Genomic DNA, 56,405 nt, shown 5'->3' on the forward strand with positions numbered 1-56,405 from the left:
TCCGGGAACTTGATGTAGGGCAGGTGGTCGTACCAGACCGGGTCGTGCAGGCAGAGGCTCTTGTAGCGGCTGCGCCACTGGTCGCCGGGCCGGCCCCGCTTGTCGACCACGATCGTGGGCACGCCGAGCTGCCGCAGCCGCGCGCCGAGCGCGATGCCGCCCTGCCCGCCGCCGACGATCAGCGTGTACGGCTGGGTGGTGTGGCCGAGCTCGGCCGCCTCCCGCTCGCGCTGCTCCAGCCAACTCCGGCGGTCCCGGTTGGCGCCGTGCTCGGCGCCCTTGGGGCGGCGGCCGAAGGCGGGCTCCTCGTGACCCTTCAGCTCGTACAGGGTGGTGAGGAGGGTGAAGGCCTTGCCGTCGCGCAGCCGCAGGTGGCCCTTGCCCCGGCCGGCCGCGGTCTCGAACTCGATCCAGGCCTCGGTGACGCCGTCGGCCTCGGACGGCTCCTCGGTCGTATGCCAACCGGTCGGGCCGGCCGCCGCCAGCGTCGCGTCCAGCAGCTCCTTCACCCCGGCCGGGCCCTCGACCGTGACGATGTTCCAGCTGAACGCGATGAGGTCCCGCCAGAAGCTCTGCTCGCCGAACATCCCGGCCGCACGCTCCGTGTCCCCGTCCTCGAGCGCGGTCCCGAAATCGGCGAGCCACTGGTCGGTCCTGGTCAGCGTCTGGGTCATGAAGCCTCCTCGCGCGGGTTACCCGCAGGCAACACCCCAGCCCGCCCATTGGGAAGGCCCCCACCCCAATCCCGACCGAACGGCCAGGGCCCCGGTCCGCAACTGGTGCGGGCCGGGGCCTCGGGGACAGCGATCAGGCGGCGACGGGCTCCGTGACGGAGTCGTACGCCGGCTGCAGGGCGAGCGCGAGCACGTCGGCGACGTCGGTCATCGTGTGCACGGTGAGCTCGGAGAGCACCTCGGCCGGGACGTCCTCCAGGTCCGGCTCGTTGCGCTTGGGGATCAGCACCTCGGTCAGCCCGGCCCGGTGGGCGGCGAGCAGCTTCTGCTTCACCCCGCCGATCGGCAGCACCCGACCGGTCAGCGAGACCTCACCGGTCATGCCGACCTCCGCCCGCACCGGCCGCCCGGACAGCAGCGACGCGATGGCCGTGGTCATCGTGACGCCCGCGGACGGACCGTCCTTGGGGACGGCTCCGGCCGGCACGTGCACGTGGATCCGCTTGCCCTCCGGGTCCTCGACCGGGATCCCGAGCCGGGCCCCGTTCGCCTTGAGGTAGGACAGCGCGATCTGCGCCGACTCCTTCATGACGTCACCGAGCTGGCCGGTGAGCACCAGGCCCTCGCCCGCCGCCGCGTTCGCCTCGATGAACAGCACGTCACCGCCGGCGCCGGTGACCGCGAGCCCGGTGGCCACGCCCGGCACCGCCGTACGCTCGGCCGACTCCGGGGTGAACCGCGGCCGGCCCAGGTAGCGGGTCAGCGCCTCGGCCGTGACCGTGACCGGCCCCGGCTCCCCGGTGGCCAGCGCGGTCGTCACCTTCCGCAGCACCCGCGCGAGCGAGCGCTCCAGCTGCCGGACCCCGGCCTCGTGCGTGTACTCACCGGCGACCAGGTGCAGCGCGTCGTCGGCCACGGTGACCTCGTCGGCTGTCAGGCCGGCCCGGTCCAGCAGCCGCGGCAGCAGGTGGTCGCGGGCGATCGCGACCTTCTCCTGCTCGGTGTAGCCGTCGAGCGTGACCAGCTCCATCCGGTCCAGCAGCGGCCCCGGGATGGTGTCCCGGACGTTCGCCGTGGCCAGGAAGACCACGTCGGACAGGTCGAGCTCGACCTCGAGGTAGTGGTCGCGGAACGTGTGGTTCTGCGCCGGGTCGAGCACCTCGAGCAGGGCCGCGGACGGGTCGCCGCGGTAGTCCGAGCCGACCTTGTCGATCTCGTCGAGCAGGATCACCGGGTTCATCGAGCCGGCCTCGCGGATCGCGCGGACCAGCCGGCCCGGCAGCGCGCCGACGTACGTCCGCCGGTGGCCGCGGATCTCGGCCTCGTCCCGGACGCCGCCGAGCGACACCCGGACGAACTTGCGACCCAGCGCCCGCGCGACGGACTCGCCGAGCGAGGTCTTGCCGACACCGGGCGGGCCGACCAGCGCGAGCACCGCACCGGAGCCACGCCCGCCGACGACCTCCAGGCCGCGGGAGGCGCGCCGGGCCCGGACGGCCAGGTGCTCCACGATCCGGTCCTTCACGTCGGACAGGCCGTAGTGGTCGGCGTCCAGCACCTCGCGGGCGGCCGTGACGTCGGTCGAGTCCTCGGTCCGGATGTTCCACGGGATGTCCAGGACCGTGTCCAGCCAGGTCCGGATCCAGCCGGACTCCGGGGACTGGTCGCTGGCCCGCTCCAGCTTGCCGACCTCGCGCAGCGCCGCGGTCCGCACGTTCTCGGGCAGGTCGGCGGCCTCCACCCGGGTGCGGTAGTCGTCCTCCTCGCCCTCGGCCCCGCCCTCGCCGAGCTCCTTGCGGATCGCGGCCAGCTGCTGCCGCAGCAGGAACTCGCGCTGCGTCTTGTCCATCGACTCGCGCACGTCGTCGCGGATCTTCGCGGTCACCTCGGCCTCGGCCAGGTGCGCGCGGCTCCACTCCAGCAGCAGGGTCAGCCGCTCCTCGACGTCGGTCGTCTCCAGGATCCGGGCCTTCTGCTCCAGGTCCAGGTACGGCGCGTAGCCGGAGGTGTCGGCCAGCTGGCCGGGGTCGGAGATGTTGCGGACCGAGTCGATGAGCTGCCAGGCGCCGCGCGCCTGCAGGATCGCCTCGACCACGGTCTTGTACTCGGTGGCCAGCTCGCGGGCCTTCTCGGTGACCGGGGCGGCCTCGACCGGGGTCGCCTCGACCCAGAGGGCCGCACCGGCGCCGGTCACGCCGTGGCCGACGCGGGCCCGGGTCGTGCCGCGCAGGAGCGCGCCCGGCTCGCCGGTCGGCAGCCGGCCGACCTGGTCCAGGATCGCGACCGTGCCGATCGCCGCGTACTTGCCGTCCAGCCGCGGGACCACCAGGACCCGGGCCTCACTACGTATCCCGCCGACAGCCGAGCCCGCGGTGCGGGCAGCGTCGACGGCGGCCTGCGCCTCGGAGTCCAGCTCCACCGGCACGACCATGCCCGGCAGCAGCACGCCGTCGGTCAGCGGCAGCACCGGGAGTGTCAGGTTCGCCATGAGTCTTCGCACCTCGATTGGGTTGAGTCTGATGCACTCAACGCGGGCCGGGGCGGAAACTTCCATGCGTTCGCTCTGAGCGTGCAGGCTGCGGCGGTGACCTCGTGGTGGCGGCCCGGATTTCACTTCGCGCCGCGGCGTAACTGGATGAACGATCCTGGGCTGGTGTTCCCCGACGGGACGTACCACCTCTACTTCCAGCACAACCGGATGCCCGGATCGAACGGCTGACGGTCTGGCCGCTGACGGCAACCTGACCGGCCGGGCGGGCATCGCACCGGGTGTCGGACCAACTGAAGAACGGAAGGATCTTGTTGTGACACGCTTCGTGGGCCGAGCGGGCCGGTACGCACTCCCGATCGCCGCCGCTGCGCTCCTGCTGGCCGCATGCGGCGGCAAGGACGACGGCATCACGATCGGGGCGCCCAGCGCCTCGGCACCGACCTCGATCGCCACCACCGCCGCGCCGACGACGGCGCCGGACTCCACCAGCCCCCGCTCGGCGCCGACCACCCCCGAGCAGAGCACGCCGTCCACCGACCGCTGCCACACCTCCGAGGTGAGCCTGGCGTTCGGGCCGGAGGACGCGGCCGCCGGCAGCCGGATGGGGACCGTGATCCTCACCAACACCAGCAAGCGGACCTGCACCGTCTTCGGGTACGGCGGCCTGCAGGTGCAGGACGCCCAGGGCAAGGCCCTGTCGATCGCGCTGACCCGGGACGCCACCCCGGCGCCGGTGCTGCTGCGGCTCGCGCCGGGGGCCAAGGCGTACAAGGACTTCCGGTTCGGCGCGGTGCCGAGCGGGACCGGCGCCTGCCCGACGCCGGCCTCGGCCGCGATCACGCCGCCGGACGAGACCGACAACCACGTCGTGACGTGGCCGTACGGGCCGGTCTGCGACGACATCCAGGGCCGGGCGTACCAGCACACGTCGGTGGTGGCGTCGTGAGGACCCGGGTCCTGCTCGCGACGGCCGGCGCGGTCGCGCTGGTGCCCGGCAACCACTCCGGCCGGACGCGGCCAAGCACCGGCTGCCGATCACGCTGACCCGCGACACCGGCCGGAAGCCGACCCTGATCCGGCTCACCCCGGGCGGCCGGGTGGCCCGCACGATCCACTGGACGGTGGTCCCGTCGACCGATCCGTGCCCGACGCCGGCGTACGCGGAGATCATCCCGCCGGACGAGACCGACCCGCTGGTCGTCGCCCTGGCCGTTCGAGGAGGTCTGCGGCGGCCGCATCGACGGCTATCCGTACGGCGTGACTCGCTGACCCGCTGATCAACAACCTGCGCGGCGGTGCGTACGGTTTCCCGGGTGGGCACGCCGTTCGTCCCCGGCGCGGAGCTGGGTCGCCGCTTCTACCGCGAGGTCGTACGCCCGCTGCTGGACGAGGCGTTCCCGGGCCTGCCGTACGCGGCCGGCCACCTCGGCAACGGCTCCGACGTGCTCGGCTACGACACCGCGATGTCCCGGGACCACGAATGGGGCCCGCGGGTGACGCTCGTCCTGCCCGAGGCCGACGCCGGGCGGGCGCCGGCGATCCGGGCGCTGCTGGCCGAGCGGCTGCCGCCGGCCTTCCTCGGCCACCCGACCGGCTTCCGGCCGAACCCGGCCGACCCGGGGGTGGCCGCGATGGCCCCCGGGGGCGAGGAGAACCGGGTCTTCACCACGACGCTGCGGGAGCTCGTCCGCCAGCAGCTCAACTGGGACCCGGCCGGCGAGCTCGCGCCGGCGGACTGGCTGTCGTTCCCGGGCCAGCAGCTGCTGACGATCACGGCCGGGCCGGTGCACCACGACGGCGTCGGTGAGCTGACCGCGCTGCGCAACCGGCTGGGCTGGTACCCGCGCGACGTCTGGCGCTACCTGCTGGCCGCCGGCTGGGCCCGGCTGGGCCAGGAGCAGCACCTGATGGGCCGGGCCGGGCACGCCGGCGACGAGCTGGGCTCGGCGCTGATCGGCGGCCGGCTGGCCCGGGACGTGATGACGCTCGGGTTCCTGCTGGAGCGGCGGTACGCGCCGTACCCGAAGTGGTTCGGCACCGCGTTCGGGCAGCTGGAGGCGGCGGCCGAGCTCGGCCCGCTGCTGGGCGAGCTGGTCTCGGCGCAGACCTGGCCGGAGCGCCAGGACGCGTACGCGACCGCCGCGGGCCTGCTGCTGCGGCGGCAGAACGAGCTCGGCCTGGCCGAGCCCGTCGACCCGCGGCCGCACCTGTTCTTCAGCCGGCCGTTCTGGGTGGTGAACGCCGAGCAGGCGGCCGACGCGCTGGTCGCGGCGGTGACCGACCCCGCCGTACGGCACCTCACCGGGCGCAAGCTGATCGGCGGCGTGGACCAGTGGAGCGACAGCACCGACCTCAAGGCGCCGGAGCTGCGCCCGGTGGTCCGCCGCTTCTACAGCTGACCGGCCACCGCCGGGCAGCCCGCGGCTCCTGAGCCGCTACAGCGCGGCGATCAGCTCCGGGGTGAGCTCGGCCGGGGTGCGGACGGTCGCCGCGGCCAGCGCCAGCGCGTCGGCCGGCGGCGGGAAGTGCGGGTTCGGCACCGCGACTACGGTCATCCCGGCCGCCGCCGCGGCCCGCAGCCCGTTGCTGGAGTCCTCGACCGCGACGCAGCCGGCCGGGTCGACCCCGAGCCGCTGGGCCGCGGCCAGGTAGACGTCCGGCGCCGGTTTGCCCCGGTTCACCTCCTCGCTGGACACCGTGACCCGGAACCGGTCGGCGACCCCGGCGGCGTCCAGCACCACCCGGATCAGGTCCGGCGGCGACGAGCTGGCCACCGCCAGCGGCCACCGGCCGGCCAGCGCCCGGACCGCGTCGACCGCGCCCGGCAGCAGCGGCACGTGCTCGCGGTAGCGCCCGGCCATCCGCTCGATCACCGCGGCGGCCAGCTGCTCCGGGGTGCCACGGGCGCCCAGCGTGCCCAGGTACGCCGCCCACTCCGGGGTGCTCATGCCCTGCATCGCGGTGGTGGCCTCGTCGGTCCAGTGCCCGCCGCGCTCGGCGACCAGCGCCTGCCGGACGGAGTCCCAGACCTGTTCCGAGTCCACCAGCACGCCGTCGAGGTCGAAGACGATCGCCGCCGGGTCCATGCCGGTCATCCTCTACCGTCCCCGGTGTGGAGCTGGCGAAGGCGAGCGCGGTCGAACCCCTCGGCGGCGGCCGGTACGGCGCGATGCTCGACCCGGCCTGGGCGATCGGCACCAAGCCGAACGGCGGCTACCTCATCGCGGTGCTGGCCCGGGCGGCGGTGGCCGAGGCCGCGCACGGCGCGATCGCGGGGCCTGCCGACCGGCGGAACGACCAAGAAACTGTCGAGCTGCCGCACCCGGCCGCGGTGAGCGCGCACTACCTGGCCGCGCCGGACTCCGGGCCGGCCGAGGTCGCGGTCGAGGTGCTGCGGCACGGGCGGAGCGCGACCCAGACCCGGGCGACGTTGTTCGCCGGCGGCAGGCGCTGCGTGGAGGCGCTCGTCACCTGCGGCAGGCTGGCGCCCGCGGCCCCGCCGTACTGGTCGGACGTGCCGGTGCCGGACATGCCCGCCGAGGCCGACTGCGTGCCGGCGCCGGTGGCGGACCCGCGGTTCCCGGTGCCGATGTTCGGCGAGGTGGAGGTGCGGTCCGACCCGGCCACGGCCGGGTTCGCGACCGGGCAGCCGGCGATGGCCGGCGAGATCCGCGGCTACGTCCGGATCTCCCCCGCCCGGCCCGATCCGTACGCGCTGCTGGTGGCGCTGGACACGCTGCCGCCGGCGACCTTCGACCTGGGCCTGCTGGGGTCGTGGGTGCCGACGATGGTGTTCACGGCGTACCTGCGCGCGCTGCCGGCGGACGGGCCGCTGCGGGTCCGGCAGCGGGCCCGGCTGGTCGCGGGCGGGCGGGTCGACGAGGACTGCGACGCCTGGGACTCGACCGGGGCGCTGGTCGGCTCGGCCACCCAGCTCGCAGCGCTGCGACTACCCCAATCCTGAGACATCACGCTCCTGGTGGCTGACCCGAACGCCCTGGTATGGCACAGTGTCCCGATCAGTAAGGCCCGTCGACCGTTGATTGCCATCCGAGGGACTGTGTGAGCCGGCTCCGCCCGAACCGTATGCACCTGCTGCTCGGCCTGGTGGTCGTGCTGCTGGCGACGGTCCCGGTGCTGATCCCGCTGGTCTGGACGAAATCGACCGCGGCGACCGGTCCGGACGCGCTGCGGACGGCGGCCTCGGCCGGGGAGCCGATGCCGACCCACGACGGGGCCGCGGGATCGGACCCGACCAAGGCGGCCGCGGCGCTGCCGCGGGCCGGGACGCTGGCCTCGGCGGCACCGACCGCGTCCCCCAGCGCGACGCCGAGCACGCCGGCCCCGACGACGACCGCCCCGACCGACGCGGTTTCGCCGCCCGCACCGGACCCGAGCCCGACGGCGACCGTGGACGCGACGACGCCGACGCCGGACCCGACGGCCGCGCCCCGGCTGGCGGCGGCCGGTCCGGACCTGGTCGTCGTGTCGATCGGCTGGTCGCCGCAGCCGCCGGGCGCCGGGCAGCCGGTCGTGTTCTCCGCGGTGGTCCAGAACATCGGCACCGACCCCACGCCGACCGTGACGAACGGGATCGCGTTCTCCGTCGACGGCACGAAGGTGGCCTGGTCGGCGAACGACAGCAACCCGCTCGGGCCGGGCGAGCAGCGGACGTACACGGCCGACGGCGGGAACGCCTGGACCGCGACCAGCGGCACGCACACCGTGCAGGCCTGGGCCGACGACCTGGACCGCATCCCCGAGACCGACAACGACAACAACACCGCCACGGCAACCGTGACAGTGGCCTAGCCGGCGCGGCCGGGGCGGCGGGTCCACCCGCGACCCTCACGGCGGCGGCTCAGCAGGGCGGCCGGGGCGGCGAGCCGTCCACCACGACCCTGACAGCGGCTCAGCAGGGGGCCGGGGCGGCGAGCCGTCCACCGCGACCCTGACGGCGGACCAGCCGCGGAGGGCTCAGTCGAGCGCCGCGAGGCGGCGGGTGAGAAGGCGGCGGTCGGGGGCGGTCGGGGCGAGCGTCACGGCCGACTCCAGCTCGGCCCGCGCGTCGGCCGACCGGCCGAGCCGGGTCAGCGCGTCGGCCCGGGCGGCGTGCCACAGGTGGCCACGGGCCGGGCGGCCGATCGCGGCGAGCGCGTCCAGCTCGGCCGCCGGCCCGTCGCGGTGCCCGACGGCGACGGCCCGGTTGAGCGCGACGGCCGGGTTGGGGCCGAGCGTGAGAACCAGGTCGTACAGGTCGACGATGCGGTACCAGTCGGTGTCGGCCCAGCTCGGGGCGGTGGAGTGGCAGGCGGCCAGGTGGGCCTGCAGCTGGTACGGCCCGGCCACGCCGCCCGAGCGCCGGACCGCCTCGGCCAGCAGCCCGGCCCCCTCCCGGATCGCGGCCGCGTCCCAGCGGGACCGGTCCTGCTCGGCCAGCAGCACCGGGTCGCCGGCGGCGTCGACCCGGGCCGGCCGCCGCCCGGCGGACAGCAGCAGCAGCGCCAGCAGCGCGAGCACCTCGGGCTCGCCCGGCATCAGCTCGGCGACCAGCCGGGCCAGCCGGATCGCCTCCACCTCCAGGTCGACCCGGACGACGCCGTCGCCGCTGCTGGGCGCGTACCCCTCGGTGGCGATGAGGTGGACGACGGCCAGCACCGAGGGCAGCCGCTCGGGCAGCTCGGCGTCGGACGGCAGCCGGTACGGGATGTGCGCGGTGGCGATCTTCTGCCGGGCCCGGACCAGCCGCTTGGCCATCGTCGCCTCCGGCACCAGGAACGCCCGCGCGATGGCGGCCACGTCCAGCCCGGCCAGCGTCCGCAGCGCCAGCGCGACCTGCGCCTCCCGGGCCAGCGCGGGGTGGCAGCAGGTGAAGACCAGCCGCAGCAGGTCGTCCCGGACGGCGCTCTCCGGCTCCATCGGGACCACCTCCTCGGCGACCAGCTCCCGGCTGGCGGCGCCCTCCTTGGCCGGCCGGACCGCTTCCCGGCGCAGCACGTCGTACGCCTTGCGCCGGGCGGTCACGGTCAGCCAGGCCCGCGGGTCGTCCGGCACGCCGGTCCGGGGCCAGGACGCGAGCGCGGCGAGCACCGCGTCCTGGACCGCGTCCTCGGCGAGCTGCAGGCTGCCCAGGGTCCGGACGAGGGTCGCCAGCAGGCGGCGACCCTCGACCCGGACCGTCTCGGTCAGCCGGTCCTCGGCGTTCACGCGCCGGGCTGGTCCAGGTCCACGACGGGACGCAGCTCGACCTTGCCGTGCCAGGCGGCCGGGATCTTGGCGGCCCAGCGCAGCGCCTCGTCGAGGTCGGCGGCCTCGAGGAAGTAGACGCCGCCGAGCACCTCGGCGGTCTCCGCGTACGGCCCGTCGGTGGTGACGACGTCGCCGCCGGCCCCGCCGGCGACCGTGATCGTGGTGGCCATGGTGGCCGCGTGCAGGGGCTGGCCGCCGCGCAGGACGCCGGCCTCGGCGGCCTCCTTGCCGAACTGGTCGTACTCGGGGGCGTGGACGATCTCCTCCGGCGTGGTCCAGTAGTGGTCGGCCGGGTAGTAGAGCAGCGCCGCGTAGAGAGCCATGGTCGGAAGCCTTCCGTCGGCGGCCGGGCGGCCGCGTTCGTGCAGAGGACGAACGGGTCCGGGCCGGGAGGACACCCGGCTCAGGGAAATTCTGGCGGGTCCTGCCCCCACGGCCGGGGCGGATGCCGGAAGTCGTCCGCGTGCAACGCCGGCCGCGCGTACGTCAGCGCCCCGTGCGTCACCGTCGTCGCCTCGAACTCCCCGCTGTCCGGCTGCACCGACCGGTCCGCCGTCAGCAACTCGTGCGCGACCCGGGCCAGCGAGGTCGCCACCGACCACCCGCCACCCTGCCCGAGCGCCGTCGCGACGGCTCCGGCCAGGAGGTACCCGGCACTGTGGTCCAGCGCCTGGGCCGGCAGGGCACCGGGCCGGGCCCCGTCCTTCGACTCCACCATCGCGATCCCACTCGCCGCCTGCACGATCGAGTCGAACCCGCGCCGCCCCGCCCACGGCCCCACGGAACCCCACGCCGACAGGGACGCGACGACCAGCGCCGGATTGGCCGCGATCATGTCGTCCACCGGCAACGCCCCCGGCCGGTATCCATGCACCAGCACGTCGGCCTGCGACAGAAGCTCCGCGAACCGCGCGGACCGCACGTCGAGCAGACAGCTCCGCTTCCCCGCCCCACCGTCCAGGTGCTGCCACTCGATCTCCGGCAGCCCCGGCGGATCCACCCGCAACACGTCGGCCCCCCACAAGGCCAGCGTCCGGGTCGCCACCGGCCCCGCGATCACCCGAGTGAGGTCCAACACCCGAACCCCCGCCACCTCCCGAGCCGCCCCCTCCGACCGCCGACCGACCACAAGCAACGGCAACGACCCCACCACCGACCCCTGCGGATGCGCCGCCCACTCCTCCTCCGTACGAACCGCCGCAGCAACGCCCCCCGCCGAGACGATCAGGTCCTCCGCCTCCACAGCCGACAACCCAGCAAGGCGAAGCCGAAGCGACTCCCCCGACCCAGAGATCCCCAGCGCCTCACCAAGCCGAGCAGCGTGATGCGGATAGTTCGCATGCGTCCGCACCCACCCGGACCCCGTCTCCCAGAATCCCGACAGCTCCCCCCACACCCCCGGAGAAGCACCGTCAATACGAAGGTGCCGCTCAGACGTGTAAGCAGTAGCCACCCGCACTGGATCAGGAGAGGAGTCCCCACCAGCGAGCGCAGCGAAGCGAACCGCCCGATACGCCAACCACCCCACCGGCAACCGAGCAACCAAGGGAGCCGGAGGAACCGAAGAACCCGGAGGAACCAAGGGAGCCGGAGGAACCGAAGAGCCCGGAGGAACCGAAGGACCCAGAGGAGCCGCAGTCACAAACCCGAGTCTCCACCGCACCGTGGGCACGCGGGGCTCGGCCCCGCGGCAACATGAAGCGACCCCGGTCCGCGCACTACGCGGACAGGGGTCACCAGGAGCGTCGTGTGGGCGAGGGGGGAGTTGAACCCCCACGTCCTTACGGACACACGGACCTGAACCGTGCGCGTCTGCCATTCCGCCACTCGCCCAGCGGCCGGGCGAGGATAGCACGCAACACCGGGGCCTCCTCGACCGTCATTCCCCCGTCGGGATATGGGGTAGGCCCTTCGCAGATACCATCGTCGGGCAGTCGTGGCGAGGAGGAAGTCGGTGGGTGTGCTGCAACGCTTCGAGCGGCGCCTCGAAGGTGCTGTGGGCACGGCCTTCGCGCGCCTCTTCAAGGGTCAGGTGGAGCCGGTCGAGGTGGCCAAGGCGCTGCAGCGGGAAGCTGAGGCGCGCCGGGCCATCGTCGGTCAGGACCGGGTTCTGGTGCCGAACCGCTATGTGGTCGAGTTGGGCCCGACCGACCATGACCGGTTGGCGCCCTGGGAGACCCAACTGACCAACACCCTCGCCGAGATGGTGCAGGAGCACGTGGACGACGAGGGCTGGTCGACGTTCGGGGACATCGAGGTGACGTTGTCGCGCAACGAGGAGCTGGGGACCGGCATGTTCAACGTGACCAGCAGCGTCGACCCGAACGCGGGTCCGCGCCGCCGCCCGTACAACTCGCTGTCGATGCCGGCCGTCCCGGCCGGCGGTCCGGCGCCGGCAGGTGGCGGGGCCGGCGGGGTGGTGCCGGGCTTCGCGGCCTCGAGCGCCCAGGGCGGCGGCTACGGCGGTGGGTACGGCGGCGACCAGGGGCAGGGGTACGACGGCGGCGGCAACCGGGACCAGGGCTACGGCCAGCCCGAGCCGGGCTACGGCCAGCCGGACCAGGGTTACGGCCAGCAGCCCGACCCGGCGTACGGCGAGGGTGGCTACGGCCAGCAGCCGGGATACGGCCAGCAGCAGCCCGGCTACGGCGACCCGTACGAGCGCGGCGACCAGTACCAGGGTGCGGACGGCTACCAGCAGCCGGCCAACGGCTACGCGCCGCCGGCCACGGTCCCGCCGCCGGCGTACCAGCAGCAGCAGCGGCTGCGACACCTGCTGACCGTCGACGGCAGCCAGCAGTGGATGGAGCTGCACGTCGGCAGCAACGTGATCGGCCGGGGTCAGGACGCGGACCTGCGGCTGCCCGACACCGGCGTGTCCCGCCGGCACATCGACATCCGCTTCGACGGCAACGGCGCGGTGCTGCACGATCTCGGCTCGACCAACGGCACCACGGTGAACGGTCACCGGGCGCAGAGCTGGCAGCTGCAGCACGGTGACGTAGTCCGACTGGGTCACACCGTCCTCGTCTACCGGCAAGAGCCGGCGTGACCTGAGAGGGTCACACTCCGTGAATGCGCCGATCGTCGTCCAGATCCTCCGGTTCGGGTTCCTGGCGCTGCTGTGGATCTTCATCTTCGCTACGCTGCGCGTCGTCCGGGCGGACCTGGCGGGGGCCGGTGCGACCCGATCGACCATGCCCACCCGTCCGACCGCCTCGACGCGGCCGAAGCCGAAGCGAAGGGGGAAGGCCCTCACCAACCTGCTCGTCACCGAGGGTGGCCTGGCCGGCACCCGAATCACGCTCGGCGAGCAGCCCATCATGATCGGCCGGGCCAACGACTCGACCCTGGTGCTCACCGACGACTATGCGAGCACCCGGCACGCGAGGCTCGTCAGCCGGGACGGCGACTGGTACGTCGAGGATCTCGGCTCCACCAACGGCACCTACCTCGACCGTACGAAGGTCACCGGCCCGACGCTGATCCCGCCCGGAGTCCCCATCCGGATCGGTAAGACGGTTCTCGAGTTGAGGTCATGAACGCTCCCCCCGGACCAGGTTCCGCCCGGTGACCGTGGCCCTTCGGTACGCGGTCCGCTCGGACCGCGGACTCATGCGCACCAACAACGAGGACTCGGTGTACGCCGGGCCTCGGCTGCTGGCCCTTGCCGACGGCATGGGCGGCCACGCCGCGGGCGAGGTGGCCAGCAACGTCGTCATCTCCACGCTCGCGCACCTGGACGAGGACCGGCCGTTCGACGACCTCATCTCGACCCTGCGGGACGCCACCGCGGCCGCGAACAACAACCTGCGCGCGATGGTCGAGCAGGACTCGAACCTCGACGGCATGGGCACGACGCTCACCGCGCTGCTGTTCGCCGGCTCCCGGGTCGGGCTGGTGCACGTCGGCGACTCCCGGGCGTACCTGGTCCGGGGCGGGCAGCTGACCCAGATCACCCACGACGACACGTTCGTGCAGGCGCTGATCGACGAGGGCCGGCTGACCGCGGAGGAGGCCAGCTCGCACCCGCAGCGGTCGCTGATCCTGCACGCGCTCAACGGCGCCGAGGTCGAGCCGGACCTCTCGATCCGGGAGGCCCGGATCGGCGACCGCTACCTGCTCTGCAGCGACGGGCTGTCCGACGTGGTCTCCCCGGACACGCTGCTGGAGGCCCTGCAGCTGCCGGACCCGCACGAGTCGGCCGACCGGCTGGTCGAGCTGGCCCTGCGCGCGGGCGGCCCGGACAACGTGACCTGCATCGTCGCCGACGTCATCGACGTGCCGTACGGGGACGACGCCCCGGTGATGGACGGAGCGGTCGGCGGCAACCGCGGCCAGCGCGAGCCGGACCGCACCAGCCCGGCCTCCCGCGCGGCCACCCTGAACTCGCGCCCGGGGCCGGAGGACACCGTCCCGGACCGCCCGGCCCGGCCGCGCCGGCTGCGGCTGGCCCTCGGGCTGTTCGCGCTGCTGGTCGTGGTCGTCGGTGGCGGCTACGGGCTGTGGACCTGGACCCAGGCTCAATACTTCGTCGGCGCCGAGGGCGACCAGGTCGCCGTCTACCGGGGCGTGAACTCCTCGGTCGGCCCGGTCCACCTCTTCTCGGTCGTCGACACCAACCCGATGAAGCTGGACGACCTGGTCCAGGTCGCCCGCCGGCAGGTGCAGGACGGCATCCCGGCCGACAACCGGGCCCAGGCCGAGCAGATCATCGCCCGGCTGAACATGCAGCAGAAGCCGCTGTGCCCGACCCCCACCCCGAGCCCGACGCCGTCCCCGACGAAGCCCGCCACCAAGCCGACCCCGGGGCGGACACCGTCGCCGACCCCCGCGACCCCGACCGCCCCGAGTAGCGCGGCGAACCCGTCCGGGACCGAGGCGCCGGGCGACGAGGGGTGCCGGCTGCCTTGACCGCTCCTCCCGCCGCCACCGCCGGGACCGCCGGCGAGACCAGGCCGGTGCCCCGACGGCGGGGCACCGAGCTGGCGCTGCTGGCGTTCGCCGTGATCCTCGTGATCGCCGCCGACGCGGTGGTCGACGCGACCTTCAACGACACCGTCAGCACCGCGGTCTGGACGTACGGGGCCGGCTTCGCGTTGATCTACGCGGTCGCGCACCTGGCCGTGCGCTGGCTCGCGCCGTACGCGGACCCGCTGATCCTGCCGGCCGTCGCCCTGCTCAACGGGCTGGGCCTGGTGCTGATCCGGCGGCTGGACCTGGCCGAGGTGGCCGACGCGCAGCAGGACGGCCGGCCGATCCCGTCCGGGGACGCCGAGGTCCAGGTCGTCTGGACGCTGATCGGGCTGGCGTTGTTCGTCGCGGTGCTGATGATCGTGCGTGACCACCGGGCGCTGGCCCGCTACGCGTACACGCTGGCCGCGGCCGGGCTGGCCTTCCTGGCCCTGCCGGCGGTGCTGCCGGGCCGGTTCTCCGAGGTCAACGGCGCGAAGATCTGGATCCGGGTGGCCGGCTTCTCCATCCAGCCGGGCGAATTCGCGAAGCTGGCGTTGATGGTCTTCTTCGCCGCGTTCCTGGTCCAGAAACGGGACGTGCTGTCGCTGGCCAGCCGCCGGGTCCTCGGCATCGACCTGCCCCGCGGCCGCGACCTCGGCCCGATCCTGGTGGCCTGGGGCGCCTCGCTGCTCGTGCTGGTCGGCGAGAAGGACCTCGGCACCTCGCTGCTGTTCTTCGGCATCTTCATCGTGCAGGTCTACGTGGCCACCGAGCGGACGTCCTGGCTGCTCATCGGCCTGGGCCTGTTCCTGGTCGGGGCGTACGCGGCGTACTTCGCCTTCGCGCACGTGCAGGAGCGGGTCGAGGTCTGGCTGCGGCCCTTCGACTTCCGGGACGACCAGGGCTACCAGATCGTGCAGTCGCTGTTCGGGCTCGGCACCGGCGGGCTGTTCGGCACCGGCCTCGGCGGCGGCCGGCCGGAGACCGTGCCGTTCGCGAAGACCGACTTCATCGTCGCCACCGTCGGCGAGGAGCTCGGCCTGGTCGGCCTGGTCGCGCTGCTGGTGATCTACGCGCTGATCGTCAGCCGCGGCTTCCGGACCGCGCTGACCGTGCGGGACTCCTTCGGCAAGCTGCTCGCCTCGGGCCTGGCCTTCACGCTCGCCTTCCAGGTCTTCATCGTCGTCGGCGGCGTGACCAAGCTGATCCCGCTGACCGGCCTGACCACGCCGTTCCTGTCCTACGGCGGCTCGTCGCTGGTGGCGAACTTCGCCCTGGTCGCGCTGCTGCTGCGGATCTCCGACGCGGCCCGCCGGCCGCCGGTGACCCCGACCCGGCAACCCCCGCTGGCCGACGCGATGACCGAGGTGGTCCGGTGAACCGGCCGGTCCGGCGGGTCGCGCTGGCGATGCTGGTGCTCTTCGGCCTGCTCATCGCCAACGCCAACTACGTGCAGGTGTTCGAGGGCGACAAGCTGCGCTCCGACCCCGGCAACACCCGCGTCCTGCTCGACGAATACGAACGGCAGCGCGGCACGATCGTCGTCGACGGCTCCCCGGTGGCCGAGTCGGTCTCCACCAACGACAAGCTGCGCTACCTGCGCCGCTACCCCGGCAAGGGGACGTACGCGCCGGTCACCGGCTTCTACTCGCTGATCTACGGCGCCACCGGCATCGAGCAGTCCGAGAACGGCTTCCTGTCCGGCAGCGACAACCGGCTGTTCACCCAGCGCCTGTCCGCCCTGCTCACCGGGCGCGACCCGCGCGGCGGCAACGTGGTGCTGACGCTGAACAGCAAGGCCCAGCAGGCCGCGGTGGCCGGGCTCGGCAACCGGCGCGGGGCGGTGGTCGCGATGGACCCGACCACCGGCGCGATCCTGGCCATGGCCAGCAGCCCCTCGTACGACCCGAACCCGATCTCCTCGCACGACCCGGACACCATCCGGGCCCAGTACAACAAGCTGGCCGCGGACGCGTCCGACCCGCTGATCAACCGGGCGATCAACGAGCGGTACCCGCCCGGGTCGGCGTTCAAGGTCGTGGTCGCGGCCGCGGCGCTGGCCAACGGGCGGACGCCGGACACCCAGATCGACTGCCCGACGGTCTACACGCCGCCGGGGACGAGCCGCGGGCTGAAGAACTTCGGCGGCGAGAGCTGCGGGGCGAGCAAGGTCACCATGCAGACGGCGCTGACCAACTCGTACAACACCGCGTTCGCGAAGCTGGGCGTCGACCTGGGCGAGTCGGAGATCCGCCGGGCCGCGGCCGGCTTCGGGATCGGCACCGGCGACGCGCTGCAGGTCCCGATGCGGGTCTCGCCGAGCTCGCTCGGCGACATCCCGGACACCCCGGCGCTGGCCCAGACCTCGATCGGGCAGCGGGACGTCGCGCTGACCCCGCTGCAGGCGGCGGAGATCGCCGCGGCGGTGTCCAACGACGGCGTGCTCATGACGCCGTACCTGATCTCGGAGGTGCAGGCGCCGGACCTGACCGTGCTGGACCAGACCAAGCCGGAGCAGCTCTCGACCGCGGTGACGCCGCAGATCGCCGGCCAGCTCACCCAGATGATGCGCAGCGTCGTGCAGAACGGCACCGGCAGGTCGGCCCGGATCCCGGGCATCGACGTGGCCGGCAAGACCGGCACCGCGGAGAACGCGCCCGACGCCGCCCCGCACGCCTGGTTCATCGGCTTCGCCAAGAACGCCGGCAAGCAGGTCGCGGTCTCGGTGATCATCGAGAACGGCGGCAACTCCGGCAGCGAGACCACCGGCGGCGAGGCCGCCGCGCCGATCGCCAAGCAGGTCATGCAGGCCGTGCTGGGTGCGGGGGGCGGGTGAGGTGGACTCCCTCGCCCAGGACACGCTGCTCGGCGACCGCTACCGGCTCACCCGGCGGATCGCGATCGGCGGCATGGGCGAGGTCTGGCGGGCCGAGGACACCGTGCTGCACCGGGTGGTCGCGGTGAAGGTGCTCAAGAGCGAGCTGACCCAGGACCAGACCTTCCTGGAGCGGTTCCGGACCGAGGCCCGTACGACCGCGTCGCTGCAGCACAACGGCATCGCGAACGTCTTCGACTACGGCGAGGTGACCGGGGCGTCCGACGACATCCCGGTCGCGTACCTGGTCATGGAGTACGTCGACGGGGAGCCGCTCTCGGCCCAGCTGGCCCGGGACGGGCGGCTGCCGGCGATCCGGGTGCTGGAGATCGTCCGGCAGGCCGCGCTAGCGCTGTCTGAGGCGCACCGGGCCGGGATGGTGCACCGGGACGTGAAGCCGGGCAACCTGCTCGTCCGGAAGTCGGACGGCGCGGTGAAGATCACCGACTTCGGGATCGCCCGGGCCGCGGACGCGGTGCCGCTGACGCAGAACGGGATGGTCGTCGGGACCGCGCAGTACTTCTCCCCCGAGCAGGCCGAGGGGCGGGTCGTCGGGCCGCCCTCGGACGTGTACTCGCTGGGCGTCGTCGCGTACGAGTGCCTGGCCGGGCGGTTGCCGTTCGTGGCCGACTCACCGGTCACGGTGGCGATGATGCAGATCCGGGACGCGCCGCCGCCGCTGCCGCCGGACGTGCCGGGGCCGGTGCAGGCGCTGGTGATGCGGACGCTGGCCAAGGACCCGCGGCAGCGGTTCGCCGACGGGGGCGAGCTGGCGGACGCGGTCCGGGCCGTGCAGGAGGGACGCACCCCGTTCCCGGCCCCGCCGCCGCCCTACCCGCCGCCCGCTCCCGGGCCGGCCCCGGCTCAGCCGGTTCCGGGCCGGCAGTCGCCGGCGTCTCCCGGCCGGGCCTACGCACCCCAGAGCGGTGCCACCGGCCTCGGTGGCCCCCCGGCCGCCACCGGCCTCGGCGGCGCTCGAGGCGGCGCCCCCCAAGCCGGCGCCCCTCAAACCGGCGCCCCTCAAACCGGCGCCCCCCAAACCGGCGCCCCCCAAACCGGCGCCCCCCAAACCGGCGCAACCGGACCCGGCGCAACCGGACCCGGCGGACCCCAAGGCGGCGCAACCGGACCCGGCGGACCGCAGAGCGGCGCTGCCGGGCTCGGCGGCCCCCAGAACGGCGCGGGTAGGCCTGCGGCGGGATCGGCGTATTCGGGTGCCCCGGCGGCCGGGTACACCGGCGGTCCGGGCGGGTTCGGCGCGGGTGAGTGGGCCGGTCCGGATGGGGTCGGGGGAACCAATCCGGCCCTGGCGTACCCGAACTGGACGCCGGCCCCGACCCCCGCCACCGGCTGGTCCACCGCCCCACCGGGTGACCGGCCCCGGCGCCGAAGCACCCGCCGCCCGCTCTGGATCGCGCTGGTGCTCCTGCTCGCGCTGATCCTGGCCGGGCTGATCACCGTGATCATGTCCGAGCGCGGCGACGACGAGTCCGCCGGCCCGCGGACCACCGCCGTCTCCACGTACAGCCGACACTGGGACACTGAGGTTTCAATGGGTTCGAAGACGACGAGGGTTCGATGACGACGCCACGCCTGCTGGGATCGCGGTACGAGATCGGCGAGATCCTCGGATACGGCGGCATGGCCGAGGTGCACCGCGGCCGTGACGTCCGGCTCGGCCGTGAGGTCGCGGTCAAGGTGCTGCGGGCCGACCTGGCCCGCGACCCGTCGTTCCAGGCCCGCTTCCGCCGGGAGGCGCAGGCCGCCGCGTCCCTGAACCACCCGGCGATCGTCGCGGTCTACGACACCGGCGAAGAGGACATGCTGGGCAACCAGCCGTACATCGTCATGGAGTACGTCGAGGGCCGCACCCTGCGCGACGTGCTGAAGATCGAGGGCCGGCTGATGCCGCGGCGGGCGATGGAGATCGTCGCCGATGTGTGCGCCGCCCTGGACTTCTCCCACCGCAACGGCATCGTGCACCGCGACGTGAAGCCGGGCAACGTCATGATCACCCCGACCGGCGCGGTCAAGGTGATGGACTTCGGCATCGCCCGGGCGGTCGCGGACAACGCGGCCACCGTGACCCAGACCGCGGCCGTGATCGGCACCGCGCAGTACCTCTCCCCCGAGCAGGCCCGGGGCGAGAACGTGGACGCCCGCTCGGACGTCTACTCGACCGGCGTGCTGCTGTTCGAGCTGATCACCGGCTCGCCTCCGTTCACCGGCGACTCCCCGGTCGCGGTCGCGTACCAGCACGTCCGGGAGAACGCGCCGCCGCCGTCCTCGCTCAACCCGGACGTGCCGCCCGAGCTGGACGCGATCGTGCTCAAGGCGATGGCGAAGAACCCGGCCAACCGCTACCAGTCCGCGGGTGAGATGCGGGCCGACCTGATCCGGGCGATCAACGGCCGGCCGGTCGAGGCCGAGCCGGTGATGACCGCGGACGAGGTCACCACCGTCATGGGTGGCGGTCGCACCGGTCAGTACGGCGCGGCCGCGTACGGCACCGCCGCCAACGGCCGCCCGCCGACCGGGCCGGCCAAGCCGAAGCGCAGCCCCTGGTTCTGGGTCGCGATCGCCGTCGTCTGCCTGCTCGTGCTGGCCGGGGCCGCGTTCGGCACGATCCAGCTGCTCGGCGGTGGCAACGACGTCACCGTGCCCGACGTCGTCGGGCAGCAGCAGGCCGCGGCCGAGCGCACGCTCAAGGACGCCGGCCTGGTCCCGGACTTCTCCACCACCTCCTCGACCCCGCAGCAGAAGGGCCAGGTGCTCAGCACCGATCCCGCGGCCGGCCTCGGGCGCAAGAAGGGCGCAGCGGTCTCGGTCGTGGTCGGCGCCGGGCCGGCCCAGATCGCCCTGGACGACTACAAGGGCCTGTCGTACGACGACGCGGTCACCGCGCTGCGGGGCAAGAACCTCATCCCGGTCCGGCACGACGTCGACAGCGCCGCGCCGGTCGACCAGGTGATCAGCACCAACCCGGGCGCCGGGCAGAAGGTCACCGAGGGCGAGAAGATCACCCTCAACGTGAGCACCGGCAAGACCGCGCTGCCGGACGTGAAGGGGCTCTCCGAAGAGGCGGCCACGACCAAGCTCAACCAGGCCGGCTACACGAACATCACCCGCCAGGTCCAGCCGCCGCCGGACGACGAGGAAGCCGGCACGGTCTTCCGTACGGACCCGAACGCGGGTACGCCGGTGCCGAAGAGCCAGCAGATCACGCTGTTCATCGCCGCGGCCAAGCCGACACCGTCGCCGACCACCCCGTCGCCGACGCCGAGCCCGACCGGGTCACCCACCGGATCGCCGACCGGCACCCCCACCGGCAGCGCAACGCCGTAACGCCGAACCGGCCGCCCCTTCCGGGGGCGGCCGGTCGTGTCGTCGAGGCGAGGCTCAGACCGCGCCGGTTCTCAGACCGCGCCGGTTCCCAGACCGCGCCGCCGGGCCGAGGCTCAAACCGCGGCGGTTGGGCTGAGTCTCAGACCGCGCTGAAGGCGGTGTGGCGCAGCGCGTCCATCTCGGCCGCCAGGGCCGGCGCCTTGTCCCGGGCCGACGGATCACCGCAGGTCGCCAGCCAGTTCGCGAGCATGACGTGCCCGGACTCGGTGAGCACAGACTCGGGGTGGAATTGCACGCCCTCGATCGGCAGCGTCGTGTGCCGCATCGCCATCACCACGCCCGACGCGGTCCGCCCGGTCACCTCGAGCTCGGGCGGCATCGTCTCCTCGACCACCGCGAGCGAGTGGTAGCGGGTCGCGATGAACGGGTCCGGCAGCCCGGCCAGCACCCCGGCGCCCTTGTGGTACACCTCGCTGGTCTTGCCGTGCAGCAGCTCCGGCGCCCGGGTCACGGTCGCGCCGAACGCGACACCGATGGCCTGATGGCCCAGGCAGACCCCGAGCAGCGGCAATCCCCGCTCCGCGCACACCGACACGATCGGCACGCTGATCCCGGCCGACTCCGGCGTGCTCGGCCCGGGGCTGGTGAGCACGCCGTCGAAGCCGTCGACCTCCTCCGGCGCCATCTCGTCGTTGCGCCGGACCACGGTCTCCGCACCCAGCTGGGCCAGGTAGTGCACGAGGTTGTAGACGAAGCTGTCGTAGTTGTCGACGACGAGAACGCGCATCGTCCCGACCTCCTACTGGTCCACGGTCACGTCGTTGAACGGCAGCCGCGGCTCAACGTACGGGAACACCACCAGGAACAGCAGCGCCACCACGGCCGCCACCAGTATGGCCGAGCCGATCAGCTTGCCGGGCAGACCGCCGGGCAGCTTGTGCCAGATCCAGACGTACACGTCCTGCCCTCCCCTACTTGCCCGACATGGCCGGCGGTGCACCCTTGCTCACCGGGTACGGCGCGCCGTCCTGGATCGCGTGGACCACCATCCGCTGCCGGGCCGAGAACTTCGGATGGCAGGTCGTGAGCGTGAGCATCCTGCGGGTCGGCTGCGCCCCGGGCTTGTCCGGCACGGGCGCGATCACCCCGACGTTCGTGGGGTCGACGATCTCCCGGCCCGGGATGCCGAGCGAGGTCAGCTTCTCCGGGTCGCCGGTCCGGGTGTCGCCCAGCACCCGGTACGTGTACCAGTAGTCCTTGGTCCGGATCACGATCGCGGAGCCGGCCTTGAGCTTGTCCAGGTTGAGGAACGGCGAGCCCTTGCCGACCCGGTGCCCGGCGATCGCGACGTTGCCGACCGCGCCCGGCAGCGGCGTCCCGACGTAGTGGCCGGGGCCCTCGTTGAGCTCGTTCACGCCGGTGCCCTCGACGACCGAGTAGACGTAGTCGGTGCCGAAGTCCGGCATGTAGATCAACGCGAAGGCGTCACCCAGCGGCAGCGACGCGATCTTCTCGCCCGGCTTGGCCGGGCCGGCCGCGACCGTCGGGTCGTCGCCGTCGTCCCACTGCTTCTCCAGCGCGGTCGTCAGCCGGTGCTGGGTGCGGTGGTTGACCAGGTTGGTGAACCAGACCTCGTACGCGGCCAGCAGCAGCAGGACCATGCCGAGGGTCAGGAAGGTCTGGCCGATGCCGCGGATGAACGTCCGGATCCGGTCGCCGATCGTGTGCCGGTGCGGCGTCTTGTCTCCTCCGCCACCACCACGGCCGCCGCCACCGCCGCCCTCGTCCGGTGGCTCGCCGCCGCCGCCACCACCTCCGCCGGCCCTGGTGCCGGCCGGCACGCGTTCCTCGGCTCGTTCCTCGATCCGCTCGGGCCGGACGTCCTGACCGCGCTGCCGGCGCCGGTCGGGCGCCGCGACGCCGTCCCGGTCCTGCAGGCTCCAGGCCCCGATGTCGAACGGACCGATGACCTCGGTCGGTTCCTCCACGCCGTCCCCCCGTTGCATCCCCCGCCGGTCCGCGACGTCCTGGTCGGCCTCCGACCGGACCGGCCGACCGGCCGTCCAGTCCGTGCCCACCCGGTCGACCCCCGTCGAACCGTCCTGCTCGGGCCGCGGCTCCCCCGGCGCAGCGGGCGCCTCCGGAGCGGGCCGCGCGGGGAGATCGACCGCCGGAAGGCTCTGGTCCGCGGTCGGGTCGACCGGACGCCACGTCCGGTCCGCTGCGGGGTCCGCGGAGCGTGAGGTGCGGTCCGCTGACGGTTCCGCGTGGTGTGCGGTGCGGTGCGCTGCGGGGCGCGGGGTTGGGTCCGCGGTCGCATCGGCGGGGATGGAGTCGGCGATCGGGGGTGGGGGTGCGCTGCGGGTCCAGAGGCCGGTGGCGCGGGGCGGCGCGACCGGTGCGGGATCGTGCGGGTTCGCGCCCGTGCTGCCGGCACCGGCCCGGGACGGCGCCGCCGGGCTGCCCCAGCCGCGCTCGGGCGGCGCCGAGCGGCGCTGCTCGTCCGGCACCGCCAGCGGCGGCGGTCCCCACTGCGACATGAATGTCGTCGCCTCGTCGATCCCCGCCGCGCCCCGCTCCTCGGGACGGTCCTGCGCGCCGTCGACCGGCGGCAGCACCTGCGCCCACCCGCTCACCACCGGCGCGCTCGTCTCGTCATCGGACCGCTCCACCGGCGACCAGCCCGGCACCCCCGGCCGCGCAACCTCGTCACCCGAGCGCTCCACCGGACGCCACGGTGGCGCTCCCGACCGGCCAGCCTCGTCGCCCGAGCGAGCCACGGGCGGCCAGACCGGCGGACCCGGCCGCGGCGCGGGCTCGACCTCCGGCCGGTTCCACCCGGCGATCAGCCCACCGGCCGCGGGCCGCCGCGGGATCTCGGTCTCTTCCCGGAACGCGGCCGCCGGCGGCACCGCCTCGTCCGACGCCGGTTCGTCCACCGACCGCGGCGACGCCCACGGGTCGGCCGGCCGCCGCTCGGACGGCGCCCACGGCGTCGACACCGGCGGCAACGCCCCGCCCGCGGACGCACCAGTCTCAGACACCGCCGCACTCGAGCCGATCGCACCCGAGCCGTCGGCACCGGCAGCCGGTACACCGCCGGTCGACCCCGGCTCAGCCTGCGTCGGCGGGGCAGCAAACCGCGAGGACCGCTGTGCCGGCGGGGCAGCGGGCGCATCGAACCGGTCCGACGCGGAGCCGGAGGACAGCCCCTCAGCCGTCGGCTCGGTAAAACCAGTCGGCCCGGCAGCGCCGTCCGACGCCGACGGCGGTACCCGGGGCGCAGCAGAACCAGTCGACCGCCCGGCGGACCCGGCAGATGTCGACGGTGCGGAGGGTGCTGGAGGCGTAACAAAATCGGCCGAGCCGGCCGACACGGGCGGCGCGAGGGGCGCCGGCGGCGGGGCGAGACCGGCCGGCAGCACCGGCGCGGTCTGGGCCGGTAGCACCGGCGGATGCGGCGCCCAGCGCGGCGCACTCGACAGCGGCTCGTCCGGCTCCCGCAACCGCTCCACCCGCGGCCGCCGCTTCGGCGGCTGGAACAGCGACGCGCCCCCCGGGCTCACCGCCACCCCGAACGGCGGTAGCGGCACCTGCGGAACCCGCCGCGGCAACGGCGGCACCGAAGAACCAGCAGCAGAAGGCGCAGGCGCAGCGGGAGACACGGCCGCCGCACCCTGGCTCGTGACGTCCCCCGCCCCGCTCCCGGCGTCCCCGTCCCCCGGTACGCGCTGAGCCGTACCGGACCGCCGCTCCCCATCCTGCCTGGCCGGAGGCTCCTCGCGCACACTCGGTGACGAAGCATTACCGAAAGTGTCAGGATCCGGAGGCACGGACGGGTCGGATTCCGGCGTCCGCGGCGGCGAGAACCAGGAGTACGGCTGCCGCGCCCCCCGGGCCGGCTCCTCCGGCTCGGGCGTCCGCGGCGTCGGCACGTGCGCCTCCGGCTCCGTGGAGGACCCGGACGGCGATGGGGGTGGTGATCCGCCCACCCACTCAGGCGGCATCCAGAGCGTCACTCCGGCACCGCCTCGGCGTAGCCGAGCCGGACCGGACCGTCGTACCCGGAAAGGGTCACCTCGCGCTCGTCCTTCACCTCGTAGCCCAGACCGAAATAGTCCACGGCCTCGCGGTAGAGCCGGACCCCGGGTTCGATGTCGAGGGCCGCCCGTAACCTGGTCGGGTCACCCACGGCGGTGACCTGGAACGGCGGCGAGTACGTCCGGCCGTAAAGAAGCAGCACGTTTCCGACACAGCGGACCGCGCCGGTGGTGATCAGCCGCTGCCCCATCACGGCGAGCCCGTCGGCGCCGCCGGCCCACAGCGCGTTCACCACGGACTGCACGTCCTGCTGGTGGACGATCACGTCGTCCGGTCGGGCGTTGGGCGGCAGCGACCCGTCCGGGCGCCGCGGCGCGTCGTTCAGGCTGACGCTCAGGCCGCCGCCGCGCAGCGACTGCAGCCCGACCTGGGTCTCCAGCTTCTGGCTCTGGGTCCGGACGGTGCCGACGCGGCCGTCCTTGGTCGCCGCCTCCTTCTCCAGCGCGTCGACCTGTTTCTGCAGCGCGACGACCCGGTCGCTGGCGTCGTTGACCGTCTTCTCCTGGGCCGAGATGAGCTGGGTCAGCTCGACCCGCCGGCCCGCGCGGAGGTCCGTACCCTGGGCTGTCTCGGCGCTGGTCGCGAACAGGACACCCGCGGCGAGGGCGATCACCGGGACCAGCACCCGCCAGACGGGTCGCCGGGAGCCGCGTCCCGACCCTCGACCGGCGCTCATCGGCGACTAGGCTAGTGGCAGGCAGCACAGGAGGAGTCGAAGGTGCCCAAGTCGAAGGTTCGCAAGCGCGCTGTGTACACACCCCCGACGGATGTGCTGCCCTCTCCGTCCCGGGCCGCCGTCAGTCGGCGCAAGGGACCCAGCCCCACCTGGTATCCGGTGACGATGCTGGTCCTGATGGTGGTCGGGCTGGCGTACATCGCGGTGTTCTACCTGGCCGGCGAGAAGATCCCGGTCATGCGGGACCTCAACTCGTGGAACTTCGCCATCGGCTTCGGCCTCATGGTGAGCGGCCTGTTCATGGCCGTTCGCTGGCGTTGACCCGGCCGTCGCGGCCCACCGGCATAATCACACCGGTGTTGTTCGTCCCCAGATTTGTCCACAGGTGTGGACGCGACCGGGGACAGCGAGCGGGGTAACCGTTCCGACCACTTGTCGACATGACGTAACCGCAGGTCAGGTGCCCAATACGGCCCGATCAGGACGCTGTGTCGACACGTCTCGGAGACACCCTGTCAGCCGTCGTCCACAGCCTGCGTCCACAGGTGGTTGGGGACAACCCACTAGGCTGGCCGCCGATGGACACGGCTCCCGACTCCCGGACCGCGGCCTGGGCGCCCCGGCCGGGAGAGACCGCCCTCGCCCTGTTCGGCGGCCTGGCGATCCTCCTGTTGGCGGCACTGGCCGACCCGGCCGGGCGCCTGCTGCTCGGCGTGGCCGCGCTCGGCCTGTTCGTGCTCGCCGCCGCCGACCTGCTGCTGCGGCCGCGCCTGGCCGCCGACCCCACCGGGGTCCAGGTCCGGACGCTGATCAGCCGGCACCGGCTGCCCTGGTCGGCGATCCAGCGGGTGGAGATCGACGAGCACACCCGCTACGGGCTCACCAGCCGGACGCTCGAGCTCGAATCCGGCGAGCTGCTGGTCATCCTCGGTAAGCGCACCCTCGGCGCGGACCCGCGCGACGTCGCCGACACCCTGGCCCGCATCCGCTACGCAGCCGGCTAGCCGCAGCACCGCCGGACGGCAGGCGCGACTCAGCCCGTCGGCGCGAGACTCAGCCCGTCAGCGCGAGCAGCATGTCGGTACGGATCAGGATCAGCGCGACCATGATCGCCAGCAACCCGCCCATGGCGAGGATCTGCACCTGCGTCCGCGACTTCGCCGGCGCGTACGTCATCGCCAGCGCCAGCAGCCCGCCCACGACGAACCCGCCGACGTGCCCGAGCAGCGAGATGCCGGGCGCGAAGCTGACCCCGAAGTTCAGCGCGACGGCGAGCACCATGAACCGCGCGTCCAGCCCGAGCTTGCGCACCACGACCAGCGTCGCCGCGAACAGCCCGAAGATCGCCCCGGACGCCCCGGCGACCGCCCCGAACGGCGAGCCGAACAGGTAGACCGCGACCGACCCGCCCAGCGCGGCCAGCAGGTAGAGGGCCAGGAACCGCCACCAGCCCAGCAGCCGCTCCAGCGCCGGCCCGACGATCGCCAGCGAGAGCATGTTGCCGGCCAGGTGCAGCAGCCCGATGTGCAGGAACGCGGCCCCGAGCAGCCGCCAGTACTGCCCGTCGGCGGCGACCCGCAGCGGCACCAGCTCCAGCTCGTCGAACAGCTTCGAGCCGGTGTTCCCCGTGACACCACCGGGCGCGGTCAACGCGGTGACGATGAACGCGACGACGTTCAGCAGACCGAGCGCGATGGACGCCAGCCCGGGCCGCGCCGCGATCGTCCCGCCGTACGGGGAGCGCGGCTTGCGCATGGACGAGTTGCCCTCGGCCACGCACTGCGGGCACTGGAAGCCGACCGAGGCCGGGCGCAGGCACTCCGGGCAGATCGGCCGCTCGCACCGGGTGCAGGAGACCCAGGTCTCCCGGTCCGGATGCCGATAGCAGCGCGGAGCGACCGTCGCGGGCGACCGCTCCGCGCTCATCGGCAACTAGTCGGCGCGCTCGATGTCGACGGACGTGATCGTCACGTCCTCGCGCGGCCGGTCGGAGTGGTCGGTCGGGGTCTTCTCGATCTTGTCGACCACCGCGCGGCTGTCCGCGTCGGTGATCTCACCGAAGATCGTGTGCCGCCGGTTGAGGTGCGGCGTCGGGCCGGCGGTGATGAAGAACTGCGAGCCGTTGGTGCCGGGGCCCGCGTTGGCCATCGCCAGCAGGTACGGACGGTCGAACCGCAGGTCGGGGTGGAACTCGTCCTTGAACTGGTAACCCGGGCCACCACGGCCGGAACCCAGCGGGTCCCCGCCCTGGATCATGAAGCCCTCGATCACCCGGTGGAAGACCGTGCCGTTGTAAAGCGGCTCGTTGGACTTCTGCCCGGTGGCCGGGTTGCGCCACTCCTTGCTGCCCTCGGCCAGGGAGACGAAGTTCTGCACCGTCACAGGTGCCTGGTCCGGGAACAGCTGGACGACAATGTCGCCGGCGGTCGTGTGCAGGGTCGCGGTGAGCTTTGCCACCCGGTCATCCTTGCACGCGCGCCGGACGGGACCGGAGCGGGGCGGGAGGTGCGGTGTGAGCCGGAGATCGACGGTACGCAGCGGGCTGGTGGCGGGAGCCGCGCTGGCCCTCGGAGTCTGGCTGGGCGTCTCGGTCGGCCTGGCCACCAAGCCGCGCCGCCCGGCCCCCTAGATCTTCGCGACCACCAGCTTGGCCAGCTCGATCGCCTCCAGCGAGATCTGCTGGTTGATCCGGACGACGACCAGCGCCGCGCCCTTGCTCACGGCCAGCACGGCGCCCGCGGCGACGATCGCGACCGTGCCGCCGTCGCCGACGCCGGTCACCGGGTTGGCCCCGCTCCCGCCGATCCGGATGGCCTGCGCCTGGGCCGCGGTCGCGCCGGCCAGCACCGACACGGTGACCTCGACCGCCTTCTCGGCGTTGGGCCGGTAGAACGCGCAGCCCGGGTGCGGCGTGGTCGTCGTGACCGTGGTCCGGCCGAGGTGCTGTCCGATGATGTCCATCACCGTGGCCGTGTCCGCGTACGGGCAGGGCCCGTCGACAGTGACCGAAGGCGGGGTCGGCGTCGGCTTCGCAGCCGTGGTGGTGGTCGTCGGCGCCGCCGTCGTGGGCGCGACGGTGGTCGGCACCGGCGCGGCCGAGTCCTGGCTCGCGGTGTCGCAGCCCGCGAGGAGTACCCCCAGGGCCAGCCCGATCACGATACCGGTCCGCACGGGCGTGCAGCCTAGTTCACGCTCCGCGGTCGGTCACACCAGCAGCCATCCCCCGGCCGCGGCACCGAGGCCGACGACCGTGCTGCCCAGCACGTACGCGGCCGATCGCCACCACTCCCCGTCCTCGGCCAGCCGCAGCGACTCCCAGGAGAACGTGCTGTACGTCGTGAGCGCACCGCAGAACCCGGTCCCCACCAGCGCGACCACCCCGGCCGGCAGCGTCGCCGATCCGGCCACCGCGCCCAGCACGAAGCAGCCCAGGACGTTGACCAGGAACGTTCCCCACGGGAACCGCGACCCCAGCCGGCCCTGCACGGCCCGGTCGGTCAGGTATCGCAGCGGCGCCCCGACCGCGGCCCCGAGCGCGACCAGCAGCGCCGTCACAGCAAGGCCTTCCGGGTCACCCGGGCCGCGACCGTCACCGCGAGCAACGCCAGCACCGGCGTCAGCGCCAGCGCGGTGACCGCCGTCGCGACGTGACCGCCGGCCAGCAGTCGCTGGGCATCCACCGCGTACCCGGAGAACGTCGTATAGCCGCCGAGCACCCCGACCCCGAGGAACGGCCGCGTCAGCGGGTGCCCGCGCTTGGCCTCCAGCACCAGCACCATGAGCACGCCGATGAGCACGCAGCCGGTTGCGTTGATGAGCAGCGTGCTGACCGGGAAACCGCCGGCCGGGGTCGGCATCAGGTGCGCGATCCCGGCCCGGGCCTCGGCTCCCAGCACCCCGCCGGCCGCGATCGTCGCCAGCACCACCGCCGGGTGCGCGGTCAGCTCCCGGCGCTGGGTCGGGAGGTCCACGTCCGGGTCGATCGGCTCCTCCGGCACACCCACGATTCTGTCGTACGGCCTGTCTAGGCTCCGGGCCGTGCACCGGATCGGGGTCGACGAGCGCCGGGCCCGGCTGTCCGTGCGGCACCACCTGGCCCCGGCCGCGCACGCGCCGGACGTGGTCACCGCGACCCGCGGCCTGCTCGCGCTGCATGCGACCGACCAGGTGACGGTCTACCTCTCGGCCTGGGCCCGGGTCACCGGGCACCTGGTGCCGGAGCTGGAGAAGGCGCTGTACGACGACCGGGTGCTGATCCGGATGCTCGGCATGCGCCGGACGGTCTTCGTGGTCCCGCGCGAGCTGGCGCCGGTCGTGCAGGCCGCCTGCACCCGGGCGGTGGCGGCCCGGGAGCGGCGTACGACGGAGAAGTTCCTGCTCGAGGGCGAGGTGACCCCGGATCCCGGGCGCTGGCTGGCCGAGGTCGAGGAGGCGACGCTGACCGCGCTGCGCGCCCGCGGGTCGGCGCTGTCGACCGAGCTCTCGGCCGACGTGCCGGGGCTGGCCGAGCGGATCGTCGTCGCCCGCGGCAAGCCGTACGAGGCCTCGCAGAGCGTCGCGTCCCGGGTCCTGCCGCTGCTGGCCGCCGACGGCCGGGTCGTCCGCGGCCGCCCGCGCGGCAGCTGGACCTCCGGCGGGCAGTACTGGTGGTCGGCCACCGCCGACTGGGTCCCCGGCCTGTACGGCGACCTGCCGGTGGCCGACGCCCAGGTCATGCTGGCCCGGGCCTGGCTGCGGACGTTCGGGCCGGCGCCGGTGGCCGACCTCAGATGGTGGGCCGGCTGGACCGTCGCCCAGACCAGGGCTGCGCTGGCCGCACTGAACCCGGTCGAGGTCGACCTGGCCGGCGAGCCCGGGATCGCGCTCGCCGACGACCTGGACCCGATCCCGGCCCCGCCGCCGTCCGCGACGCTCCTGCCCGGGCTCGACCCGACCACGATGGGCTGGCAGAACCGCGGCTGGTTCCTCGGCGAGCACGCGAGGGCCCTGTTCGACACCAACGGCAACGCCGGTCCGACGCTCTGGTGGGACGGGCGGGTCGTCGGCGGCTGGGCCCAGTGCAGGTCCGGCGAGGTCGTGCTCCGGTTCCTGGAGGACGCCGGGACCGAGGCGGTCGCCGCGGCCGAGGCCGAGGCCGCCCGCCTGCAGGACTGGCTCGGCCCGGTCCGCGTCATCCCCCGCTTCCGCACCCCGCTGGAGAAGGAGCTGGTCAGCTGAGCCGCTGCCGGCGTCCACGCCCTGGGTAGGAGGAACGCCGTGGATGCACTCTTCGTGCTCGTCGGCGGGTGGCCGGGCTCGGGCAAGAGCACCCTCTCGGCCGCGCTGGCGACGGAGCTGGGCCTGCCGCTGCTGGCCAAGGACGAGATCAAGGAAGCCCTGCTCGACGCGCTCGGCGCGCCGGCGGACGTGGCCGCCTCGCAGCGCCTGGGCCGGGCCGCGGTGCTGGCGATGCTGCGGGTCGCGACCCGCTGCCCCGGGGCCGTGCTCGACAGCACCTGGTTCGACTACACCCGGCCGCGGCTGGCCGAGCTGCCCGGCCGGCTGGTCGAGGTCCGGACCGTGCTGTCCCGGGAGCTGACCCGCGAGCGCTACCACGCCCGGGCCGGCCGGCACGCCGGCCACCTCGACCGGGACCGTACGGAGGAGGAGCTCTGGGGCAGCCCCGTGCACCCACTCGGCGTCGGCCCGCTGATCGAGGTCGACACCAGCGGGCCGGTCGAGATCCCGGCCGTGGCGGCTCGGATCCGGTCCGCGTGACGCGGGACCCAGCGGAAGGCGTCGACGCCCACGGGTATCTCGTCACCGGCGCGGCGCTCGCGAAGGTCGCGCCGGTCTACCGGCCGATCCTGGACGACTGCGTGTCCACGCTGACCGCGACGTTCGCCGACCGGCTCGACGGCCTCTACCTCTACGGCAGCGTCGCCACCGGTCAGGCCCGTCCGCCCGACTCCGACCTGGACCTGCTGGCCCTGTGGACGTCCACTGTGGACGACAACCTGGTCCGCGCCACCGCGACGGCACTGTCCACACGGCACAGCGGGGCGGTCCGGGAGGTCGGGCTGGCCCGGGCCACCCTGGACTCGATCACCGAGCCGGCCGACCGCTGCTTCCTCAAGCACTACTGCGTCCCGCTGACCGGCTACGACCGCCGTACGGACCTGGCGCCGTGCACGCCGTCCCGGGCCCTGGCCGACGGCTTCAACGGCGACGTCGTCCCGGCCCTACGGTCCATTGTGGACGACGCGGTGAACCCCGCGGTCGCCGCCCGCAAGGCCGCCCGCCGGCTGCTGCTGGCTGTGGCCACCGTCGAGTCGGTATCGCACGCGACCTGGAGCACCGACCGTGACACCGGCGCGGCGCTGCTCACCCGGCACCATCGCGAGTGGACGGACGTCGCCGCGAACGCCGTGGAGCTCGCCGCCGGCCGCGGGAACCCCGACGGCGCCGGGGATCTGGTCGCGCTGGCCGACTGGCTCGGCCGGCATCCCTAGTGGTGCCAGGGCAGGCTGATGGGCGCGGGCGGGATCCGGCCGGCCAGCAGGTCCCGCAGCAACGGCCCCAGCCCGAACGGGAAGACGTTGCGGTGCGAGGCGTCGACCTCGTCCGCGGTCCACCAGCGGTGACCGGACATGGTCGAGGCCTCCAGCGGCTGCCAGCCGCTGGTGTCCACCGCGAACCCGGGCGGGGACCGGTGGAAGTAGAACGCGTCGTGGAACATGCCGGTGGCCCAGCCGAGATCGGCGTACCCCGAGGTCTCGGCGACGAGCGGACCGAGCTGGTCCGGCGCGATCCGCAGCCCGGTCTCCTCCCAGAGCTCCCGCGCGGCCGCCTCCTCCGTCGTCTCGCCGGCCTCGATCCCACCGCCCGGGGTGAACCAGAAGTCCTCGGACTGGAACAACAACGTCCTGCCGGCAGGGTCGATGAGAATCACTCGCGCTGAGCGCCGCGCAAAATTCTCGTTCGTCACGATTGTGACTCTAGCTTCATGACCGGCTTGACCGCCGGTGGTTGCCGAGGCAGGGTCGAAGGTCCTGTCGCCCGGGAGCACACGTGATCGACGACCGACTGGTCCGGCACCTCTACCGCATCCGGTCCTGGCTGCTCTGCCGGATCGGCCGGCACCTGTGGGCCCACCGGCGCAACCCCGAGGTCGGCGGCGCCCGCGCGCTCTACGACGAGTGTCGCCGCTGCGGCACCGTCCGGATGGGCTGGGACGACCCTGGCCCGGGCCCGATCGACTGACCATCCACAGTGGACTCCTCACGGCCCCAGGAACGGCAGCAGGTGTGCCCAGAAGTCCACATTGGACTGCTGTGTCGCCGCGACCTCGCCCCCGGTCGCCGTCAACGCCGCCTGTGAGTACACCGTGTACGGTGGCAATGTGGTCGCGAAGTGCCCGGCGCTCGAGTACTTCAGCACCGTCACCGGTGGCCGGACGTGGTGTGCGGCCAGCCGGCCGGTGATGTCGTCGACGTTCGCGCAGGACGGCCACTCCGTGTCCTGACCGCCGCAGGTCAGCAGCATCGGCCCGCGGATCCGCTCGACCGGGATCACCGCCGCCGGGTCGACGGCCGCCGCCGGGGCCTGGAATGCGCGGGTGAACGGGACCTCCCGGCCGTGCACCGTCCAGGCCGAGTGGTTGCTGCCCGCCCGAATCACGAACGCGGCGTTGACCGTGCTGGCCGGGACCTGGCCGACGACGCCGTGGATCTGGCTCGGGTACGTCGCGGCCAGCAGCAGCGCGGCCTCGCCGCCGCGGGAACCGCCCATGACGTACAGGCGGGTGGGGTCGACGCCGGGGCGGGCGCGCAGGATCGACAGGGCCCTGGTGAAGTACTCCAGCGGAATCCGGTCCAGCGTCGGCGGCAGCCCGGGTTCGGCGAAGTAGGCCAGGGCGAGCGCGGGATGCCCGTGCTCGGCCAGCTCCGCCGCCTCCAGTTGGATGTACCGGGCGAGCCCGCCCTCGGACCCGCCGAACACCACCACGGCCGCATGCCGGGCGCTGGTGTCCTTCGGCTCGTAGAGGGTGCCGAAGATCGTGTCCGTGGCCGGCCGGAGGTCGGTGCTGGTCACGCCCGTCTGGTCCGGGCCCAGCCGCCGCAGCGTGCCGGTGGCGACGGTCCGGCCGTCGACGGTCGCGGCCAGCATGACCGGGCCGCCGAACTGTGTGGTCGCGAAGACGGGTTCGCCCACGCGACCAGGGGCCAGCGACTCGACCAGGCCCATCGGATCGGCCCGGTCGTAGTCGCCGCCGACCGGTCGCTGGGCCAGGGAGACCACGCCGCCCGCGTCCGCCCGGAAGTCGGCGTGCGCCGACCAGCGCACACCGTGGTCGTCGGTCGCGGAGGCGGTGACCGTCGTGGTGGCGCCGGCCGGCAGACCGCTCAGCCGTACGTCCGCCGGCTGGTCCAGCGGGCGCGGCGCACTGATCGTCATCGTGGCGCCTGGTCCACCGCTCGTGCAGGCCGCGGTCGCCAGCACGACGACGAGGGCCCACCGACGGATCACCCTTGTGCTGTTCCCGCGGGGGCAGTGCCCCAACCTGGGCTTACCGGACCAGCTCGGCCATTCCGATGAGATTGCCCTCGCTGTCGCGGAACCAGGCGGCGCGCTCGCCCCGGCCCTTGCTCGGGTAGTTGCCCTCGACGTCGGCGACACCGTCCACTGTGGTCAGTCCCGGGACCTCGTACTCCTCGAAGACGACCCCGCGGGCGCGCATTGCGGCCATCTCCGCGTCGAGGTCCGCGACGTAGAGGGCGAGCTGGGTGAACAGCCCCTCCGAGCCGCCCTGCGCGGCGAACAGGCAGACCACGCCGGACGCGAGCACGTAGCGCAGGCCGCCCGGACGCTCCTCGGCGGCCTCCAGCCCGAGCTTCTCCGCGTACCACCGGCGGGCCCGGTCCAGGTCCCGCGCCGGCAGCCGCCCTTCCACGCTCGCGTCGGTGAGGCTCATCCCGGCACCCTACGACCGGGCGGCGACGACCGCGGTCCCGCCGGTCTCCTCGTCGGTCACGATCCGCGGCGCCAGCCCGACGCCGGCGGCCGCGGCGGCGAGCTGCTCCGACTGCCGGGTGCTGGTCTCGACCAGCACGACCCCGGCCGGCGCCAGCCAGCGCGGCGCGACGGCCATGACCCGGCGGGCGATGTCGAGGCCGTCCTCGCCGCCGTCCAGGGCGACCCGGGGCTCGTGGTCGCGGGCCTCGGGCGGCATGAGCGCGATCGCGTCCGTCGGCACGTACGGAGCGTTGGCGACGAGCACGTCCACCCGGTGCTCCAGCCGGGGCGGGAGCGGCGTGTCCAGGTCGCCCTCGTACAGGTGCCCGGCCGGGAGGTTGCGGCGGGCGCAGTGCACCGCGACCGGATCGACGTCGGCGGCGTGCACCTCCGGCCGGCCGAGGCGGGCGGTCAGCGCGGCCGCGACCGCCCCCGACCCGCAGCAGAGCTCGACGATCGTCCCGGGCCGGTACGCCGCGGCGGTCGTCACCAGCAGCTCGGTCCGCCGCCGCGGTACGAACACCCCCGGCTCGACCACGATCCGCAGCCCGTCGAACTCGGCCCAGCCCAGCAGCTGTTCCAGCGGCACGCCCTCGACCCGCCTGCGCACCAGCCGGTCGAGCTCGGCCGGTCCGCCCGCGGCCTCGGTGAGCAGCCGCGCCTCGTCCTCCGCGAACACACAGCCGGCGTTGCGCAGGGTCGTGACGATGTCGGGCACGACGCAGGCTAAGCGGGCCAGCGGGGGCAGTGCCAGCGGGTTCCGTCCCACCGCAGCGGGAACGGGACCGCGTGCGGCAGCGGCGTACCCCAGACTTCAGCGCCGAGTCCGCACAGGACGCTCAGCGCCAGCGTCAGGCTCGCGACGTGCCCGATCACGACCGGTCGCCCCGGATCCCGCGCCACGATCGCCAGCGCGGCGGTCATCCGGGCGAGGACGTCGTGCCCGGTCTCGCCGTCCGGCTCCACCCGGCGGTCCAGGTAGCCGTCCACCACCCAGGCCCGCAGGACGTCCGCGGTCTCCCGCCGCAGACGAGCGTCGACCTCCCCCTCCCGCGCACCGATCCCGACCTCTGCCAGCCCGCCGAGCTCGGTCACCGGCACCCCGATCGGCGCCGCCGTCTCCCGGGCCCGCACGGTCGCGCTCACGTATGCCCGGGTGACCTCCAACCCCCGCAACCCCGCCGCCTGGCCCCGCCCCCGCGCGGTCAGGCGAGCCCCCGGCAGCGCCCCCGACGCCCCCGCCACCACGTTCTCGGACTCCGCATGCCGCAGGCAGAGAACCACCGGCGGCGTCAGGCGGCGCGCCGGTCGGTGCGGTCGAGGCGTGCTGCCGCCGGGAACGGGATCGTCCTCGCGTCCCGCTGGGCGGTGTGTTCCGGCCGCGACGTGCCGACCCCCGGGTGCACCAGCGGGCCGACTACGTCGACCCGCACGCTGGCCGGCGGGTGCTGCTGCGGGACTTCGCCGCCGACCGGCTCGCCGGCCACGGCCGCTGCTGACGAGCTGCTGACGTCCGGGGAGTCCTCACGGGCAGCGGCAGGGCAGACGTGCTGGTGGAGACGGGGGGACTCGAACCCCCAACCCCCGCCTTGCAAAGGCGGTGCTCTGCCACTTGAGCTACGTCCCCCGGTCGGGGACCGCGGACTAGCGCAGGTCCTGAGTGCTGGTCGCCTCGGCCCACAGGTCCGACTCGGCCTTGGCCGAGCGGCGCTTCTTGAGGAAGAGGAACCCGCCGGCGGCGGCTGCGGCGAGGACGGCGAGCTTCTTCACGTGTGCTCCTGTGTGTCTGGACGGCGTTGTCGTGGACGTGTCCCGGGAGGGGTGGTGGGCCTGGGAGGACTTGAACCTCCGGCCTCATCCTTATCAGGGATGCGCTCTAACCAACTGAGCTACAGGCCCGGGTGCGGGACGAGATTACACGGCGGGGAGACGGCCTCCCAACCCGGTATCCCCGGCCCGGCGTCGCGGAGCTGACGCGGGACGAGCCCGCGTCAGTCCCGTTCGGCGAGGGTCACCTCGATGCCCCCGACCAGGTCGGAGCAGATGTTGTAGACGAACGCGCCGATCGTCGAGAGCGCCGTGAACAACACGATGTTGATCACGCCGATGATGGCCGCGGTGCCCAGGACCAGGCCGGGCGAGAACAGCGAGTTGCCGCCGTTGCCGGAGACCTCGTCGTAGAGCCCGTTGATCTGGTCGAAGACGCCCATCCCGTCGAGCACGCCGTAGAGCACGCCGATCGCGACCAGCCAGACGAAGAACATCGCCACGGCCAGCACGAACGAGAACTTCAGCGTCGACCACGGGTCGATGTGCCGGACCAGCAGCCGGGCCCGGCGGGCCGGGCGGGCGCCACCGGACTGCCGGGAGCTCGGCCGCGTCGCCGCGCCGAGGGCGCTGCGGGCGGCGGCCGTGTTGCTCGCCGCACCGGTGCCGAGGCCGATGCCCGCGGTGGCCGCGCCCGGCGCGGTCACCGTGGTGGGCACGTCCGACAGCGAGGAGAAGCCCGACCCGTACGACCCCGGGTTCGGGTACGCCGCGGGCGAGTAGCCGGTCTCGGACCGCCGGTAGCCGTTGGTCCCGCTCGCCGCCGGGGTGGCGCCGGACGGGGAGCCCGGCGGCGACCCGGACGGACCGCTCGGTGCCCCCGACGGCGACCCGGACAGACCACCGAGGCCGGCGGGAGCGCCAGCCGGACCGCCGGACAGACCCATGCCCGGAGCGCCGGAGGGCCCGGACGGTGCGCCCGACCCGTTGGTCGAGGGCCGGAACCCCGCCGGCGCGTCCGGCCGGACCGACGGCGTCGCGCCGCTGTTCGGTCCGGACGGCGGCGTGCCGGTGCGCGGAGCCGGCGCGGAGCCCGGACCGGACCCGTTCGGCCGGACCGGTGCCGCCGGCTGCGAGCCGGTGGGGTGGCCGGCCGGCGCGGACCCGTCCTGGGCCTGGTCGGCGTCCCGGAGCGCGTCCAGCGCGTCCTTGGGGATGCGCGTGGTCTCGTCCGGGTCGCTGACCCTCGTCTGGTACCGCGGTTCGCTCATCGCTATCCCAGCTCGTCCGGCTCGTCCGCGTTGCGCGCCACCGCAACCAGGGTGACGCCGTCGGGGAGGTTCATGAGCCGGACTCCCATCGTCTGCCGCTGCGCTCGCCGGACCTCACGGGCACTCGTACGGATGACGCCCCCGTTGGACGTGATCGCGTACACCTCATCCTCGGGACGGACCGCGAGCGCGCCCACGAGTCCGCCACGGGTGGACACGATACGCGCCGTCAGCACACCCTTGCCTCCGCGACCTTGGACCGGGTATTCGTCGAGCTTCGTGCGCTTGGCATACCCACCTTCGGTCGCGACCAGCAACTCGATGCCCTCGCGGGCGACCTCCATCGCCAGCAGCTCGTCCTCGGTGCCGAACCGCATCCCGATCACGCCGCTGGTCGCGCGACCCATCGGTCGCAGCGACTCGTCGTCGGCGCGGAACCGGATCGACTGCGCCTGACGGCTGACCAGCAGCAGGTCGTCGCTCGGCTCGATCAGCGAGGCCGCGATGAGCTCGTCGTCCTCGCGCAGGTTGATCGCGACGATGCCGCCGGCCCGGTTGGAGTCGAACTCGACCAGCCGGGTCTTCTTCACCAGCCCGCGCTGGGTCGCCAGCACCAGGTACGGCGCCACCTCGTAGTCGCGCAGCTGGATGACCTGCGCGATCTTCTCCTCGGGCTGGAAGGCCAGCAGGTTGGCTACGTGCTGGCCGCGGGCGGCCCGGTTGGCCTCCGGCAGCTCGTAGGCCTTGGCCCGGTAGACCCGGCCCTTGTTGGTGAAGAACAGGATCCAGTTGTGGGTCGAGGTGACGAAGAAGTGGGCGACGATGTCGTCCTGCTTCAGCGCCGCGCCCTGGATGCCCTTGCCGCCGCGCCGCTGGGCCCGGTAGAGGTCGGTCTTCGTGCGCTTCGCGTAGCCGGTGCGCGTGATCGTGACGACCACGTCCTCCTCGGCGATCAGGTCCTCCATGGACACGTCGCCGTCGTAGGACACCAGCCGGGTGCGGCGGTCGTCGCCGTACTTCTCCACGATCTCGGCGAGCTCGTCCCGGACGATCTCGCGCTGCCGGGTCTCGCTGGCCAGGATCGCGTTGTACTCGGCGATCTCCGCCTCGATCCGGGCGAACTCGTCCTGCAGCCGCTGCCGCTCCAGGGCGGCCAGCCGGCGCAGCTGCATGTCCAGGATCGCGGTGGCCTGGATCTCGTCGATCTCCAGCAGCTGCATCAGGCCGCCGCGGGCGGCGTCGGCCGACTCGCTGCCCCGGATCAGCGCGATCACCGCGTCGAGCTGGTCGATGGCCTTGAGCAACGCACGCAGGATGTGGGCGCGTTCCTCGGCCTGGCGGAGCAGGTAGCGGGTCCGCCGGACGATGACCTCGATCTGGTGGGTCACGTAGTAGCGGACGAACTGGTCCAGCCGCAGCGTCCGCGGCACCCCGTCGACCAGGGCCAGCATGTTCGCGCCGAACGTGGTCTGCAGCTGGGTGTGCTTGTAGAGGTTGTTCAGCACGACCTTGGCGACCGCGTCCCGGCGCAGCGTGATGACCAGCCGCCGGCCGATCCGGTCGGACGACTCGTCGGCGATCTCACTGATCCCGGCCAGCCGGCCGTCGCGCACCGCGTCGGCGATCGACTCGGCCAGGTTGTCCGGGTTGACCTGATAGGGCAGCTCGGTGACGACCAGGATGGTCCGCCCGCGGGCGTCCTCCTCGACCGTGACGACCGCACGCATCCGGATCGACCCGCGCCCGGTCCGGTACGCGTCCTCGATCCCGTCCCGGCCCACGATCAGCGCCGCGGTCGGGAAGTCCGGGGCCTTGATCCGCTCCATCAGGGCGGCCAGGGTCTCGTCGTCGTCCGCGTCCGGGTTCTCCAGCGCCCAGGTGACGCCGGCGGCGACCTCGCGCAGGTTGTGCGGCGGGATGTTCGTCGCCATCCCGACCGCGATCCCGGACCCGCCGTTGACCAGCAGGTTCGGGATCCGGCTGGGCAGCACGTCCGGCTCGGTCGTGTTGCCGTCGTACGTGGGCGAGAAGTCGACGGTGTCCTTGTCGATGTCCCGCAGCATCTCCATGGCCAGCGGGGTCAGCCGCGACTCCGTGTACCGCATGGCGGCGGCGGGGTCGTTTCCGGGCGAGCCGAAGTTGCCCTGGCCGTCGACCAGCAGGGCCCGCAGCGACCACGGCTGGGCCATCCGCACCAGGGTGTCGTAGATGGCCGTGTCGCCGTGCGGGTGGTAGTTACCCATGACGTCGCCGACGACCCGGGCGCACTTCACGTACGGCCGGTCGGGGCGGAAGCCGCTGTCGAACATCCCGTAGAGGATCTTGCGGTGGACGGGCTTGAGGCCGTCCCGGACGTCGGGCAGCGCCCGGCCGACGATGACCGACATCGCGTAGTCGATGTACGACCGCTGCATCTCGATCTGGATGTCGACCGGCTCGACCCGGTCGCCACCGCCCGTCGGCGGAATGGTCACGTCGACCACTCGGTCACGGTCCTCTCAGGTAGTGGGGCGGGCCGGTCAGATGTCCAGGAAGCGGACGTCCTTGGCGTTGCGGATGATGAAGTTCCGCCGCGCCTCCACGTCCTCTCCCATGAGGACGCTGAACAGCTCGTCCGCTGTTGCAGCGTCGTCCAAAGTGACGTGGCCGAGGATCCGGGTGGCCGGGTCCATCGTGGTCTCCCAGAGCTCCTTGGCGTTCATCTCACCCAGGCCCTTGTAGCGCTGGATGCCGCCCTCCTTGGGCAGCTTCTTGCCCGACTGCACACCGGCCTCGACGAGCCCGTCCCGCTCGCGGTCGGAGTACGCGTACTGCGGGGTCTCGCGCTGCCACTTGAGCTTGTAGAGCGGCGGCTGGCCCAGGTAGACGTGGCCGGCCTCGACCAGCGGCCGCATGAACCGGAACAGCAGGGTGAGCAGCAGGGTCCGGATGTGCTGGCCGTCGACGTCGGCGTCCGCCATCAGCACGATCTTGTGGTAGCGCAGCTTGGAGATGTCGAAGTCGTCGTGGATGCCCGTGCCCAGCGCGGTGATCAGCGACTGGACCTCGTTGTTCTTCAGCACCCGGTCGATGCGGGCCTTCTCGACGTTGATGATCTTGCCGCGGATCGGCAGGATCGCCTGGAACATCGAGTCCCGGCCGGACTTGGCCGAGCCGCCGGCGCTGTCGCCCTCGACGATGTAGAGCTCGGACTGGGCCGGGTCGGTCGACCGGCAGTCGGCCAGCTTGCCCGGCAGCGAGCCCACGTCGAGCAGGCCCTTGCGGCGGGCCAGCTTGCGCGCCTCCTGGGCCGCCTTGCGGGCCCGGGCGGCCGAGGATGCCTTGGTGATGATCGTCCGGGACTCGGCCGGGTTGCGCTCGAACCAGTCGGCCAGCCAGTCGTTGCAGGCCTTCTGCACGAAGGTCTTCGCCTCGGTGTTGCCGAGCTTGGTCTTGGTCTGGCCCTCGAACTGCGGGTTGGACAGCTTGACCGAGACGATCGCGGCCAGGCCCTCCCGGATGTCGTCCCCGGTGAGGTTCTCGTCCTTCTCCTTGAGCAGCTTCTTGTCCCGCGCGTACTTGTTGACCAGGCCGGTCAGCGCGGCGCGGAAGCCCTCCTCGTGGGTGCCGCCCTCGTGCGTGTTGATCGCGTTGGCGAACGTGTAGACCGACTCCGAGTAGGTGCTGTTCCACTGCATCGCGATCTCGACCGCGATGCCGGTGCCCTCGACCTGGAAGCCGATGACCGACTTGTGGAGCGGCTCCTTGGTCGCGTTGAGGTGGCGGACGAAGTCCTCGATCCCGTTCTTGTACATGAACGTGACCTCGTTCGGGATCTCGTCCCGCTCGTCCCGGAGCGTGATCGACAGCCCGCGGGTGAGGAAGGCCATCTCCTGCAGCCGCCGGGACAGGTTCTCGAACGAGTAGATGACCGACTCGAAGATGTTCGCGTCGGCCCAGAAGGTGACCGTGGTGCCGTGCTTGCGGGTCGGCGCGCCCTTGTGCAGCGGGCCCGGCCGGCTGTCGGTGTATTCCTGGTTCCACGTGAATCCGTCGCGCAGGATCTCGACGGTGAGCTTGGTCGAGAGCGCGTTGACCACGGCCGCGCCGACGCCGTGCAGGCCGCCGGACACCGCGTAGGACTTGCCGTCGAACTTGCCGCCCGCGTGCAGCGTGGTCAGCACGACCTCGATGGCCGGCCGCTTCTCCACCGGGTGCCGGTCGACCGGGATGCCACGGCCGTTGTCGTACACCCGGACACCGCCGTCCTTGAGCAGCGTGACGACGATCGTGTCGCAGTAGCCGGCCAGCGCCTCGTCCACGGCGTTGTCGACGATTTCCTGCACCAGGTGGTGGAGCCCCCGCTCCCCGGTGGACCCGATGTACATTCCGGGGCGCTTGCGAACCGCTTCCAGACCCTCGAGGACGGTGATCGAGCTCGCGCTGTAGTCGGTCGACGGTGCCTTGGGAGCCACGCGCGCTCGCTTCCTCCCGCCGCTCGGCGGCGGGACCTGGGGTGGGCACGCGGGCGGCGGCTCTGGGCCGGCTGACGCTGGATCAGCGTCGTGGGCCCTGGAGCCGCCGCACGCGGAAGTATCTCCTCCAGCCTACCGCGTCATTGCCTCAGAACGGGGCATCGCTGCCGTCTGACGAGTCGTGAGCCTGTCCAACTACCGACCGCGAAGGTCCCCCACGTACACCGGGGGGTCGGCAGCCGCTGAAAGCCGTCTCCGCGATTCCCGCGTTCGCTCTGCCATCGGCTCGGGAAGGACGCTCGCATGGCGCTCACGTGGTCCGGCAACGGGCGGGGAAACGCGGTCCTGCTGCACGGGATGATGTCGCTGGCCGGGACCTGGTGGCAGATCGGGCCGGCGCTGGCCGAGCGGGGCTGGGACGTGACCGCCATCGACCTGGCCGCGCACGGCGGCCACCGGCTGGACGGCCCGCTCACCGCCGAGGCGCTCGTCGACAGCGTGACCACGCAGGTGCCGGGGCCGGTCGACCTGCTCGTCGGGCACAGCATGGGGGCGGCCACAGCGATCTCCACGGTCGCGCGGCAGCCCGGCTTCGCCCGCGCGGTCGTGCTGGAGGACCCGCCGGGCGGGCTCGGTCGGGCCGGCGAGGAGCTCGCGCACGGCGTCGAGCTGGACGCGCAGATCGCCCGGCTGGACCGGGAGCGGCTGGTCCGGCGGTCCCGGGCCGACCACCCGGGCTGGGCTGCGCAGGACGTCGAGCACGACGTGCGCGGGATAGAGAAGGCCGACTCCTCCGCCATCGCCGCCGGGCTCCGGTCGGGACTGCGGGGCTGGGACATGCCGGCGCTGGTCGGCGCGGCCGACGTGCCGGTGCTGGTCCTGGCCGCGCCGGAGGGCGCCGGCAGCGCGCTGGTCGGCGCGGCCCGGGCCGGGGTGCGCGCGGCGATGCCGGCGGAGCGGTTCGTGGAGCTGGCCGGCGGGCACTGCCTGCACCGCGACCTGCCGGCGGAGTGGCTGGCCGCGGTCGACGCCTTCACGACTCAGTCGCCCGGCCGCTGAGCGGGGCCGGCCCGGCCGCGGCCGGCCGCTGAGCGGGGCGCGGGCCAGCTCGGCCGCGCGGCCCGGAGCGGGTCGCGCAGGCGGCAGCCGGCGCGGGCCGGAACGGGTCTCGCGCACGGGCAGCAGCCAGCGCGAGCCGGGGCGGGTCTCGCGCAGGCGGCGGCCGGCGCGGGCCGGAACGGGTCAGACCACGCAGGCGGCGCCGGCGCAGGTGCTCAGAGCGGTGAGGCGGGCCGCCAGCGCGGACAGCTCCGCCGCCGGCGGGTCGTTGGCGGCATTGCCGTCGGCGAGCAGGTTGGTGTCCTCGGTCGGGTCGGCGGTGAGGTTGTAGTACTCCCGGAAGGACACCGTGCCGTTCTCCGCGTACGTCTGGATGTACTTCACCGTCGCGGTCCTGATCGCCTTCCAGGTCGGGACCAGCCCGTTCGCCGGGTCCTTGAAGTACTCGGCGTACGCGGTGGTCCGGTGGCTCGGGGTGAGCAGCGACTCGCCGTCCAGCCGCGGCGCCGCGGCCGGGAGCGTGAACTGGGCCGCCGCCAGCATCGTCGGCAGCAGGTCGACGTACGAGGCCAGCCGGCCGGCCTCGGTCCCCGCCGGGATCTGCCCGTCCCAGCGCAGGTAGAGCGGCGTCCGCAGGGAGGGCTCGTACGGGACGAACTTCTCGGTCCGGCCGTGGTCGCTCCACATGTAGCCGTTGTCCGAGGAGAAGATCACCAGCGTGTTGGCCAGCACGCCGCGGGTCGAGAGCAGCTGCATGGTCGCGTCGAACTCGTCGTCCGCGGTCATGATCGCCCGCAGCTGGCTGGCGCACATCTCCTGGCCCTGCGCCGGGGTCCGGCTGGTGTTGCGCACGTACGGGGGCTTGTCCTGGCGGTTGGCCTCGACCGGCGCCGAGCAGGCCGGGACCGGGGCGGCGGCGTACTTGGGCTCGGGCAGCGCGCGCTGGGTGGTGGTCCCGTCCGGGTTGGTGACGTCCACCCAGTGCGGCGCCTGCGGGGTCTCGTAGAGCAGGAAGGGCTTGGCCAGGGCGAGCGCGCTGGTGATGTACTCCCGGCCCCGGACGCCGAGGCCGGTCGTCGAGTAGCCGGCCATCGTCCGGGCCGCGCCGTCGACCCGGACCGCGACGTTGTTGTAGCCGCCCCACATGACCGTCGAGTGGTCGAAGCAGGGCGGCGTGGTCGTCCGCGGCCAGGTGGTGAGGAACTTCCCGGCCACGTACGTCGAGTAGCCCGCGGTCCGCAGGTAGCAGGCCATCGAGTGCGCGGAGTCGAAGGCCGGTCCCTGGGACTGCACCCGGACCCCGTTGTTGTGCGGCATCCGCCCGGTCATCAGCGAGGACCGGGACGGGCAGCAGGCCGGGTCGGTGACGAAGTGCTGCGGATACCGGCGGCCGGCCGCCATCCACGCCCGGGTCTTGGGCATGAACGTCATCGGGTCGATGTTGCCGGGCACCGCGTCGCGCAGGTCGTCGAGGTTGTAGAAGACGATGTTCGGCTTCGTCGCCGCGGTGGCCACTCCGGTCACGCCGGTCACCGGCAGCGGGACGACCAGGGGCGTGACGGCCAGCACGAGTGCTGCGGCCAGGGAACGCACGCGCATCGCTGCACCTCCGCGGGTTCGAGCTTTGCCGGGAGGTTACGCGGGTGTTAATGACGAGGTGCCCGAACCGGCCAGATGGGGCCGGACGGCTCGTCCAGGCCCGGCCGGACGGGTCAGGCGGCGATGAGCGTGGCGGTGAGGTCGCCGGTCGCGGTGGCGGGCCCGGGGCGCGTTCGCCGGGCTGCCGTGCTGCGGCGGGCCGGCCCCGTCATACGGCGATGTTCCCTAGCCGTAGGTGTCGCGGGGACCGCGGCCGGCGACCCGGCGGGGGCCGCTGTTCCAGGTCGGGGCCGTCGGCCCGTGGATTCGGATCCGGGTCACCACCTCCGGGCCGAGCTCGGTCCGGATCCGGGTCATCAGCGTCGGCAGCATCCCGCGCAGCTGCATCGCCCAGGCCGTCGACTCCGCGGCCAGGGTCAGCTCGCCCTCGCGCAGGCTGACCGGCTGGCAGCGGGCGGCGAGCTCGGCGCCGACGATGCGGTCCCAGCCGGCCAGCACGGTCGCCGACTTCGCGGTCGCCTCCCAGCCCCGGTCCGCGACCAGCCGCCGGACCAGCGATCCGAACGGCTGCGGGTCCCGCTGGTCGGGGCCGGCGCCGGAGTAGCCGCCACGACGGGTCTCCGCGTCCGGGCGGCGGCGGCCGGCGACCCGGCGGCCGGAGCGGAGCGGCGACCGGCGGGAGGCGGCCCGGGCGACGTCCAACGCCGCCCGCCCCAACCCGGCGTCGGCCTCGGCGGCGTCCGCGGTCCGCTGCCGCCCGGCATCGGCCTCGGCGGCGTCGGCTTCTGCCGGGGCTTTGTCCACAGATTCCACAGCGCCATCCACAGGCGTCTCGCCAGGCTCAGGGGTCACAACACACCTACCGGACCCGCCGGACCAGGCCGTCGGCCACGTCGTACCGGGCGCCGAGCAACTCCGTCGGCACGTCGTCGGCGACGGCCGCGGTGACCAGCACCTGCTCGGCCCGGGCGGCCAGCTTGGCCAGCCGGCTCCGGCGCGCCGTGTCCAGCTCGGCGAAGACGTCGTCCAGCACCAGCACCGGCTCGGCCCCGTCCGCGGTCAGCAGCTCGTACGAGGCCAGCCGCAGCGCCAGCGCGTACGACCAGGACTCGCCGTGCGAGGCGTACCCCTTGGCCGGCCGGCCGGTCAAGGAGAGCACCAGGTCGTCCCGGTGCGGGCCGACGAGCGTCACGCCGCGCTCGAGCTCGGCCGACCGGACCCGGGCCAGCTCGGCCAGCAGCGCCGCCTCCAGCAGCTCCGGCCCGGGCTCGTCCGGCGGCAGCGCGTCCCCGAGCGAGCACGAGTACGACACCGCGGCCGGCCCGCCGCCCCGGGCCACCTCGTCGTACGCGCTGGCGACATACGGGGCGATGTCCCGGACCAGGGCGAGCCGGCCGGCCAGCAGCTCCGAGCCGTACCGGGCCAGGTGGCCGTCCCAGACGTCGAGCGTGCGCAGGTCGGCGCCGGCCCCGGAACCGCGGTGGGCCCGGGCCGTCTTCAGCAGCGCGCCGCGCTGCTTGAGCACCCGGTCGTAGTCGGCCCGGACGCCCGCGTAGCGCGGGGTGCGCTGGACCAGCAGATCGTCCAGGAACCGCCGGCGCTCGCCCGGGTCACCGCGGACCAGCGCCAGGTCCTCCGGCGCGAACAGCACCGAGCGCAGCGCGCCCAGGACCTCCCGCGGGCGCGGCACCGGCCCGCGGTTGAGCCGGGCCCGGTTGGCCTTGCCCGGGTTGATCTCCAGCTCGACCAGCAGCTCCCGGCCGCCGCTGACCACCGCGGCCCGGACCACGGCCCGGGCCGCGCCCTCCCGCACCAGCGGCGCGTCGGTGGCGACCCGGTGCGAGCCCAGGGTCGCGACGTAGCCCAGCGCCTCGACCAGGTTGGTCTTGCCCTCGCCGTTCGGGCCGACGAGCACGCTCGGCCCGGGCTCGAAGGGAACCTCGGCCGCGGGCCAGGACCGGAAGTCGGTGACCGAGAGGTGCCGGACGTACACCGCGGCTCAGGTGGCGGGCGCGGGCGGCGCGGCGTCCGGGTGGTCCTCCGGGGTGATGCCGACGACCGGCTCGTCCTCGGTCCGGGTCGCGTGCCCGCCGAACTGGTTGCGCAGGGCGGCGACGACCTTCATCGCGGGCGAGTCCTGCTGCCGGCTCTGGAACCGGGCGAACAACGCCGCCGCGATGACCGGCATCGGCACCGCGTGCTCGATCGCGGCCTGCAGCGTCCAGCGGCCCTCGCCCGAGTCCTCGGCCCAGCCGCGGATCTTCTTCAGGTCCGGGTCCTCGTCCAGGGCCCGCACGAGCAGGTCCAGCAGCCAGGACCGGATCACGGTGCCCTGGGTCCAGCTGCGGAAGATGTCCGGCACGGCGGTGACGAGCTCGGAGGTCTCCAGCAGCTCGTAGCCCTCGCCGTAGGCCTGCATGATCCCGTACTCGATGCCGTTGTGGACCATCTTGGCGAAGTGGCCGGCGCCGACCTTGCCGGCGTGCACGAAGCCACCCTCGGACGGCTTGAGCGTGTCGAACGCGGGCTGGACCTTGGCCACCGCGTCGTCGTCGCCGCCGACCATGAGCGCGTAGCCGTTCTGCAGGCCCCACACGCCGCCGGAGACACCGGCGTCCACGTACTGGATGCCCTTCTCGGACAGCGTCTTGGCGTGGATCTGGTCGTCGGTGTAGCGCGAGTTACCGCCGTCGACGACCACGTCGCCGGCCTCCAGCAGCCCGCCCAGCTCCTTGACAGTCTCCCGGGTCGGGTCACCGGAGGGGACCATCACCCAGATCACCCGGGGCTTGGCCAGGTTCTGGACGAGCTCCTCCAGGCTGGCCACGTCCCGCGCCGCGGTCGCATTGCGGTCGAAGCCGACCACCGTGTGACCGCCGCGGCGCAGGCGCTGGGCCATGTTGCCGCCCATCTTGCCGAGCCCGATGAGACCGATCTGCACCGCGACCTCCGAGAACGTCGTTGTCGTCGCCGTCAGTCTGCCCCCGGCATCCGTGCCGGCATACCGCCGGTCCGGACTAACCGGGCAGCCGCACCGGCATGATCAGGTAGCGGAAGTCGACCGCGCCGTCGCCGTCCACGGCGGTGATCACCGAGGGCTTGCTCGAGGTCGTGAACGACATGCGGGCCATCCCCGCGTGCACCGCGGTCAGCCCGTCCTGCAGGAACGTCGGGTTGAACGCGATCGTCAGCGGCTCACCGGAGAACTGGCACTCGACCTGTTCCTCCGCCCGGCCCTCGTCGTCGCCGCCGGCGGCGAGCGAGAGCATCCCGTCGGTGAAGTCCAGCCGGACCGGCGTGCCGCGGTCGGCGACCAGCGCGACCCGCTTGACCGCCTCCAGCAGCGCCGGCACCGGGATGTCCGCGGTCGCCGACCACTCCGACGGGAACAGCGAGCGGTACTTGGGGAACTCCGCGTCCAGCAGCCGGGTCGTGGTCCGCCGGGCCGGGCCGGCGAAGCCGATCATGCCCTCGCCGGCGCCACCGCTGGCCAGCGCGAGCGTGATCTCCGAGCCGGTGGTCAGCGTCTTGGCCGACTCCGACAGCGTCCGGGCCGGGATCAGCACCTGGGCCGCGAGCTCGTTCTGCTCCGGCTTCCACGGCAGCTCCCGCACTGCCAGCCGGTACCGGTCGGTGGCAGCCAGCCGCAGCTCGTCGCCCTCGATCTCCAGCCGGACGCCGGTGAGCATCGGCAGCGTGTCGTCCCGGCCGGCCGCGACCGCGACCTGGGAGACCGCGGTCGCGAACGTGGCCGAGTCGACCAGGCCCGCGGTGGTCGGCATCGTCGGCAGGGTCGGGTAGTCCTCGACCGGCATCAGCGGCAGCGTGAACCGCGCGCTGCCGCAGCTGATCGTGACCTTCGGACCGTCCACGGACAGGTCGACCGGGTGCGGCGGCAGCGCCCGGCTGATCTCCGCCAGCAGCCGGCCGCTGACCAGGGCCCGGCCCGCGACCGCGGCGTGCACCTCGACCTCGACCTGGGTGGAGACCTCGTAGTCGAAGCCGGAGACGGTGAGCGTCTGGTCGGTGACCTCCAGCAGCACGCCACCGAGGACGGGGACGGCCGGCCGCGCCGGCAGGCTGCGCGCGGTCCACGCGACGGCATCGGAGAGCGCGTCGCGCTCCACCCGGAACTTCATCGGCCGCACTCCTCGATCGCGGTGCCCGCACCGGCCGGGCCGGTGCTGTGGGTGCCCATCATGCCCGGCCCCGCTCGGTGCCGAGCAGCCGTCCCCAGAGCGGCCGCCCACAGACTGTTTCGGTTCTTCCTCTGGTGGATAGAGAGAACCGGAGTCGTAGTAGGTGCTGTGGATCCTGTGGACGGAGTACGTCGGTCCAGGCCGGTGCCTTCGCCGCCGTGTGGACCGGCTGTGCGGAAATCCCGCCGGACCCCTTCCGGCCGGTGGACGACGAGCGAACGTCCACCGTCGTCCACGTACCGTCCCCAGTTGTCCACAGACTTCTCCCCAAGCTGTGCACATCTGAGCGGGGGTGCGGAGATCACTGCCGGGCCCGCTGCTTGATCCGGTTGGTGAGCTCGGTGACCTGGTTGTAGATCTGCCGGCGCTCGGCCATCAGGGACCGGATCTTGCGGTCGGCGTGCATGACCGTGGTGTGGTCCCGGCCGCCGAAGGTCTGGCCGATCTTGGGCAGGGAGAGGTCGGTCAGCTCCCGGCACAGGTACATCGCGATCTGGCGGGCCGTCACCAGGACCCGGCTGCGGGACTGGCCGCAGAGGTCGTCGATGGTGATCCCGAAGTACTCGGCCGTCGCGGCGATGATCGTCGCGGCGGTGATCTCCGGCCGGTCGTCGTCGGCGATGAGGTCCTTCAGCACGATCTCGGCCAGCGTCAGGTCCACGCTCTGCCGGTTCAGGCTGGCGAACGCGGTGACCCGGATCAGCGCGCCCTCGAGCTCGCGGATGTTCGACTGGATCTTCGACGCGATGAACTCCAGCACGTCCGGCGGCGCGTTCAGCCGTTCCTGCGCGGCCTTCTTCCGCAGGATCGCGATCCGCGTCTCCAGGTCCGGCGGCTGCACGTCGGTGATCAGGCCCCACTCGAACCGGGTCCGCAGCCGGTCCTCCAGCGTGGACAGCTGCTTGGGCGGCCGGTCCGAGCTGATGATGATCTGCTTGTTCGCGTTGTGGAGCGTGTTGAACGTGTGGAAGAACTCCTCCTGGGTCCGTTCCTTGCTCTCCAGGAACTGGATGTCGTCGACCAGGAGTACGTCGTTGTCGCGATAGCGCCGCTGGAAGGCGGACTGCTTGTCGTCGCGCAGCGAGTTGATGAAGTCGTTGGTGAACTCCTCGGAGCTCACGTACCGCACCCGGGCGTTCTGGAACAGCCGCTGGGCGTAGTGCCCGATCGCGTGCAGCAGGTGCGTCTTGCCCAGCCCGGAGTCCCCGTAGATGAACAGCGGGTTGTACGCCTTGGCCGGCGCCTCCGCGACCGCGACCGCGGCGGCGTGCGCGAACCGGTTGCCGGCGCCGATGACGAACGTCTCGAAGGTGTACTTCGGGTTCAGCCGGGCCGGCTCGAGCCGGGTCTGGGTCCGGCCGCCCCCGGTCGCCCGCGGCGGCCAGAGCAGCCCGGGCTGGGTGTCTTCGGCGATCTGCTCCTCGTCCGCGGTCTCCGGCTCGTCCGCCGCCGGCGGCTCGACCGTGACCGCGACCCGGATGTCCCGCCCCAGCAGCTCGGACAGCGCCCGGGTGATCATCGGCCGAAGCCGGGTTTCCAGCACGTCCTTGGTGAACTCGTTCGGGGCGGCCAGCAGGGCGGTGTCGTCGAGCAGGCCGAGCGGCCGGGTGTTGCGCAGCCAGGCTCGCTGCTGCGGCGTCACCGTGCTGTCGGCCAGGCCCTCGATGGCGTGTGCCCACAGGGACTCGAGATCGGCAGTCGTATCCTCCGGCACGCGCACGCTCCTCCCCGCGACCACAGCTCACTGTGGCGTCGCCCTCTTGTCCACACGGCTGTCCACAGGCTGTGTATCTATTTGCCCACGGATCGTTGTGGGCCGTCCTCGGTGCGTTGCTCGACCGTCCCGACGAGTGCCGGTGCACTTGAGGAGAACCGGTTGGGGGAAGCCGGCGGACTGGCACCGTACAGCGCCCGACACACCGCCCACAACCGGAGCGAACGCCGTACGGTGACGGCTGCGGGGACCGGCATGGTGACGCCTGCAGGACCGGCCGTTTGACCGGGCCGGGCGCGGTTCCGTACCGTTGGAGGGTCGTGAGTCCGTCCGCCGCCTGCCGGCGGCCGGCCGCGCCTGGAGTACGGCGACCGGAGGTCCGGAGGCCGCGTCCAGGAATCCCGCCGCCGACCTGCCGTCTTGGAGCCCGCTCGTGAGCAAGCGCACCTACCAGCCCAACAACCGTCGCCGGGCGAAGACCCACGGGTTCCGGCTTCGCATGCGCACCCGCGCGGGCCGCTCCATCCTCTCCGCCCGCCGCCGCAAGGGCCGCGGCGAGCTCTCGGCCTGACGGCCGCGGGCAATGCCGTGCTACCGGCGCCCGCGCGTCTGAGGCGGCGCGAGGACTTCACGCTCGCCGTCCGCCGAGGTCGGCGAGCGGGCCGAAGAACCCTCGTCGCCCACCTGCTGCTGGCCCAGTCCTCATCCGAGGCGCTGGCGTCTCGGTCCGAGGCTCCGGCGCCAGCGGGCCCGGCGTTCTCGCCGGGAGAGTCGGCTCGGGCCGGGTTCGTGGTCGGGCGGGCGGTGGGCAACTCCGTCGTCCGGCACCGGACCGCGCGGCAGCTGCGGCACCTCGTCCGGGACCGGTACGGCCGGCTTCCGGCGGGCTCGATCCTCGTGGTCCGGGCGCTGCCGCCGGCCGCCGGCTCCTCGTCCCCGGCGCTCGCCCGGGACCTCGATGCGGCGCTCGACCGGCTGCTGCCGGTGCCGGCGGTGACGTCGTGACGGCCTGGCAGGTGACCGGGGTCCTGGTCGCGATCGTCGTGCTGCTCGCGCTCTACGACGCCGTCCGTGACTTCCTCACCCGGCGCCGGGGCCGCTCGACGCTGGCGCGGGTGCTGATCCGGCTGGTCCGGGCGTACCAGCGGTGGATCAGCCCGGTGCGGCCGCCGGCCTGCCGGTTCACCCCGACCTGCAGTGCGTACGCGGTGGAGGCGGTCGAGCGGTTCGGCGCGGTTCGCGGGGGTTGGCTCGCCACCCGCCGCCTGCTGCGCTGCGGACCCTGGCACCCTGGTGGGCACGACCCCGTGCCGCCGACCGTTGGACATACCGGCCCCAGCCCCCGACCCGACGCGCCGACGTCGAGCCCGACAGGAGCACCCCGTTGCTGAACTTCCTCTATATCGCGGTCTCCTGGGTGCTGTTGCGCTGGCACGAGTTGTTCAGCGCGATCGGAATGAACCCGGACAGCGGGCTGACCTGGGGCCTGTCGATCGCCTTCCTGGTCATCACCATCCGGCTGCTCCTGTTCCGCTTCTTCATCAAGCAGGTGCACAGCCAGCGCAAGATGCAGGAAGTGCAGCCGAAGATCGCGGCGCTGCGGGAGAAGTACAAGAACGACCGGCAGACGCTCTCCGCGGAGATGATGAAGCTCCAGAAGGAAGAGGGCTTCAACCCGATCGGCGGTTGCCTCCCGATCCTCATGCAGGCGCCGGTCTTCATCTCGCTGTTCCACGTGCTGCGCCTGATCGGGACGGACAAGGCGCCGGCGCTCTACGGCGAGTACCACTGGACCGCGGTCCAGGCCGCCAGCGCCGGCAAGGCCACGGTCTTCGGCGCCCCGATCGCCAGCGCGTTCTCCGACCCGCGCAACCTGGTCGGCTCGATCGTCGGCGCCAGCGCGAGCGCGACGCACGTCGTCGCTCTGGTCCTCATCGTGCTGATGGTCGCCGCGACGTACACGACCCAGCGGCAGGTCATGCTGCGCAGCACCACCACGCTGGACGCGCAGCAGGCGATGATCCAGAAGCTCATGCTGTACGGCATCCCGGCCAGCCTCACGGTCTCCGGCTTCTTCTTCCCGATCGGTGTCCTCTTCTACTGGTTCACCAACAACCTGTGGAGCATGGGGCAGCAGTTCTACATCCTGAGGCGGATGCCCCACCCGAACGCGCAGAAGGAGACCGTCGACCCCGAGGTCGCCAAGGCGCTCGCCCCGAAGCCGGGGCAGAAGCCGGTCCGCCCGACGAAGCGCACCGCGGCGCTGACCGACGCCGTCGCCGACGGGACCACCATCGACGGCGTGCCGCTCGACGTCGACTCGGACACCGGCAAGGCGGCCGAGACGCCCTCGGCCAAGAGCCCGACGGGCAAGACGCCGACCAAGGCGCCGAACGGCAAGAGCCCGAACGGCAAGGCGCCGGCCGCGAAGGGGACCGCCCCCGCGGCGGAGCCCGAGGACATGGCCGACGACACGGCCGACGACACGGCCGAGGACACGGCCGACGACACCGACAGCACCGACGCCCCGGCCTCACCCCCGCCGGCTCCCCGGGCCAAGCCCGGCCCTGGCGCGCGCCCCAGCGGCAACGGCGGTCGGCGTCCCGCGGGGCAGCGTTCCCCGACCCAGACCCGGCAGAAGAAGAAGCGCCGCTGAGCGCGTTCTGCCTCCACCGATGGCACCACCGATCTGGAGACCTTCGTGACCGACACTCCCGTGACCGATACCGCGGTCGGCGGCGACATCGAGACGGCCGACGCGGCCGAGCGCCCGGAGCGCCCGGAGCGTGGTGAGGCCCTGCTAGTCCAGGAGGGCGACATCGCCGGCGACTACCTGGAGCGCCTGCTCGACATCGTCGACTTCGACGGTGACATCGACCTCGACGTGGAGGGTGACCGCGCGGTCGTGGCGGTGGTCGGCGACGGGCTGCAGGGCCTCGTCGGTCCGAACGGAGCCACCCTCGACGCGCTGCAGGAGCTGACCCGGCTCGCGGTCCAGCAGCAGACGGGCCTGCGCAGCCGGCTGATGCTGGACGTCGGCGGCTACCGGGCCCGGCGGCGTACGGCGCTGGCCGTGATCGCCCGGGACGCGGCCGCCGAGGTCAAGGACTCCGGCGCCCCCGTCCGGCTGGACGCGATGAACCCGTTCGAGCGGAAGGTCGTGCACGACGCGATCTCCGAGATCGACGCGGTCCGCAGCGAGTCCGAGGGCGAGGAGCCGGACCGCCGGGTCGTCGTCCTGCCGGACTGATCGGGGCTCGTATGAGTGTCCACTGTGGACACTGAGTTGGTCGTACCGCCGCACGCCGCCGCGGTCTTCGGTCCCGCCGTCGACCGGGCGGCGGCGTACGCGCGGCTGCTGGCGACCGACGGCACCATCCGCGGGCTGATCGGCCCGCGGGAGGTGCCCCGGCTCTGGGACCGGCACCTGCTCAACTCGGCTGCGATCGCCGCGCTGGTCCCGGACCGGGCCCGCGTCGTCGACGTCGGCAGCGGGGCTGGCCTGCCCGGCATCCCGCTCGCGCTGGCCCGGCCGGACTTGCGCGTGACCTTGCTGGAGCCGCTGGCCCGGCGGGCCGCCTTCCTCACCGAGTGCGTCGAGCAGCTCGGCCTGGACACCGTGACGGTGGTCCGGGGCCGGGCCGAGGAGGGCCACATCCGGCGGGAGCTCGGTGGCGCCGACGTGGTGACCGCCCGTGCGGTCGCACCCCTGGACAAGCTGGCCGGCTGGTGCCTCCCGCTGCTGCGCTCCGGTGGTCTGCTGCTGGCGCTGAAGGGGTCGACCGCGGCGGAAGAGCTGGCCGCGGTCCAACCGCTGGCCGACGCGGCGGACGCCGTGGTCACCGAGGTAGGAGATCCGCCCGCGACGGTGGTCGTCGTGACCAGGGGTACGGTGCGGGCGACGGCACGAGGAGGCCGAGCACGGTGACGAGCACGGGGGCTACCCACCGATCCGGACCGATCGGATGGCCGATACCGCCCACACCGGACGTCCTGCCCGTGACCGGCACGCCGGCCCCGGTCGGGTGGTTCGGGTCCCGGAGCGGCGGCGAGTCGCACTCCGCGGACGATGACACCAGCGAGGATGAGACCGTGACCGAGCTCGATGCCAGCCGGACGCGGATCAGGAGCGTCCTGGACGACGCGGTCGGGTCGGCGCCGCCGGAGAACGACAGCTTCGACACCCCGATAATGCGCGAGGCCGCGCAGGCTGTCCGGGTCCGCAACACCGGGGGCGAGGACACGTTCCCCCGCCCGACCCACCGCCGGGTCATGACGGTGGCCAACCAGAAGGGCGGCGTCGGCAAGACGACCAGCACGGTGAACCTCGCCGTCGCGCTGTCCATGCACGGGCTGCGCGTGCTGGTCATCGACCTCGACCCGCAGGGCAACGCGAGCACCGGCCTCGGCGTCGAGCACTCCAGCGGGACGCCCTCGATCTACGAGGTGCTGGTCGACGGGATGCCGCTGGCCGAGGCCGCGGTGCCGGTCGAGCAGGCGCCGAACCTCTGGTGCGTGCCGGCCACGATCGACCTGGCCGGCGCCGAGATCGAGCTGGTCTCGGTGGTGGCCCGGGAGCACCGGCTGCGCCGGGCGATCGCCGCGTACAGCACCGAGGTCGACTACATCCTGGTCGACTGCCCGCCCTCGCTCGGCCTGCTCACGGTCAACGCGCTCGTCGCCGGCGACGAGGTGCTCATCCCGATCCAGTGCGAGTACTACGCGCTGGAGGGCCTGGGCCAGCTCCTGAACAACATCGAGCTGATCAAGTCGCACCTCAACAGCGGCCTGCTGATCTCCACCATCCTGCTGACCATGTACGACGGGCGCACCAAGCTCGCCGACCAGGTCGCCCAGGAGGTCCGCAACCACTTCGGCGAGCTGGTCCTCGACGTCGTCATCCCCAGATCGGTCCGGGTGTCGGAGGCACCCGGATATGGTCAGTCGGTGATGACGTACGACCCGGGTTCGCGGGGTGCGCTGACCTACTACGAGGCGGCCCGTGAGCTCGCCGACCGCGGCAGCCGGCTGGCGCCGATGGCGCCGCGGGAGCCGGTGTGAGCCGTCGGGGCGGGCTCGGCAAGGGGCTCGGGGCGCTGATCCCGACTGCTCCGGTCGAGACGCCGCCGGTCGAGGTCGCTCCGGTCGCGGACCCACCCGCCTCGTCGCCCTCGCCCGCCTCGTCGCCCTCGCCGTCGCCGTCGCCTCCGCCGGTGCCAGTCGCGCAGGAGCCGGCGGCGGTGCCGGGGGCGAGCTTCCGAGAGGTGCCGATCGCTGCGATCCGGCCGAACGCGAAGCAGCCCCGCCAGGTCTTCGACGAGGACGCGCAGGACGAGCTCAAGACCTCGATCCGCGAGTTCGGCCTGCTGCAGCCGGTGGTCGTCCGCGAGACCGGCCCGGGCGCGTACGAGCTGGTGATGGGTGAGCGGCGGTGGCGGGCCAGCCGCGAACTCGGCCTGGCCACGATCCCGGCGATCGTGCGGGACACCGCCGACGACGCGATGCTGCGCGACGCGCTGCTGGAGAACCTGCACCGGGCCCAGCTGAACCCGCTGGAAGAGGCGGCGGCGTACCGGCAGCTGCTGGACGAATTCGGCACCACCCACGAGGAGCTGGCCGGCCGCATCGGCCGCAGCCGCTCCCAGGTGACCAACACGATCCGGCTGCTCAACCTGCCGGTGCCGGTCCAGCGCCGGGTCGCGGCCGGGGTGCTCTCGGCCGGGCACGCCCGGGCGCTGCTCACCCTCGACGACGCCGAGGCGCAGGACGCGCTGGCCACCCGGATCGTGGCCGAGGGCCTCTCGGTCCGGGCGGTCGAGGAGCTGGTCGCCCTGGCCGCCCACGAGAAGCCGACCCCGACCCGGTCCGCGCCGGCCCGCCGGGTCAGTGCGCCCGCGCTCACCGACCTGGCCGACCGGCTCTCCGACAACTTCGACACCCGGGTCAAGGTCGAGCTCGGCCGCCGCAAGGGCAAGATCGTC

57 protein-coding genes, 3 tRNA genes and 2 pseudogenes are annotated in these 56,405 nt (G+C 73.3%); 28 read left to right on the forward strand and 34 right to left on the reverse strand.

The annotated features are described in order from the left end of the window. Together VGP36_19910 and lon are read right to left on the reverse strand one after the other, a co-directional pair. Positions 1-674, reverse strand: a 674-nt coding sequence (locus VGP36_19910; GenBank protein ID HEV7656979.1) for an NAD(P)-binding protein, incomplete at its 3' end; no start/stop codon positions are given. A 133-nt stretch (positions 675-807) separates the two neighbouring features. Beyond that, positions 808-3,162, reverse strand: a complete 2,355-nt coding sequence (gene lon / locus VGP36_19915; GenBank protein ID HEV7656980.1) for an endopeptidase La — start codon at positions 3,160-3,162, stop codon at positions 808-810. 81 nt (positions 3,163-3,243) lie between these two features. Between lon and VGP36_19920 the strand changes: the two genes are divergently transcribed. From VGP36_19920 to VGP36_19935, 4 genes and pseudogenes are all read left to right on the forward strand, one after another. Then, the gene (locus tag VGP36_19920; GenBank protein HEV7656981.1) at positions 3,244-3,393 is read left to right on the forward strand and encodes a hypothetical protein; all 150 of its coding nucleotides are present in this window, start codon (positions 3,244-3,246) and stop codon (positions 3,391-3,393) included. An 85-nt stretch (positions 3,394-3,478) separates the two neighbouring features. Continuing rightward, positions 3,479-4,111 carry a DUF4232 domain-containing protein gene (locus VGP36_19925; GenBank protein ID HEV7656982.1) on the forward strand — a complete coding sequence of 211 codons (633 nt, stop codon included), beginning with the start codon at positions 3,479-3,481 and terminating at the stop codon, positions 4,109-4,111. A gap of 76 nt (positions 4,112-4,187) precedes the next feature. Further along, positions 4,188-4,442: pseudogene (locus VGP36_19930) on the forward strand (DUF4232 domain-containing protein). Between the two features lie 36 nt (positions 4,443-4,478). Continuing rightward, positions 4,479-5,564 carry a DUF4037 domain-containing protein gene (locus VGP36_19935; GenBank protein HEV7656983.1) on the forward strand — a complete coding sequence of 362 codons (1,086 nt, stop codon included), beginning with the start codon at positions 4,479-4,481 and terminating at the stop codon, positions 5,562-5,564. Between the two features lie 36 nt (positions 5,565-5,600). Here VGP36_19935 and VGP36_19940 read toward each other — a convergent pair whose 3' ends face one another. Beyond that, positions 5,601-6,251, reverse strand: a complete 651-nt coding sequence (locus VGP36_19940) for an HAD family phosphatase (protein ID HEV7656984.1) — start codon at positions 6,249-6,251, stop codon at positions 5,601-5,603. A gap of 26 nt (positions 6,252-6,277) precedes the next feature. Here VGP36_19940 and VGP36_19945 point away from each other — a divergent pair, with 26 nt between their 5' ends. Both VGP36_19945 and VGP36_19950 read left to right on the forward strand, forming a co-directional pair. Beyond that, positions 6,278-7,129 (forward strand): thioesterase family protein, encoded by an 852-nt coding sequence (locus VGP36_19945; protein HEV7656985.1) that lies wholly within the window; start codon positions 6,278-6,280, stop codon positions 7,127-7,129. 98 nt (positions 7,130-7,227) lie between these two features. Further along, positions 7,228-7,977, forward strand: a complete 750-nt coding sequence (locus VGP36_19950) for a CARDB domain-containing protein (GenBank protein ID HEV7656986.1) — start codon at positions 7,228-7,230, stop codon at positions 7,975-7,977. A gap of 165 nt (positions 7,978-8,142) precedes the next feature. On the opposite strand, the gene VGP36_19955 is transcribed toward VGP36_19950, so the two are convergent. The 4 genes from VGP36_19955 to VGP36_19970 form a co-directional block, all read right to left on the reverse strand. Beyond that, positions 8,143-9,372 (reverse strand): sigma-70 family RNA polymerase sigma factor, encoded by a 1,230-nt coding sequence (locus VGP36_19955; protein HEV7656987.1) that lies wholly within the window; start codon positions 9,370-9,372, stop codon positions 8,143-8,145. Then, positions 9,369-9,737, reverse strand: a complete 369-nt coding sequence (locus tag VGP36_19960) for a YciI family protein (protein HEV7656988.1) — start codon at positions 9,735-9,737, stop codon at positions 9,369-9,371. Before VGP36_19960 ends, VGP36_19955 begins: the two co-directional genes overlap by 4 nt. 80 nt (positions 9,738-9,817) lie before the next feature. Beyond that, a complete protein-coding gene (locus tag VGP36_19965; GenBank protein ID HEV7656989.1) occupies positions 9,818-10,492 on the reverse strand; it encodes a CoA transferase in 675 nt (224 codons plus the stop codon). Between the two features lie 672 nt (positions 10,493-11,164). After that, positions 11,165-11,247 (reverse strand) — tRNA-Leu (locus VGP36_19970). A gap of 121 nt (positions 11,248-11,368) precedes the next feature. On the opposite strand from VGP36_19970, the gene VGP36_19975 reads away from it, so the two are divergent. Genes VGP36_19975 through pknB form a run of 7 tightly spaced genes read left to right on the forward strand, consistent with a single transcriptional unit; the run spans position 11,369 to position 20,590 of the window. Next, a complete protein-coding gene (locus tag VGP36_19975; GenBank protein ID HEV7656990.1) occupies positions 11,369-12,466 on the forward strand; it encodes an FhaA domain-containing protein in 1,098 nt (365 codons plus the stop codon). A gap of 19 nt (positions 12,467-12,485) precedes the next feature. Then, positions 12,486-12,956, forward strand: a complete 471-nt coding sequence (locus VGP36_19980; GenBank protein HEV7656991.1) for an FHA domain-containing protein — start codon at positions 12,486-12,488, stop codon at positions 12,954-12,956. Positions 12,957-12,984: 28 nt separating this feature from the next. Further along, on the forward strand, positions 12,985-14,328 hold the full coding sequence (locus VGP36_19985; GenBank protein HEV7656992.1) for a PP2C family serine/threonine-protein phosphatase: 1,344 nt from the start codon (positions 12,985-12,987) through the stop codon (positions 14,326-14,328). Next, complete coding sequence (locus VGP36_19990; protein HEV7656993.1) at positions 14,325-15,749, forward strand: FtsW/RodA/SpoVE family cell cycle protein; 1,425 nt, start codon at positions 14,325-14,327, stop codon at positions 15,747-15,749. The genes VGP36_19985 and VGP36_19990 overlap by 4 nt, the downstream gene beginning before the upstream one ends. Beyond that, entirely contained in the window at positions 15,746-17,206 is a 1,461-nt protein-coding gene (locus VGP36_19995; GenBank protein HEV7656994.1) for a penicillin-binding protein 2, read from the forward strand. The genes VGP36_19990 and VGP36_19995 overlap by 4 nt, the downstream gene beginning before the upstream one ends. Position 17,207: 1 nt before the next feature. Next, positions 17,208-18,827 carry a protein kinase gene (locus VGP36_20000; protein HEV7656995.1) on the forward strand — a complete coding sequence of 540 codons (1,620 nt, stop codon included), beginning with the start codon at positions 17,208-17,210 and terminating at the stop codon, positions 18,825-18,827. Beyond that, the gene (gene pknB, locus VGP36_20005) at positions 18,824-20,590 is read left to right on the forward strand and encodes a Stk1 family PASTA domain-containing Ser/Thr kinase (protein ID HEV7656996.1); all 1,767 of its coding nucleotides are present in this window, start codon (positions 18,824-18,826) and stop codon (positions 20,588-20,590) included. Before VGP36_20000 ends, pknB begins: the two co-directional genes overlap by 4 nt. Positions 20,591-20,729: 139 nt before the next feature. On the opposite strand, the gene VGP36_20010 is transcribed toward pknB, so the two are convergent. The 4 genes from VGP36_20010 to VGP36_20025 all read right to left on the reverse strand — a co-directional run bounded on the left by VGP36_20010 (position 20,730) and on the right by VGP36_20025 (position 25,367). Continuing rightward, positions 20,730-21,377, reverse strand: coding sequence for an aminodeoxychorismate/anthranilate synthase component II (locus tag VGP36_20010; GenBank protein ID HEV7656997.1), 648 nt, complete (start codon positions 21,375-21,377; stop codon positions 20,730-20,732). 12 nt (positions 21,378-21,389) lie between these two features. Further along, positions 21,390-21,548 (reverse strand): hypothetical protein, encoded by a 159-nt coding sequence (locus VGP36_20015; protein ID HEV7656998.1) that lies wholly within the window; start codon positions 21,546-21,548, stop codon positions 21,390-21,392. 13 nt (positions 21,549-21,561) lie between these two features. After that, complete coding sequence (locus VGP36_20020) at positions 21,562-23,634, reverse strand: class E sortase (GenBank protein ID HEV7656999.1); 2,073 nt, start codon at positions 23,632-23,634, stop codon at positions 21,562-21,564. A 971-nt stretch (positions 23,635-24,605) separates the two neighbouring features. Continuing rightward, on the reverse strand, positions 24,606-25,367 hold the full coding sequence (locus tag VGP36_20025; protein HEV7657000.1) for a DUF881 domain-containing protein: 762 nt from the start codon (positions 25,365-25,367) through the stop codon (positions 24,606-24,608). A gap of 42 nt (positions 25,368-25,409) precedes the next feature. On the opposite strand from VGP36_20025, the gene crgA reads away from it, so the two are divergent. Continuing rightward, the gene (gene crgA, locus VGP36_20030) at positions 25,410-25,688 is read left to right on the forward strand and encodes a cell division protein CrgA (GenBank protein HEV7657001.1); all 279 of its coding nucleotides are present in this window, start codon (positions 25,410-25,412) and stop codon (positions 25,686-25,688) included. Positions 25,689-25,945: 257 nt separating this feature from the next. Next, a complete protein-coding gene (locus VGP36_20035) occupies positions 25,946-26,371 on the forward strand; it encodes a PH domain-containing protein (GenBank protein ID HEV7657002.1) in 426 nt (141 codons plus the stop codon). A 49-nt stretch (positions 26,372-26,420) separates the two neighbouring features. Here VGP36_20035 and VGP36_20040 read toward each other — a convergent pair whose 3' ends face one another. From VGP36_20040 to VGP36_20060, 5 genes are all read right to left on the reverse strand, one after another. After that, complete coding sequence (locus VGP36_20040; protein HEV7657003.1) at positions 26,421-27,293, reverse strand: rhomboid family intramembrane serine protease; 873 nt, start codon at positions 27,291-27,293, stop codon at positions 26,421-26,423. A gap of 6 nt (positions 27,294-27,299) precedes the next feature. Next, positions 27,300-27,824, reverse strand: a complete 525-nt coding sequence (locus VGP36_20045; GenBank protein HEV7657004.1) for a peptidylprolyl isomerase — start codon at positions 27,822-27,824, stop codon at positions 27,300-27,302. A gap of 168 nt (positions 27,825-27,992) precedes the next feature. After that, positions 27,993-28,538: a DUF2020 domain-containing protein gene (locus VGP36_20050; protein HEV7657005.1), complete on the reverse strand. Its 546-nt coding sequence runs from the start codon at positions 28,536-28,538 to the stop codon at positions 27,993-27,995. Between the two features lie 33 nt (positions 28,539-28,571). Beyond that, positions 28,572-28,922: a fluoride efflux transporter CrcB gene (gene crcB / locus VGP36_20055; GenBank protein ID HEV7657006.1), complete on the reverse strand. Its 351-nt coding sequence runs from the start codon at positions 28,920-28,922 to the stop codon at positions 28,572-28,574. Continuing rightward, on the reverse strand, positions 28,919-29,371 hold the full coding sequence (locus VGP36_20060; GenBank protein ID HEV7657007.1) for a CrcB family protein: 453 nt from the start codon (positions 29,369-29,371) through the stop codon (positions 28,919-28,921). Before VGP36_20060 ends, crcB begins: the two co-directional genes overlap by 4 nt. A gap of 34 nt (positions 29,372-29,405) precedes the next feature. On the opposite strand from VGP36_20060, the gene VGP36_20065 reads away from it, so the two are divergent. From VGP36_20065 to VGP36_20075, 3 genes are read left to right on the forward strand one after another with little or no spacing between them, the layout of a single operon-like run. Then, positions 29,406-30,584, forward strand: coding sequence for a winged helix DNA-binding domain-containing protein (locus tag VGP36_20065; protein ID HEV7657008.1), 1,179 nt, complete (start codon positions 29,406-29,408; stop codon positions 30,582-30,584). A 39-nt stretch (positions 30,585-30,623) separates the two neighbouring features. Then, complete coding sequence (locus tag VGP36_20070; GenBank protein HEV7657009.1) at positions 30,624-31,124, forward strand: AAA family ATPase; 501 nt, start codon at positions 30,624-30,626, stop codon at positions 31,122-31,124. After that, positions 31,121-31,858 carry a nucleotidyltransferase domain-containing protein gene (locus VGP36_20075; protein ID HEV7657010.1) on the forward strand — a complete coding sequence of 246 codons (738 nt, stop codon included), beginning with the start codon at positions 31,121-31,123 and terminating at the stop codon, positions 31,856-31,858. Before VGP36_20070 ends, VGP36_20075 begins: the two co-directional genes overlap by 4 nt. Here VGP36_20075 and VGP36_20080 read toward each other — a convergent pair. Beyond that, positions 31,855-32,415 (reverse strand): NUDIX domain-containing protein, encoded by a 561-nt coding sequence (locus VGP36_20080; protein HEV7657011.1) that lies wholly within the window; start codon positions 32,413-32,415, stop codon positions 31,855-31,857. The genes VGP36_20075 and VGP36_20080 overlap by 4 nt on opposite strands. Before the next feature lie 2 nt (positions 32,416-32,417). On the opposite strand from VGP36_20080, the gene VGP36_20085 reads away from it, so the two are divergent. Beyond that, on the forward strand, positions 32,418-32,609 hold the full coding sequence (locus tag VGP36_20085) for a hypothetical protein (GenBank protein HEV7657012.1): 192 nt from the start codon (positions 32,418-32,420) through the stop codon (positions 32,607-32,609). Positions 32,610-32,627: 18 nt separating this feature from the next. On the opposite strand, the gene VGP36_20090 is transcribed toward VGP36_20085, so the two are convergent. The 11 genes from VGP36_20090 to gyrB all read right to left on the reverse strand — a co-directional run bounded on the left by VGP36_20090 (position 32,628) and on the right by gyrB (position 41,853). Further along, on the reverse strand, positions 32,628-33,875 hold the full coding sequence (locus tag VGP36_20090) for an acyl-CoA thioester hydrolase/BAAT C-terminal domain-containing protein (protein HEV7657013.1): 1,248 nt from the start codon (positions 33,873-33,875) through the stop codon (positions 32,628-32,630). 40 nt (positions 33,876-33,915) lie between these two features. Beyond that, on the reverse strand, positions 33,916-34,320 hold the full coding sequence (locus VGP36_20095; protein ID HEV7657014.1) for a VOC family protein: 405 nt from the start codon (positions 34,318-34,320) through the stop codon (positions 33,916-33,918). A 9-nt stretch (positions 34,321-34,329) separates the two neighbouring features. Beyond that, positions 34,330-35,079: a putative protein N(5)-glutamine methyltransferase gene (locus VGP36_20100; GenBank protein ID HEV7657015.1), complete on the reverse strand. Its 750-nt coding sequence runs from the start codon at positions 35,077-35,079 to the stop codon at positions 34,330-34,332. Between the two features lie 8 nt (positions 35,080-35,087). After that, a complete protein-coding gene (locus VGP36_20105; protein ID HEV7657016.1) occupies positions 35,088-35,645 on the reverse strand; it encodes a histidine phosphatase family protein in 558 nt (185 codons plus the stop codon). Between the two features lie 8 nt (positions 35,646-35,653). Next, on the reverse strand, positions 35,654-35,848 hold the full coding sequence (locus tag VGP36_20110; GenBank protein ID HEV7657017.1) for a hypothetical protein: 195 nt from the start codon (positions 35,846-35,848) through the stop codon (positions 35,654-35,656). Positions 35,849-35,912: 64 nt separating this feature from the next. Beyond that, positions 35,913-35,988, reverse strand: a tRNA-Ala gene (locus tag VGP36_20115). Positions 35,989-36,005: 17 nt separating this feature from the next. Then, positions 36,006-36,131 (reverse strand): DLW-39 family protein, encoded by a 126-nt coding sequence (locus VGP36_20120; GenBank protein ID HEV7657018.1) that lies wholly within the window; start codon positions 36,129-36,131, stop codon positions 36,006-36,008. 52 nt (positions 36,132-36,183) lie between these two features. Then, positions 36,184-36,260 (reverse strand) — tRNA-Ile (locus VGP36_20125). A 92-nt stretch (positions 36,261-36,352) separates the two neighbouring features. Then, a complete protein-coding gene (locus VGP36_20130; protein HEV7657019.1) occupies positions 36,353-37,399 on the reverse strand; it encodes a DUF3566 domain-containing protein in 1,047 nt (348 codons plus the stop codon). Between the two features lie 2 nt (positions 37,400-37,401). Beyond that, the gene (gene gyrA / locus VGP36_20135; GenBank protein HEV7657020.1) at positions 37,402-39,882 is read right to left on the reverse strand and encodes a DNA gyrase subunit A; all 2,481 of its coding nucleotides are present in this window, start codon (positions 39,880-39,882) and stop codon (positions 37,402-37,404) included. Positions 39,883-39,918: 36 nt separating this feature from the next. Further along, on the reverse strand, positions 39,919-41,853 hold the full coding sequence (gene gyrB / locus VGP36_20140; GenBank protein HEV7657021.1) for a DNA topoisomerase (ATP-hydrolyzing) subunit B: 1,935 nt from the start codon (positions 41,851-41,853) through the stop codon (positions 39,919-39,921). Between the two features lie 303 nt (positions 41,854-42,156). Between gyrB and VGP36_20145 the strand changes: the two genes are divergently transcribed. Further along, the gene (locus tag VGP36_20145) at positions 42,157-42,912 is read left to right on the forward strand and encodes an alpha/beta hydrolase (protein HEV7657022.1); all 756 of its coding nucleotides are present in this window, start codon (positions 42,157-42,159) and stop codon (positions 42,910-42,912) included. A 183-nt stretch (positions 42,913-43,095) separates the two neighbouring features. Here the strand turns inward: VGP36_20145 and VGP36_20150 are convergent, their stop codons facing one another. From VGP36_20150 to dnaA, 6 genes and pseudogenes are all read right to left on the reverse strand, one after another. Beyond that, the gene (locus VGP36_20150; GenBank protein HEV7657023.1) at positions 43,096-44,511 is read right to left on the reverse strand and encodes a sulfatase-like hydrolase/transferase; all 1,416 of its coding nucleotides are present in this window, start codon (positions 44,509-44,511) and stop codon (positions 43,096-43,098) included. A gap of 225 nt (positions 44,512-44,736) precedes the next feature. Continuing rightward, complete coding sequence (locus tag VGP36_20155) at positions 44,737-45,324, reverse strand: DciA family protein (protein ID HEV7657024.1); 588 nt, start codon at positions 45,322-45,324, stop codon at positions 44,737-44,739. 73 nt (positions 45,325-45,397) lie between these two features. Beyond that, positions 45,398-46,504 (reverse strand): annotated as a pseudogene (recF, locus tag VGP36_20160) (DNA replication/repair protein RecF). Positions 46,505-46,510: 6 nt separating this feature from the next. Continuing rightward, positions 46,511-47,452, reverse strand: a complete 942-nt coding sequence (gene gnd, locus VGP36_20165; GenBank protein ID HEV7657025.1) for a decarboxylating 6-phosphogluconate dehydrogenase — start codon at positions 47,450-47,452, stop codon at positions 46,511-46,513. A gap of 76 nt (positions 47,453-47,528) precedes the next feature. Next, the gene (gene dnaN, locus VGP36_20170; protein HEV7657026.1) at positions 47,529-48,650 is read right to left on the reverse strand and encodes a DNA polymerase III subunit beta; all 1,122 of its coding nucleotides are present in this window, start codon (positions 48,648-48,650) and stop codon (positions 47,529-47,531) included. 361 nt (positions 48,651-49,011) lie between these two features. Then, positions 49,012-50,448, reverse strand: a complete 1,437-nt coding sequence (gene dnaA / locus VGP36_20175) for a chromosomal replication initiator protein DnaA (protein ID HEV7657027.1) — start codon at positions 50,446-50,448, stop codon at positions 49,012-49,014. 409 nt (positions 50,449-50,857) lie between these two features. Between dnaA and rpmH the strand changes: the two genes are divergently transcribed. From rpmH to VGP36_20215, 8 genes are all read left to right on the forward strand, one after another. After that, positions 50,858-50,995, forward strand: a complete 138-nt coding sequence (gene rpmH / locus VGP36_20180) for a 50S ribosomal protein L34 (GenBank protein HEV7657028.1) — start codon at positions 50,858-50,860, stop codon at positions 50,993-50,995. Positions 50,996-51,012: 17 nt separating this feature from the next. Next, positions 51,013-51,429 carry a ribonuclease P protein component gene (rnpA, locus tag VGP36_20185; protein HEV7657029.1) on the forward strand — a complete coding sequence of 139 codons (417 nt, stop codon included), beginning with the start codon at positions 51,013-51,015 and terminating at the stop codon, positions 51,427-51,429. Continuing rightward, on the forward strand, positions 51,426-51,815 hold the full coding sequence (gene yidD, locus VGP36_20190) for a membrane protein insertion efficiency factor YidD (GenBank protein HEV7657030.1): 390 nt from the start codon (positions 51,426-51,428) through the stop codon (positions 51,813-51,815). Before rnpA ends, yidD begins: the two co-directional genes overlap by 4 nt. Next, the gene (gene yidC, locus VGP36_20195; protein ID HEV7657031.1) at positions 51,809-53,080 is read left to right on the forward strand and encodes a membrane protein insertase YidC; all 1,272 of its coding nucleotides are present in this window, start codon (positions 51,809-51,811) and stop codon (positions 53,078-53,080) included. Before yidD ends, yidC begins: the two co-directional genes overlap by 7 nt. Before the next feature lie 87 nt (positions 53,081-53,167). Next, the gene (locus tag VGP36_20200; GenBank protein HEV7657032.1) at positions 53,168-53,674 is read left to right on the forward strand and encodes a R3H domain-containing nucleic acid-binding protein; all 507 of its coding nucleotides are present in this window, start codon (positions 53,168-53,170) and stop codon (positions 53,672-53,674) included. Positions 53,675-53,698: 24 nt separating this feature from the next. Beyond that, positions 53,699-54,352, forward strand: a complete 654-nt coding sequence (rsmG, locus tag VGP36_20205) for a 16S rRNA (guanine(527)-N(7))-methyltransferase RsmG (GenBank protein HEV7657033.1) — start codon at positions 53,699-53,701, stop codon at positions 54,350-54,352. Positions 54,353-54,546: 194 nt separating this feature from the next. Further along, positions 54,547-55,485 carry a ParA family protein gene (locus tag VGP36_20210; GenBank protein HEV7657034.1) on the forward strand — a complete coding sequence of 313 codons (939 nt, stop codon included), beginning with the start codon at positions 54,547-54,549 and terminating at the stop codon, positions 55,483-55,485. After that, positions 55,482-56,405: ParB/RepB/Spo0J family partition protein (locus VGP36_20215; GenBank protein HEV7657035.1), on the forward strand; the 924-nt coding region annotated here is incomplete at its 3' end. The genes VGP36_20210 and VGP36_20215, both read left to right, overlap by 4 nt.

Source organism: Mycobacteriales bacterium, assembly GCA_035995165.1.
GTDB lineage: Bacteria > Actinomycetota > Actinomycetes > Mycobacteriales > CADCTP01 > CADCTP01.

Coding starts and splice junctions, on each gene's coding strand:
- lon (HEV7656980.1), bottom strand. CDS start 3,162: ATGGCGAACCTGACACTCCCGGTGCTGCCGCTGACCGACGGCGTGCTG.
- VGP36_19940 (HEV7656984.1), bottom strand. CDS start 6,251: ATGGACCCGGCGGCGATCGTCTTCGACCTCGACGGCGTGCTGGTGGAC.
- VGP36_19960 (HEV7656988.1), bottom strand. CDS start 9,737: ATGGCTCTCTACGCGGCGCTGCTCTACTACCCGGCCGACCACTACTGG.
- pknB (HEV7656996.1), top strand. CDS start 18,824: ATGACGACGCCACGCCTGCTGGGATCGCGGTACGAGATCGGCGAGATC.
- VGP36_20010 (HEV7656997.1), bottom strand. CDS start 21,377: ATGCGCGTTCTCGTCGTCGACAACTACGACAGCTTCGTCTACAACCTC.
- VGP36_20025 (HEV7657000.1), bottom strand. CDS start 25,367: ATGAGCGCCGGTCGAGGGTCGGGACGCGGCTCCCGGCGACCCGTCTGG.
- VGP36_20035 (HEV7657002.1), top strand. CDS start 25,946: ATGGACACGGCTCCCGACTCCCGGACCGCGGCCTGGGCGCCCCGGCCG.
- VGP36_20040 (HEV7657003.1), bottom strand. CDS start 27,293: ATGAGCGCGGAGCGGTCGCCCGCGACGGTCGCTCCGCGCTGCTATCGG.
- VGP36_20095 (HEV7657014.1), bottom strand. CDS start 34,320: ATGAGCCTCACCGACGCGAGCGTGGAAGGGCGGCTGCCGGCGCGGGAC.
- VGP36_20130 (HEV7657019.1), bottom strand. CDS start 37,399: ATGAGCGAACCGCGGTACCAGACGAGGGTCAGCGACCCGGACGAGACC.
- VGP36_20145 (HEV7657022.1), top strand. CDS start 42,157: ATGGCGCTCACGTGGTCCGGCAACGGGCGGGGAAACGCGGTCCTGCTG.
- VGP36_20150 (HEV7657023.1), bottom strand. CDS start 44,511: ATGCGCGTGCGTTCCCTGGCCGCAGCACTCGTGCTGGCCGTCACGCCC.
- dnaN (HEV7657026.1), bottom strand. CDS start 48,650: ATGAAGTTCCGGGTGGAGCGCGACGCGCTCTCCGATGCCGTCGCGTGG.